Below are 41,968 nucleotides of genomic sequence, written 5' to 3' on the forward strand. Positions count from 1 at the left end.
AAATGGGTTTATGACAATGATCAGAAAAAAGTACAAGAATTTTGTAAAGCATATCCGGAAGTACAGGTAGCCAAAAGTGAGAAAGAAATTCTCGGAGATCCAGATGTGAGGCTTGTGGCAGGCGCAGCCATTACATCTAAACGTTGTGATTTAGGACTGCGTGTTTTAGATCATGGTAAGCATTACTTCACGGATAAATCACCTTTTACGACGTTAGAACAATTAGAGCTTGCTCGTAAAAAAACAGCTGAAACGGGGCTTAAATGGGCTGTTTATTATAGTGAACGTTTGCACGTAGAGAGTGCCGTATTTGCTGGTCAATTGATTGAACAAGGAGCAATTGGAAAAGTGGTACAAGTTCTTGGAACTGGCCCACATCGTAGTAATGTAGAAAGCAGACCAAGCTGGTTTTTTGAAAAAGAATATTATGGAGGTATTCTATGTGATATTGGTAGTCACCAAATTGAACAATTCCTTTTCTATTCTGGCGCAAAAGATGCAAAAGTTGTACATAGTAAAGTGGGCAATTATAAGCATCATCAATATCCTGAATTAGAAGACTTTGGCGATGCTACTTTGATTGCTGATAATGGGGCTACAAACTACTTTAGAGTAGACTGGCTGACTCCTGATGGCCTTAGCACTTGGGGGGATGGGCGCACATTCATTCTTGGAACAGATGGGTATATTGAAATTCGCAAATACGTAGACATAGCAAGGGATAAAATAGGAGACCACTTATACTTAGTAAATCAACATACAGAGCAACACTTTTCTCTAAATGGAGAAGTAGGATTCCCTTACTTTGGTGAGCTTATTTTAGATTGTTTAAATGATACCGAAAATGCTATGACTCAAGAACATACTTTTAAAGCCGCAGAACTATGCTTAATTGCACAAAGAGATGCAATCTACGTAAATAATGAGTTTGAATTAAGTAAGATTTAAAAAAGTGAGGTGTTATTTTTGTTAATAACACCTTATTTAATTTAATTGAGATTTTCTAAACATAAGTTTGAAAGATAAAAAACTATAAAATGTATAGGGGTGACTATATTGTCTACATTCTTAAGCGAAGATATGATGCTCAATCACGAAAGTTCAAAAGTTCTTTATCATGATTACGCAAAAAATACGCCAATCTATGATTTTCATACGCATTTAATGGCTGATGAAATTGCTACTAACAAAAAATATGAAAATATGACTGATATTTGGCTTAATGGAGATCACTATAAATGGAGGGCTATGCGATGGTTAGGCGTAAAAGAAAGACTTATCACGGGGAATGCAAGTGATAAGGAAAAATTCTTAGCTTGGGCCCAAACTGTTCCATATACAATAGGAAACCCTCTTTATCATTGGTCACATTTAGAATTAAGCCGTTATTTCAATATAAATGAGTTATTCTCAGAAAAAAATGCACATAAAGTTTGGGATACCTGTAATGAGAGATTAAATGAAAGTAACATGTCCACAAATGGAATTTTAGAAAAATTTAATGTGAAAGTTGTATGTACTACTGATGATCCAATCGACACTTTAGAAAGTCATCAAATTATACGTAAGGATATAGGAATTACGACTAGGGTCTTGCCTACATTTAGACCGGATTATGCTTTAAATATTGAACAATCAAATTTTGTAAATTATATAGAAAAATTAGGTGATTCAACCAACGGCGTTGTTTTAACATATGAAAACTTTATCGCTTCATTACATTCACGAATTGATTATTTTCACGCAAATGGATGCAGAATTTCTGATCATGGTTTCGAAATATTTCCATTTTCACCATCTACTGAACAAGAAGTGTCTTCTATATTTGTACATGCTCTGCAAGGAAAAACACTATCTCTAGAGGATATAAATAAATTTAAAACAAACACTCTTATTCACCTGAGTAAAAAATATCATTCTCTTAATTGGACCATGCAATTACATATAGGTGCTTTAAGGAATAATAACACACGAATGTTCAAGTTAACGGGAAAAGATAGTGGGTACGACTCTATGTCTGACTTCCACCTGGCAAGACATTTAAATGGTTTTTTTAATGAATTAGAAAAGGATAACGTTTTACCTAAAACAATTGTCTATAATTTAAATCCTGTTCATAATGCTATTGTGGCTTCTACTATAGGGAATTTTCAGTCTTCTGATGCCAGGGCAAAAATTCAATTTGGATCCGGGTGGTGGTTTAACGATCAAAAAGACGGCATGTTAGATCAAATGAAAACATTATCTAATATAGGCTTGCTTAGCACTTTTGTAGGTATGCTTACAGACTCAAGAAGCTTTTTATCGTTCCCTCGCCATGAATATTTCAGAAGAATTTTATGTGATTTATTTGGGACTTGGATAGAAAATGGTGAGCTTCCAAGAGATTACGAGTTTATAGGGAAAATAGTCAAAGATATTTGTTATAACAATGCCGTGGATTATTTTAGCATTGAAATAAATGAGACAGTACCGATAGAAACAAATTAATGATACAGTAGGACATAAATTTCCATTCTGAATAAAAAGCTCGTTAAAAAGAGGTTTCTCCTATAGAGAAAATCTTTTTTTAACGAGCTTTTTCTATTGTATGTTACTTTTATTAAGAGATTGATTTAAGTTCTTTTGTTAAATAGTCATTGATATTCTATAAATTAGAAACACAATACATTGCAGAAAAAGGTCTTATTTGTCGTCAGTTACTGTAAATAGTAAAACATTAATAATAATTGAAATACTTTAGTATTTACTTAACGAATCACAAAACAATAATAAAGGTTTTTTGAAAAATCAGAGTCAATTACAACATTTATTTTTAAAGTTATATGTATATGAATCTATAAATCTGTCCAAACTAATAACATATTCCCCCTATTCCAATAAATTTGAAAATCCTTTGCCTATAATACGGGCAAAGGATTCTTTTTTCGTTTCATCAATCTAATAATAAATAATACATTTTATATTTTATTTAAAATTCTTTATTTGCGTTAAGTGTACGTTCCTTTTTTCCTCCATGCGCCCATATTACAACTGGAATTAAGATTAAAGATAAAATACCTCCACTTAATGATAAGGTTGCATAGCTGGAATGAGCTACAACCATTCCGGATAAAGCCCCACCAGAAGCTCCTGCTAATGCAATTAAAACATCTATAGTCCCTTGAGTTTTGGCACGTGTAGATGGTTCTGTAGCATCAACAATTTGTGCAGTTCCACTTATCAGTCCTAAGTTCCATCCTAATCCCAATAAACAAAGAGCAAGGACTAGAAAACCCATTGAACTGCTTGGAGCTATAGCTGCTACGAGACCTGCCAAAAGTAAGGTGACTCCAGAAGCAATCGTCATAGCAGTTCGGCCAATTTTATCAATTAGAATTCCCGTAACTAGTGAAGGAAGATACATTGAACCTATATGAGCACCAATCACAATTCCTACTTCACGTAAGCCGTGTCCATGGTGTCCCATATGTACAGGTGTCATGGTCATAATAGAAACCATTACAATTTGAGTAAGTACCATAACTGTTGCACCAACAGCCACTCCTTTTTTATTAGTTGACTGTTCAGTACTTGTTAAATTTTGTTGAGCGTCACGGTCTTGTTTATTCGCTTCAATTGCTCTTGCTATTAGTAGTGGATCTGGACGAAGCATAATAAAAAAGACAAGACCAGCTAGTATATATGCAGCTGCTGCTAATATGAAAGGTCCTGCGAGTGCCGGAACACCAATTGAAAGCGCAAAATGTCCCATGACATTAACTAAATTTGGGCCTGCAACAGCTCCAAATGTGGTAAAAACCATAGCCATACTAACTGCAGTTGCCCGTTGTTTTGCGCTTGCTAAGTCTGTACCTGCGTAACGCGCTTGTAGATTAGTTGCTGTTCCTGCTCCATAAATAAGAAGAGAAGCAAATAAGAGAAAAATACTATTTATAATGGCTGAAAAGATAACTCCAATTGCTCCAATTCCACCTATTATAAAACCTGTTGCTAGACCAAAACGACGTCCGTATCGTTGCGAAAGCCTGCCAACTGCTAAAGCAGCTCCTGCTGATCCTAAAGTAAACATAGCAGTTGGTAATCCTGAAACTGCATCTGTACCAAGCATTTGTTGAGCAAGGATTGCTCCTACAGTTATTCCCGCAGCAAGACCGGCTCCTCCAAAAATTTGTGAAAGGCCAACGATAAATAATGTACGCTTGTATAACTTGTTCTTCTTTTCAGGAGAGTCAATATAACTTTGAATTAAATCATTCGTATACCTTGTCATGTTAAACACCTACTTACATTTTAGTTGTTAATCAACTTTTTTCGTTTTTATAAAGCCTCAACTATTTTGTCAAACCTTTGATAAAGTGCCCTCCTTTAAAATTCATTTAGGATAAATAACCCTCTCTATTTAAATATTCAATTCATAAATTGAATATTTAAATGCTAAACTTGAATATATTTTTTGTCAATGCCAAATCCTTCAGAGAATTATGCAGCTTAATGATTTGATCCTTAATATTATTTCCTCTCTGTTTAATACAATATGTTCTATAAGTAATAGTTATTATGAGTTCTTACATCATTTCCACTTAATAAAATGATAACAGAGAACGAATTATTCCGGTCTAAATTACTGTAAGAGTAGATTTAATGAATACTAACGGCTCTAAAAAATTATGCAGTGAGTAAAACTTAGTTGACGAATTGAAATTCCGATGTTACTATTCAACTATTCAATTGAATAATGATTTGCAAATCATGAAGCACCGATAAATTCTTAAAACAATATGCTTAAAGGTAAAAATGCACTTAAAAAGATTTTTATTTATTGATAAATAAGTAAACCAAATAATAATAAATGGAGATGAATGATAATGAAATTTGAAAATAAAACTGTCATCGTAACTGGCGGAGGTACTGGAATTGGTAAAGCAACTGCAAAAAGATTTTTTGAAGAAGGAGCAAATGTTATTATTAATGGTCGTCGAGAAAACGTGTTAAAGGAAACAGCTGTGGAGATTGATCCAACTGGCAAAAAAGTTTTATATGTAGTGGGCGACATTAGTAAAAAAGAAACTTCAGAGAACTTGGTAAAAAAAGCAGTAGAATCGTTTGGTGGTGTAGATGTATTAGTTAATAATACAGGTAAATTTAATCCAACACCGTTCCTTGAACATACAGAAGATGATGTAGCATCTTATTTAGATACAATCGTAAAAGGAACATTCTATCCTTCTCAAGCAGTTATACCAGAAATGAAAAAACGTGGAGGAGGAGCGATTGTAAATACTGGTTCAATGTGGGCTATTCAAGCTGTGGAAGCAACTCCTTCATCAGCTTACTCAGCTGCAATGGCAGGAAGACACGCTTTAACAAGAAACTTAGCTGTAGAATTTGCTAGCGATCGCATTCGAGTAAATGCTGTAGCACCTGCAGTTGTTGAAACACCAATTTACAATACTTTTATGTCAGAAGAAGAAGTAGCAGAGGTGTTACCAACTTTTAATGAGTTTCATCCAATTGGACGCAATGGTACTCCAGAAGATGTAGCAAATGCCGTTTTATTCCTTGCTGATGATTCATCATCATGGATTACAGGTATTATTATGCCACTTGATGGTGGAGTTACAGCTCGATTAAGATAAAAATAAAAAGGGACAATCATAGAAATGGTTGTTCCTTTTTCTATAAACCTAAGCAGATAACAAAGGGGCAAGTAAATGAAAAAAGTAGAAGAATTAACTTCAATGGACATGATAGAAGATTTCTTAAAAAATCGCGAATTAAGCTTTTTATACGTGTCGAGGGAAGATTGTGGTGTATGCCATGCTGTTTTACCAAGGCTAAGAGAATTATTAGACCAATTTCCACAGATCTATTTAGGACATATCAATGCTTATAAGGTAGAAGAGATAGCAGCTAAATTCTCTATTTTTACTGTACCTGCATTACTTTTATTTGTAGACGGAAAAGAAGTATTAAGAAAGGCACGGTTCATTCACTTCGATGAATTAGAGAGACGATTAGAGAAAATTTATGGCATGTATAACCAGACTTAAATAGAAATTAGTCAGTTAATTTTTCTTGACTTATAAAAATGCTAATACTATAATTCAATTAATCAATTGAATATTATATTGTGTTGATTGATCTCAATAAGAAATGGGGGTTTATTATTTTGAACACTATACCAAAAGCTTACCTTCAAATTACTTTAGATATTGATGCTGCTCATCGAACAGATGCAGCAAAAGTTTATACTACTTATAAGGAACCTTTTTTGAAAAGTATTTCAGGAGCGATTTCTAAAGAACTTCTAATTCGTGATGAAGATGTTCAAGTATTACATGGGTTTAGCAGCGTGTTAGAAGCAGAAGCTTATCTTAAAAGTGAACTTTTCAATAATGACGTTGTTGTTGGGCTAAAAGATTTATTAAAGTCTGAGCCAGAGGTTAGAATTTATAGCGCTAATTAAATAGTCATAACAAGTTATGAGGTTAGTTACAAATGTCAGTCACGACTGAACATATCACAGCAGTATTGAACTAATTTAAATGAAGTAATAGGTTTTCTATCTTTTAATAATTAACCTTGTAACTCACCATAATAAATTAGAAACAGTTATATCAATGGATTTATGCATTGTAAACGGTGAGATTGTTCATTTAAGCTAACCTGCAAAAGAAAACAGCATCTATAATCAAGTTTTAACACATCACTTTCTCTTGCAGATGAGTATGAGCAACCGAAATCATTGTCTTGTTATTTTTGCTTCAACTATAGTATTATCAACAATGTAATCAATTGAATAATAAAGGATGATTAGTATGGAAGAGCTCATTTCTTCTGCAAAAGATTATAAAGATGAATTATATAAACAACTTTCAAGAATTGGAAAATGCTTATCAAGTGACAAACGCCTTGAGATATTAAACTTGTTAGCTCAGGGGCCAAAATCAGTTGAAAAGTTAACACAAGATACAGGGATGAATGTGGCAAATGTTTCTCGTCATTTGCAAGTATTGAATGACTCAAGATTAGTTAAGTTTACTAAAAAGGGAACATATGCGATTTATTCATTAGCTGATCCGTCTGTTGTGGAATTTCTATTTTCCTTATGGCGTATTGCTGAAAATCAACTTTCAGACATTACGCGAATTAAAGAAGATTTCTTCGGTGAGATGGAAGGCTTATATACACTTACGATGGATCAAGTGCACGAAAAGTTAGATGGAGGAGACGTTATCCTTCTGGACTTGCGCCCTACAGAAGAATATCAAGCTGGACATATAGAAGGTGCGGTTTCTGTTCCGATGGAGGAATTAGATTCATACCTTCAACAATTACCTAAAGATAAAGAAGTTGTGGCTTATTGTAGAGGTCAGTTCTGTGCTTTCTCAGCTATAGCTGCACAAAAAATGAGTAATCAAGGGTTTAAGGCTTACCGCATGGCAGAAAGTATTCATGAATGGGAGAAGTACCTGGAGCTAAAACACTAATATATATTGCGTTATTATAGATTATAACTTCAGGATGCCTTCAATTTGAATTCTACAAATCAAACTGCAAAGTAAATTTAGATCTTAGGCAATAGCAAGTCCCAATATCTCATTCGAACTAGGAAATTATTCTTATAACAGTAAAACTATCGCTTTATAATGTCAGTAAGAATGGAAAGAGGAAATAAACACTACATTTCTTGCTGTCCTTACTCAAGAAAACCCATTTTATAACACATTCTTATATTGATGTGATTCATAAAATGTACAAACCTTCTTACTGACATGTATTTTATAAAAAAGTATCTACATCAAAGTGTTTTATACTGACCGGTAGGTATATAATTTATTGAATTTTTAGAATTAAAAGTAAAAATAGGAGGACTACTAATGAATAATGATAGTCTATATAAAAAATCAAATATTAATCGTTTAGGTGAGTTTAGTAAATTATCTCCGGATGTATTTAATGCATTTGTGAATTTTGATAAGAAGGCACTGAGTGCGGGTAAATTAAGTGCGAAATTAAAAGAGCTTATTGCCATAGCTGTAGCACATACAACAGGGTGTCCTTACTGTATAGAACTTCATGTCAAGCAGGCGAAAAACAAGGAGACAACAAAAGAGGAGCTATCTGAAGCAGTGATGGTTGCTACAGCCTTGAAGGCAGGTTCAGCTCTTGCCCATGGGGTTAATGCTCTTAATGCCTATGATAAAAATGAAGATGATGAGTTGTATAGAGCAGCTTATTTTAATCGATTAAAAGAATTTTCTCAATTAAACGGAGACGTTTTTAAAGCATTTATTTCATTCGATCAACAAGCAATGAAAGCAGGAGAACTTAGTGTGAAGGAAAAAGAGCTTATTGCCATAGCCGTAGCACATACAACAGGCTGCCCTTATTGCATTGATATTCACACTAAAGGAGCAAAAAAAGCAAAAGCTACGAAGGAAGAAGTAGCTGAAGCTATTATGGTTGCTACAGCCCTAAAAGCAGGATCTGCTCTTGCTCATGGAGTTAATGCATTAATTGCATTCGATGAATCAGATTAACATTTCTGCTCTTCTTATATGATTTTATCTGAAGATAATAGAGAGTAACAAGTTCAAACAGCGAGTATTTTGCTTCAAGGTGATAAAGGGTAGCCCAAAGCTACCCTTTTTTAATCTGAAATGTAGTGGAATCCTTGGCATAACCTAAGGTGAATTGCTCATTCGAAAGGATAATAAGAGCTGAAAAATTGGGCTGGATTAGAGAAAAAGATCTTTCGTGACCATATTTAGAAAGAGGAAACGTAATCAGAAGGAGGAAACAATATGAATAATCCTGTAGTTATTATTGGTGCTGGGTTAAGTGGTCTTCGTGCTGCGTCTCTGCTTACTGAACAAGGCATTAAATGTAGGATTTTAGAGGCTAGAGATAGAATTGGAGGTAGAGTATTGACCACTTCAGTGCCAAACAGACCTGACCTGGGGAATTTTGACCTGGGGCCAACATGGTTTTGGCCTCAGTATGAGAGAACCATTGCTAATCTTGTCAAAAAACTAAATTTAGGAACTTTTGACCAATATACCCAAGGAGCAATGCTTTCCGAGAGATACCAAAACAAACCACCAGAACGTTATGTATTACCAGAAAACTCTAATGCAAGGTCGGTACGATTCAAGGGAGGTGTACAATCCCTTATTGATGCTGTAGCAAATACTCTTCCGTCAGGTATAGTTGAATTAGAAAAGCGAGTAACAGCAATTCAATTGGATGAATCAGGCGCTATCACACTTGAAGCAGACCTTGGTAATGGAAAGAGAGAAAAAGTCTCTGCAAGTGCTGTTATACTGGCATTACCTCCTCGAATTGTGGCTAATCATATTAAATTTTCAACGTCTCTCCCTACAAGTCTTATGACTGATCTTGTAAACAAACCTACGTGGATGGCAGGACAGGCTAAGGCCGTTGCAATCTATGATCGTCCCTTTTGGAGGGAGCAAGGGCTCTCTGGATTCGTATCCAGCTGGGTTGGACCTCTACAAGAAATTCATGATGCTTCTCCTGATACGGGCTCTGGTGCATTATTTGGTTTTTTAGGAATACCAGCGAGAATGCGACAAGAATTGGGTGAGGATAAAATATTAAATTTGGTCATTGATCAATTAGCTAGGCTCTTTGGTCCGTCTGCCAAAAATGTAAGTTCAATACTATACAAGGATTGGGCCACAGATTCCGAAACGGCTGTTGATGAAGACTTTAACCCTCTTAGAGATTTTCCTGCATATGGTGAACCTCCAAAAGTAGGAGGATGGGAAAAGAAAATTATTTTTGCTGGTACAGAGACAAATTCACAATATGGTGGACATCTTGAAGGTGCACTTCTATCAGCTAAACAAGCAGTTTCTGAAATCACTAATTTAAAAAACAGATTTTCATAAAAGAAGCATTATTAATGTACTTTAACAAGAAAAAATACAGATTCCTGTTTAGTGTTTTTTCTTTTAGTGCGTAATTTATTGATAATTTGAGCAAACTACCCAAGACACTGTAAAGTGTTAAATAGGTTTATTTAAAGCATTCACCAGAAGAACTATCTTACTCGCATGAGGTAGTTTTTTCTGTTTTTAAACTGTATATAATATACAAACGTAGTTAACATAATGTGCTTTATCGGAAATAATAAACTTTAATAAACCGATATCCTCAAATATGAAGGAGAATTCTAATAAAATATTTTTAGACGGATCCTATTAAAATTTCAGTTATTTTCAATCTTGTTTAAGTGGGTCTCTTTTTATTAAATTGCGTCCAAGTTATCTTTACATATCCTTAACCTTTTTCTTAATTAAACTTAATACATAAAATCTAAGATTAAGTTAGATTAATAGTTCAATATTAAATTTAAAAGAATGAGGTTGAGAAAATGAAAAAACGTTTAATTGGCACTGCTGTTTTATCTGTTGCAACGATTGCTGCATTAACATTCAATACGACTACTCAATCGGATGCAAAGGCTGCTACTTCTTTAAACAATGGAAAAGCTAAAAACGTGATTCTCTTTGTTGGGGATGGTATGGGAACGGATCATCGTGATGCTATTCGGCTTGCCACGGTTGGAACAAATGGTAAACTTGCCATGGATGACATGCCGGTAGAAGGAAGAGTTCATACTTCTTCTGGAAGTTCATTTGTAACCGATTCAGCTGCTGCAGCTACAGCCATAGCCTCAGGTGTAAAAAGCTATAATGGGGCAGTTGGCGTTAATATGAAAGGAAAACCAGTTCAAACCGTTCTAGAGAAAGCAAAACTGTCTGGAAAAGCGACAGGCCTTGTTACCACAAGCCAAGTGACAGATGCTACTCCTGCTGCCTTTGGTGCCCATGTTTCAAATCGAAGTGCCCAAAGTGACATTGCTAAACAATATCTCGAAAATAGTAAAGTAGATGTTATCTTAGGCGGTGGAGAGGATTATTGGTATCCAGCTGGAAGTCCAGGTTCTTATCCTGATGCTCCACCTGAAGACAAAGAAGAAGGTAGTAAAGGAACGAAGGGGAATTTAGTTAATAAGGCTCAGAAATTAGGCTATACGTATGTTGATAATGCTAATGAATTGAAATATGCAAAAGGCCAAAAAGTTTTAGGCTTATTTGCGAACGAAGAAATGTTCCAACAAGCTCCTGAAGGCGAAGGGGATGTCTACAACCCAACGGTTTCTTTACGAGACATGACGAAAAAAGCTATTGATACGTTGTCTCAAAACAAAAAAGGATTCTTCCTTGTCGTAGAAGAAGAGGGAATTGATGAAATGGCTCACAATAATAATGCTTCCCTTACAATCAAAGCTGGACAACAATTAGATGATACAGTTAAAATGGCTAAAAAATATGCAAAAACTCATCCGGATACATTAGTTCTTGTGACGGCTGACCACTCGACTGGTGGTCTTTCACTTGAAACAACAGATAAAAATGATGAGTCTGGTGATGGCGTTTCTAAAGAAGACGGTCCTTTCAACATTGCTAATTCTAAGGAACAATTTATGGTAGACTGGACTACTGAAGGTCATACAGCTTCGGATGTTCCACTTAACGCAATGGGCGCAAAATCTGAACTCTTTAACGGTGTGTATGAAAATACGTATATCCACGATGCCCTTGTTAAAGCAATGAAACTTAAATAATTATATACGCATAGTCAAAACAGAAACTACTATTGAAAAAGATTGGGAGTTATTTCTCAATCTTTTTTACTTATAACATTTGTATAGATAGTAAAATCTCCTTTAGTGCAGAAAATGATAAATAGCAACCTAATAAAAAGACTAACTTACAAAGGAGTTGGTCTTTTTATAAACCTTCTATACCAACTTTGACAGTCATAATATCATAGCAAACAACATACTTAATGATAACGTGAAAATAGCTGTTTTCATCAAGATAATTACGATATTAGTTTAGTTCAAAAAAGAATGGTCAAGGAAGGGGATGAAAAAGTGAATTCAAACAAAAAAGCAGCAAAAATGGTGGGGGTACTGTTTATACTTGCAGCCGTTACGGCAATAATAGGTCTTATTTTATATGACCCCATCTTAAACGGTCCCGATTATCTCACTAGAGGTTCTGAATATGCAAACCAGGTGATAATGGGTGCAATTATGGAGTTAATCCTTGTGGTATCGGCCATCGGTACTTCAACTATAATGTTTCCATTTTTAAGAAAGTATAACGAAACGATAGCTCTTTGGCATGTTTGCTTCAGATTTCTTGAAGCAGTTATTATTACTGTGGGTGTAATCAGCGTACTGTCCTTATTGACCTTAAGTCAAGAATTTGTAGCAACAGGAACTCAGGATGCAACCTCTTTTCAAGCATCAGGAACTGTATTAAAAGCCTTACACGATTGGACATTTTTACTTGGACCAAATATCATGCTAGGTATAAATACGATGATGTACAGTTATATATTTTATAAATCTAAACTTGTGCCTAGATTTATACCAATCTTAGGTATGATTGGAGCAACTCTTGTTTTTATAGCAGGCCTGTTAGAAATGTTTGATGTATTTTCTCAACTTTCTTTTTGGGGTGCTATATTGTCGCTACCAGTAGCAGCTAATGAAATGATATTAGCTGTATGGCTCATCGTTAAAGGATTCAGTGAATCTGCACTTGCTTCTTTGGAAGAAAAAAAGAAAGCCATGAGATAATAGCGATAACATAATTAGCTTTATAAAGAACTATACGTAAACTAACGGTAGTTTGACAAACATTTATGACTATAAATTTAAGGGGTATCGTATGAAAGGTAACTAAATCAAAAAGGAGCATCCTCATGAATTAAAACATGAGGATGCTTCTTTTTAGTTTGCATGATAGCATTTTATAGTTGAATTACATATAATCATAAACAGAGTCATTAAAATAGAGCCAGTGATAATATTCAACCTGTGGATCTGTCATCTTCGAAATTTCTTCCTTATTGAATTTTTGGTAATCAATTAATTTCTGCTCTTTGGAATTTCTTTCTACTTGGCTCATCTTAAAGCCTCCTTATAGTTGACTGTAACAACTATTAAAGTTTACACTTTAAATATAATTGCTAAAGTCAACTATATCTAAAGGAGGCTGTTTTAACATGATAGAATTGAATAATGAAAGTGTGTCTGCGTTTAGACAATTTAATCGTTTTTATACCAATGTTCTTGGTTTACTGAATCAACAAATATATGATAGTCCGTTTTCATTAACAGAAACACGTATTTTATTTGAGATTAACAGTAAAAACAATTGTACAGCTAAATTGTTGCAAGAAGAATTAGCTTTAGATCGCGGTTATGTGAGTAGGATCTTAAAACGTTTTGATGAACAAAATATGATTTATAAAGAAAAATCGGAAGAAGATGGTCGTACTTATTTTATCCATCTAACTGAAAAGGCAAAAAACATTTACGATGATTTAGAAGATAAAGCTAATGAGCAGGTTGGATTTTTCCTGAGAAATTTAGATAGTAATAAACAGCAAACTCTAATTAAATCAATGAATACAATTGAAGAAATACTCTCACAACAAATTAACCCAGAAGAATTCGATGTTTACATAAAGGGAGATTTTAATCCTGAAGATAAAAAAGAGCTTATTATCGAAAAACAAAGGGCTTTTTATACAGATAACTATGGATTCGATGCGACATTTCTAGACTATCTCCATGAAACCTTTGATGCAGAAATAGAAAAAGTTTGGATTGCAGAAAATCATGGAGAATTTGCAGGATCCATAGGACTAGTAAAAGAAAGTGAAAAAACTGCTATGTTAAGGTGGTTTATCGTTGAAGACAACGTAAGGGGAAAAGGAGTAGGTACACGATTAATTCAATCGCTACTTGATTACTGTAAAGAGCAACAATATGAACGTGTCATTTTATGGACTATAAGTAGCTTACCTACAGCAAGAAGATTATATAAAAAATTCGGATTTGAAATTGCTGAAACGAAAGAAGAACAATTATTGTGGGGACAAAAACTTATCGAAGAACGATGGGAGTTAGAATTAAGATAATCAAGTTTCCTCTAAAAATCATTATAAAATAAATGTAGCAGAAAAAACTCCCCAGATGGCAGGGAGTTTTTTCTGTTTTTTAAGCTGTATATGGTATACATATTTAGTTAACATAATCACTCTTCCGATACCCAATCAAAAAGGAAACCTCATGGGGTTTGTAACGTTAGTTTTTTTAACATTTCAATATATACCTTTAATTCTGTATCACTTAAACGTGAAATACGTTCGTAAAAAATCGATTCTTTTTCCTTTAGTGCTTTTATGGTTTTTTCACGACCTAGTTCAGTTAAAGATAACAGCACTCCTCGACGGTCTTTAGGATCTCTTTCGCTCTTTACATATCCTTGATTTTTCAATTGCCTAATAAGTCTACTGATAGAGCTGCGGTCCATGGCAGTTGAATCAGCTAAGTTCGTGGCATTAGTAGGACCATGAGAATATAACCAACGAACCACCACAAAGGCTGCCACATGCATAGTTTCATCAAATGCAGATGCAGTTCTGACGTTAAGTGCATGTGCTTCGCTAATTAATGCATTAAGCTGCTCTCCAAGAGCTAACTCCAGATTTTCTCTTAAGTCAAAATTATTAATATCCATTGTTTCTCCTTCTTATCGCGAAAATATTTGACATATATCAAGTAAACAACTTAATATAATTGATATATGTCAAATATATTAAGTTGTTTATACTATGTCAAGTTAATAAAAGGAGAATAGATCATGTCTAAGTGTCCATTAATTGTAATGACTGGGGCTACCAGTGGTATTGGTCAGATTGCTGCAATTGAAATAGCAAAACGTGGAGCACATTTAGTGTTGATTGCCCGTAACAAGGATCGAGCTGAGAAAACTGAAAAATTAATAAAAGAAGCTTCACCAGAGACGAACGTTGACTTCTATTTTGGTGATTTATCGATAATGAAAGATGTACGCCATATAGGCCTAGAGATAAAACAGAACTATCCAAAAATTGATATACTCATCCACAATGCTGGACTCCATAGGTTCGAGCAGTGCATTACCTCTGAAGGATTTTCTGAGATGATTGCGGTAAACTATCTAGCACCTTGGCTACTTACAAATACGTTAAAAGATTCTCTAATAAAAGCAGATAATGCCAAAATTATTAATGTTGCTTCAGAAGCGTCACGAAATCATGGAGATTTGAAGTTACCATATGATTTGACGGACATATCTCCATTTACAGTAAGAGGATCATCTAAAATTTATGGAAAAACAAAACTTCTAAATATTATGTTTACTGGTGAACTAACACGGCAGTTTTCTGGTACCAAGGTCATTATCAATGCTATTAATCCTGGTTTTAATAATACTGGACTTGGCAGAGATCTTCGTATATCTACTGTATTAGGAAAATTTTTTAAATTGATTAATATCGGTAATCCAAAAAGAGGGGCTGATATCATTGTTCGTTTAGCATTTGATCGCGAATACGAAAGAGTCACAGGAGGATACTTTAATGTTGGAACAGGAGCAAAGATTGATCCAATATATCCAGGAAAAGATGTTTTTATGCAGCAACGTTTATGGAGTAATACAAAAGAATTATTGTTAGAGTATTTAACGTAATACTTCTCTATTCTGCAAAATAAAAGTAAAGAGACATTAAGTTGTATTTACAGCAATAACTACTATATCTGTTCCACACTCTCTTATATTTTTTATTAAGAAAACAATTGGTATACATCCCATAGCTATTACTTTTAAAAATTAAATACGGTGTACGCGAGTTACCATAATCAAAATTATAGGAACGAAAAGAAGCTCAAGAACTAGTTTAGTAGTCCTTGAGCTCCTTTTCTCCAGTGTCTTGGGGCCACTAAAGCAGAGGGCAGCTTTGTATGTAAATCGCCCTTTGCTGCATTTATCTGGGCTTGAGTAAGAAAAATACTTCCTGTCAGATCGGCACCACTTAAGTCAGCATCTCTGAAGTCTGCTCCAATAAGATCCGTTAATCTGAGGTCAGCTTCTCTAAGATCAGCAGCTATAAATATTGCTCCCTTTAAATTAGCTCCTCTAAGATTAGCTCTTCTTAACTTAGCCCCAATATAGTCACTACTACGCTTAAATTTCTTTCCTAACTTTTTGCTAGATGTTTTGGGACGGACCAATTCACTTGTACGTAAAAGTAATTCTCTGACTTTCATTCGATGCTCATGCACATCAATTTTTACAATGTTTTCTGGTGTTTGTCTAATTAAACGTTCCGTTTCTTCAAAGGAAATCCTTAAATCATCATGAATGGAATTCGTAGCTTGGAATTCAAGTGCCTCGCTTAAATACCAAAGTATTTCATGCAATTGCTGAACAATTGGAAACACATTAAACATTTCTTTAGCTCTTGCTTTATTATCTCTCCAATCATTTCCTTCATAAATCGTTTGAGAAACCCTTTGGCCAGCACCGAAACATTCATATCCCACACAGCCTTTGAATCCCGTAGTGATAAGATTCTTGTGAATGGAACATGAATAGTTTGACTGTAAATGACGGCAAGGAGTTCCACCATCTTTGTCAAAGGCAAAATCAGCAGATTTTGCGTAAGGTAAAGCTACGCAGCACAAACCAAAACAATTTGAGCAGTCCGAACGTAAATTTTCTCGAACTTTATTATCTATCTCTAGTTTGTTAGGCAAGAAAATGCATTCCTTTCTTATAATTTTCTGTAATTTTATAATAATGGGAATTATAAGATAAATAAAGGTCGTTACTGATTTAGATTTATTACTGTATAAGATATACAGATCTAGTCTACATAAGATTATTATCGGTAATAGCACAAATAACTCTGTTCAAATAAATCGAAACAGAGTTAAAACGAGTATGAAGATTTCCTGGTTAATTACAGCATTTTATATATTTCAATAAGATTCTTATCTGGGTCTCGAAAATGTGCAATACGTGATCTCCATTCTTTACGATCGTGTGGATCAGTAACAAATTCAATCCCATTTTCTCTTAAATAATCATAGGTCTTATCAACGTCTTCTACTTCAAATTGAAGTAAAAAGTTTGATGGGGATTCGCTACTTAAAGACTTATCTTCCTTTCCAATTACTTTCATCATAGCCTTTTGAGATAAAAGCTCGATTTTCGTTTCTCCATTATTGAAAAGTGCATACTCCATTTCTTCTTCATACCAACTTATTGGAATTCCGAGTAAATTTTTATAGAATTCAACACTTTTTTTAAAATCCTTAACTAATAGCCTAATCTGTAGCAGCTTCAATTCAATCTCCTCCTCATGGTATAATTCTCTCTATTTATTAAAAGACCTTCGTGTTTTTTCATTCGTGTACCCTACACATTTTTAGTTAACCTAATAGAAATTATAGATAATTGTCCTTTCTTAATTGTGATTTTTCAATTTTTCTAGCTTGTCTATGTCTCCATTAACTATTAGATCAATGTGTGCAGAAATAATATCAATAGTTAAATCCCACCATTTAATTTCTAATAATTTATTAATAATTTGTTCTGGGAAACGTTCTTTGATTTTTCGTGCAGGATTTCCTCCAACAATCGTGTAGGGTTCCACATCCTTTGTAATAACTGACTTGGCTGCTACAATGGCGCCGTCACCTATATTAATTCCAGGCATAATGACCGTGTCCATTCCAATCCAGACATCATTTCCAATTATCGTATCCCCTTTAAAGGGCAATTGATCTAGCATTGGTGTATGTTTTTCCCAACCGTGTCCAAATATATTGAACGGATAAGCTGAGAAGCCATCCATCTTATGATTAGCTCCATTCATAATAAACGTTACGCCTGGGGCTAGGGCACAAAATTTCCCTATAACAAGTCGATCACCAAAGAACTCATAATGATACAATACCTGATCTTCAAAGGATTCTCCTCTTCTTGCATCGTAATAGGAATAGTCGCCTACGATAATATTTGGCCTAGTAATTGTATTTTTAATGAATTGTACAACATCATTTCCTTTAATCGGATATTTATCTGTAGGATCTGGGCCGTGTGCTTTATTCGATTTCATAAGTATTCACTGCCTCTCATGGTTTTTGGACAAAACTCAATCGACCTAACTTATTACATTCCTCTGCGAACCATAAAGCTTGATCCGATCCGACTACAATACCATGTGGCTCCGCATTTGCTGTAGGAATAGGATATTCCGTAATTTCTCCGTTCACAGTAATACGCCCTATTTGATTGCTCCCCCATTCAGTAAACCATAAAGCGTTATCAGGACCTGTTACAATTGCATGTGGACGAGCATTCGGAGTAGGAATAGAGTACTCATTTATAACTCCAGAAGTGGTAATTCTCCCAACATTATTGCCGTTAATTTCTACAAACCAAAGTGCACCATCTGGCCCGTTTGTAATGCCTACAGGCCCAGCTTGTTCTGTAGGTAACTGATATGTAGTTACTTCTCCTTCTAGTGTAATACGCCCTATTTGATTACTTTGATTTAGAGTAAACCATAGAGCATTATCAGAACCTGCCACAATAAAAGAAGGGTAGGAACCAGGCTGAGGTAGATCATGCTCGATTATTTCACCTGACGGTAAAATTCGTCCTATTCTATTTCCATTCATTTCTGTGAACCAAATGTCTCCGTTATGTCCTTCAGTTATTCCAAAAGGTGCTGAATCTGAGTTAGGTAGGACATATTCCATAATCTCTCCCGTTATTGTTAGTTTTCCAATTTTATTAGTCTTATTTTCCGCAAACCAAATGTCCCCCTGAGTTGTAGAAGTGATGGATAGCGCCCCTGCATCAATAGTAGGGACATTAAAATGTTTCACCTTACCTTCTACAGTCATTCGCCCTATTTGATTAGTTTTATATTGTGTAAACCAAAGTGCGCCGTCTTTTCCTGAAGTAATCCCATAAGGTCCTGAATCTACATGAGGCAATTCGTATTCTTTGATTTTTACGATCAAATAAATTCCTCCTTTTCTTTGTATAAAATCTTTTTAGTAATTCGTTATAAGATAATTAGATTCCTGTCAAAGAAGTCTTTTATAAGACGAGAAAAGTTAGTTAACATAAAACCATTTATCGGGAATAAAAAAGGCTAAATATCTCTACATAAGATTTATGTAAAGGTACTTAGCCTTTTTACTAACTACTCTTAAAATTTAATACCTATCTCTTCAAAAGAAATTCTACTTTCAGATAGAGCTTCCTCATTTTCAGCTTCAATCATTAGAACTTCTTCTTTAGTAAGTACAATCGTTTCTGAAGGTTTACTAATTTTTCTTTTGAAAAGAGATTTTAATAAGTGCACCTGTTTTTCACTTAAATCATGGTACTCTTGTAATTCATCTATCGCTGATTCGATTTCCATCGTTTCTTTATTCAACAAAAATCCTCCATGTTCAATCATTGCATGGAATGGATCTTGAGAATAAACATCCTCTTGAATACACCAAAAAGCAGTAGTGATAACAGGAGCTATATTTCCGTCTATTTCATCCAACAAGTATTGGAGAGCTTCTGATTCTGCCAACTGTTGAACTTCCTGTGGAGCTTCTTTTAAATAATCCAGAGCGTCTTTATGCTCATCAATACGATCACTATTATCATCACGAAAAGCAGCTACACAATAATCTTTGTTAAATGTTATAGTACCTCGTCCACCCTGACTATCTTGCATACTATAATTATCTCCATCCCAAGAATGTTCGTTTGCGAATTCAGGATATTGAGCAACCGATATTGCATGAGCAATAGAAGAAAGCATACACCCTTGCCAAATCTGAGTTTTGTTCCAATTTATTTTTTCCATAACCTCTTATTCCCTTCACAATTACAAGAAATATAAATCATTTCATACTGCTTAATTATATATGAAAATCACCCAAAAGTATTATGTATACTCCATACATGTTTAGTTAACATAATCACTCTTTCCGGTACACAACCAAAAAGCGAGCCCATGATACACAAAGGCTCGCTCACTTTTCGTTTTTCTCATTTATACACAATTTTATACATTGTTGATTTAACAACACTTTCAAAGAAAATCAATACTTATTCTATGTATAAAAACCTTACATATTATGCATTAATAAAATATTAATTTGATAATCCATAATAATGAGTAACATTAGCAATTCTGTTGCTCATACTAGAACCTTTATAAAAATTTATACTATCTTGATAGAAATGAGCTTTATGAGCATCTTTATAATGATACAAACTGTAATAAACTGTAAATTTATCTGATGTGAAAGAACCCATTATTGTTGCTGCTAAACCAGTTACTGCAGCAACTTTAGGTTTTTTCTGAAGAAGTAGTAAAATAATTGTAGTTGCTACGCCTGCTGCAGTAGCATTAATTACATTAAATGAACCAGTATCACTAGATACATAATTATAAGTACCTGACCCTGTACTTGAATTACCAAGAGTAAAGTATTTCGTGCTAGATGCTTTTAATACTTGCATTTGTTGAGTTTGAGAAGTATTAACATTAGAACTAACTTCAGTATCTTTTACTATATTGTTTACTACTAACTCGCCATTTAACCAAATTTCACCTTTGTCTTTATAATAAGTGGCCACTTGTTCTTCGCCATTTTCATTAGAAAAAGTTAATGTTTCAGTATTTTTATTTTCATCTGACTTAATATCATAATTATAGTCACCATCTTCTAATGTAAAAGATCCATTCCTAGGAAGATCGTCTCCATAAGTATTTGAATTAGAATTGTTTTCTGCTGCACTTGCAAGAGATGAAAAGCTACCTAATGCAGTTGCCAGAATAGTAGATTGTATTACAACTTTATTGATTTTCATATTAATTTTCTCCTTTTTTAGGTATAATAGGATTATAACCCTAAATATACCTTTTTTCTACCACTTTTACCAAATTAATTCCAAGGAGGGGGATTGTACATGAACAATAGCTTAAACAAAATAATCCACTACATAACGTTAGTTGCTATGGTACTGTTAATTATTCCATCCGGATTCAAATCTCTTTATTTTCATATATTTTGTATTGTATTAGGTATATTTATAACTAATAAGGGTCTTCAAGGGTCTAATAAAAATACTTTTTCAATAGTATGTGGGATTATCATTATTCTAATAGGTCTATATAAATTAATATTTTAATTTATATAAAACTAGAAAAATGGAAAGAAGCTAAGTTTATTTAAACTTAGCTTCTTTCCATTTCATTTTCTTGTTGCTTATTTTTCTTTTGAATACGATCAACATATTGAAAAAACAAAATATGTTTCATCTTTTCAACACTCTTATCAATCCAATTTAAAGCTTTTTCCTTCCAGGCTTTCAATGTCTTATTCTCTTCTCTTAATTCATGAACCTGCTGATTTGCTTAATCCAGCTCTTCTTGTGACACATAATTCTTTATATAACCAAGATTCATCTTTGTTAAGCTCTCATTCACTTCATTTGCCTGGACAAGCTCTTTTTTTGTTTTCTCACGTTTTTGCTTCTCAATCATTAAATCATTGCTAAGAGAGCTTATATCTCTTTCCTAATTCTTGATTAGAAACATAACTAAGTATATTATCAATTGTCTATTTGCAATTACCATATTGCATAAAATAAAAACCTAGATATCCGTAAACGTATACTTTTACGGACGAAATATTTAAATTTATTACAAGTTGTTAAAGTAAATATTATTGTTAACAAAATAAAAATCTACCTCGGTATGGCAAGCGAGGTAGATTTTATCAGGGTTTACACGTATAAACGTGTTAAAATCAATTCCAACCGATTATATATTATTTTCTCAATATATACCTTTTTAAGAAAATTTAACACTTTAATTTTATAAATGAAAATAATCAAAATTGGTGAGAGAAAGACTTTTCTATCCTGTTGTTCTTTCGTGTAGTCACATTCTACATATTATACTGTAACGCCCTTTTTGACTTTCTCTTCAACAAAGATTTTCCACTTAGAACAGCTTCTAGACTAACTTTTTTGCTTTTGTAGAAGCATAAATATCTCTGTAGGTCCCAATGTCAATGTTATCTGGTCGATTATCTAAAGTATTATTAGTAAGGTGTCTAATACATTCAGCTTCTAGAGCAAGATTTCCAAACTTTTTGTATGCTACAAAACGGTGAACTAATATGGGTCTAGACATTCCCTTATGTGCTACACCAAATATTTTATAAAAAGAATTTTTTGTTTTACGTATAGATCCTCTTACTTTTTGACCTTTTGGATTAATTATTTCACCCGTTTTATTAATCGTATATCCTTTTTGGCTTGCTAATCTTATCATTTCATTACTTTTACTCAAAGAAATCAACTCCTACATGTATTACTTAGACTTCATACTGAATTTCTACTACAAAATATATTCAATCAATAGGAAATTAGGTAAAGTCTATATTCTACTTTATACTTTAAAAAGAAACTCTATTTTGTTGAATAAAGTCCAAAAGAATAACCCAACTTTGAAGTTGGGCTACCCTTAATTTATTAATTTTTCAATTTATGAAAAGGAATGTTTTAGAGTTCTTCTCCATTGCTTTCAATTACTGTTTTATACCAATAGAATGAATCTTTACGACTTCTCTCTAATGTACCGTTTCCTTCATCATCTTTGTCTACATAGATGAATCCATAACGCTTAGACATTTCTCCTGTTGAAGCACTTACTAAATCGATGCATCCCCAAGGAGTATAACCCATTAGTTCGACCCCATCTTCAATGGCCTCCCCCATTGCTTTGATGTGTTCACGAATATAATCAATTCGATAATGGTCGTTTATTGAACCGTCTTCCTCTATCTCATCGTAGGCTCCTAGACCGTTTTCTACCACGAATAATGGCTTTTGATAACGGTCATATAATTGATTTAAAGAAATTTGAAGACCAATTGGGTCGATTTCCCATCCCCATTCACTCGCTTTTAAAAATGGGTTTTTAATTCCACCTAAGATATTTCCTTGACCCACTTCTTCAGGTGCCTTTTCCTTCTTCTCGGTACGTGACATATAGTAACTTAAGGCTATATAATCAACCGTATTTTCTTTCATTAATTCAAGGTCGCCTTCTTCAAGTTCAATTTCTATATCATGCTCCCTCCAGTATCGTTTAATGAAAGCTGGGTATACACCTCTCACTTGGACATCTCCGCAGAAGTAATTAAACAGTTGCTCTTCTTTTAACGCATATAACACGTTTTCAGGATCGCAATTCACAGAATAAGTAGGAAGATATACAAGCATACAACCAATCTGAGAATCCAGAATGATTTCATGGCAAAGCTGTACAGCTCTTGCACTTGCAACAAACTGGTGATGGTAAGCCTGAAATGTAGATTGGTATTTATCTTCTTCCTTTTGAATAGCAAACCCTAAACCTAAAATTGGCATATGCAAGCTGCTGTTGATTTCATTGAATGTCATCCAATATTTAACCTTACTTTTGTAGCGATTAAAAATGGCTGTTACATACCTTTCAAAAAACGTAACAACTTGACGGTCCTTCCAACCACCATACTCTTTTACAAGATGAAGTGGCATTTCATAGTGGGAAATTGTCACGACTGGTTCAATATTGTATTTACGTAATTCATCAAATACGCTTTCATAGAAAGCTAACCCTTCTTCATTTGGTGTTAACTCATCGCCGTTAGGAAAAATGCGTGACCAAGCAATCGACATACGAAATACCTTAAATCCCATTTCTGCAAAAAGTGCGATATCTTCTTTATAACGATGATAAAAATCAATTGCTGTGTGATTTGGATACGTATATTTTTCTCGATTCAACTCAAAATTAAAACCCGGATCTTTTAATACTTTTAGTCTTACTTTGCCACCCGGTAAAACGTCGGGTGTATTTAAGCCTTTACCGCCTTCAGCATAAGCCCCCTCTAATTGATTGGCTGCTGTTGCTCCTCCCCATAAAAAATTTTCTGGGAATTTCACTTTAAAATTTGTCATGTTATCTCTCCTCTTTTGATTATAAATATTTTATTTAACTATAGTTAGTATAGAGTCATCTAGAGCTACACGTTCAGCATCTGTTGGTACGACATCTAGATAATTAACAGTATTAGTAATAATAATAGGTGTCGTAACTTGATAACCTGCTTCTTTAATTCTTTCAATGTCAAAATTGACTAGCAAATCACCTTGTTTCACTTGATCACCCTGTTTAATTTGTGGATTGTAGTACTTTCCATCTAATTGGACGGTATCAATACCAATATGAATCAGAATTTCGATACCTTCGTCTGATGTAATTCCAATAGCATGTCCTGTTGGAAACAGGGTTGAAATCACTCCGTCAACGGGAGAAAAAGCCTTACCAGTAGTAGGTTCAATCGCAATACCTTTTCCTAATGCTCCTGAGGAAAATACTTGGTCATTCACCTGATTTAATAATTTCACATCTCCCGTTAGTGGACTAACAATCGGTGCTGTTTTCATTAGTGATGATTTATTTTCAGTTTTATTATCTGTTTCTTGTTGGATACTAGCTACTTCTTGTTGTTTTTTATCCTCGAATCCGAACAAGATTGTCAAAAGTGCTCCGCAAACTAAGGCAGCTAAAATTCCAATTGTATAGGTTCCAATAGGTGAAAATGCTGAAATTGATAAAAGAGATGGAAACGCAAAAGTTATTCCTTTTACTCCTAATAATCCATTAATTGCTCCACCCACTGCACCAGCAATTGCTACATAAGGAACTGTACGTTTAAAACGAAGTACTAGTCCATAAATGATTGGCTCCGTAACGCCTGCAAGTAAACCAGGAACTGCAGTAGATCCCGCCAATGCTTTTACCTGTTTATCTTTAGTTTTAAGGAAAATGCCTAGTGCTACACCCATTTGAGCGAATACACCACTAGCAACCATAGCAAAAATCGGGTCACCACCAGCAGCTATATTGGCTAAGATAATAGGAACAAGTGCCCAATGAAGACCAAAGATAGTAAGGAAAGTCCAAGCAGCTCCCAGAATCGCACCAGTTAAAATACCACTTTTATCGCTTAGGAAGCTAATACCCGATCCAATAGCATTCCCTGTGTAGACTCCAAAAGGTCCGAAAGCTATAACAGTTAATGGTACAATAATAACAAGTGACAGCATTGGTACTAAAAACATTTGTACATCTTTATGAATGACTTTCTTCAGAAACTTTTCTAAAGCTGCATAAATACTAACTGCGATAAAAATTGGAAAAACACTAGATGAATAGTCCATCAATACCACTGGAACACTTAAAAATGAAGTAGTTTTTCCTTCAGCTAATAGACCTGTCAAATTAGGTTCCAACAGTGCTGCTCCAATTGTACCCCCTACAAAAGGATTTGCTCCTAGTTTAGTTGCCAGGGTAATTCCCAGCATAATGGGTAGGAAATAAAACACTGCGTTACCGGCAGCAGATAAAATGTGGTAGGTTCCACTTTCTTGTGATAACCATCCTAAAGATACAAGGACTGTCAATACTGCTTTTAACATACCTGCCCCGGCAAATGCTCCAATTAATGGTGAAAAACTTCGTGAAACCGTCTCAAAAATAATAGACATAATTGTCCCTTTTGGTTCATCTTTAGAGCTGGAGTTCTTTCCAAAGTTCCCTATCTTTATAATTTCTTCATAAACATTTGAAACATGACTTCCAACAACTACTTGGAACTGTCCTCCACTCTCTACTACGCTTAAAATACCATTCAGATTTTGAATCTCTGTTTTCTGAGCCTTTTTATTGTCTTTTAGTTTAAATCGTAGTCGAGTCGCACAATGAACAAGACTTGATACATTTTGGTCTCCGCCAACAAATTGAAGAATATCTTTAGCTAATTTATCGTAGCTCATTTCTTGCACCCCTTTTGTTAAGTATGTTCACTCATTGAAGTTGTTTTTATAAAAAAGAAAAACCTGAATCAATGCCATTGCTTTAGAAAATATCATCTAATCAATAAGCATTAATTCAGGTTTTGCCTGCCGAACAGTAACAATCCTTTGTAAGAATCTTATTCTGTTTTCTCCCGGCTATAGAGCCGATGAATATGAATAATAAAATAGACCATTTCCTCCTTCGACATCTCAAAGCTATAATTTACCTTTAAATAACTTTGAACTTTCATCGTACATTGATAAGCGTCAGAGTACTGTCTACTTACTTGTTCAAATAGAGAATTATCGCTGTCTCCATCAGATACTTCCCCTCTAATCATACGATATGCAAAGTAACGTAAATGAGTAGTAAATCGATTGTAATTGGTAGATTCTTCATCAAACGTCATACCGAAGTGATACTTCACTATATTCGTGATACCGTTTACAATCTCGGTCATTTTCATGGTTTGTTCCATTCCCGAAGAGCCTTTTCTAGCATTAAATAGATGTAGTGCTATTGAAGCCTTTTCATCATCTGGTAATTGAATGCCTGTACGTTTCTCAATTATCTGAACAGCGTGATTAGCAACTCGGTATTCATCTTTGTAAAACTTCTTAATTTCCCATAAAAGTGGGTTTCTCACTGTCAGTCCTTCTTGCATTCTTGTTAGCATAAAGTGTATATGATCGGTTAATGATAAATAAATGGTTTCATTTAAATGACAATCTAACTCTCGTTTGGCTAATTCGATGATATCATTAGATAGTTCTAAGTGGTCAGACGGAATTTCTTTAAGCAGTTCAGATAATTTGTCAGAAAGATTTTTTGAATGGATAACGAAGGTTTTTTCCACCTTTGATCCATCGATTTCTTCTCCCACTTTCTTCTGAAAAGCCAATCCACGTCCCATAACAACCATTTCTACATGGTTGTCATTTTCGGTTAATACCACATTGTTGTTAAAGATTTTTTTTATGCGCATAATCTGTCACCTTACCATCTGAGATATTTGCTAACAAAAAAACCTGAACTGATTACAATACTACAGAGTATGTCCTGTACTATTCTAATCAATTCAGGTTTTGCCTGCTAACCAGTAACAATCCTAAAATTCATAATATATGAAATTTATACTTTGAATTTATCATTTTTAAATATAATTGTCAACGCTTTCTTTTTATACGGAATGCAATTAATAATACAGTTAATTGATGCATTCTATTTTATATAGCTCTATAAGGTGCCTTGCTGTCATGTTTAATTTAAAATTTAATTATTGTTTGATTTATAAATTAGTAAGTAAAATTATAATAACGACTACAATGTTAATTAAACCGATTGATAATAATTAAGCAAAAGTGGTTTAAGTGCACGCCTGGTAACATTTTTAGTAGATGGTTTAGATAATAAAATAATATTTATTAAATTTGATTATTAAAACTCCAATAATAGGTCTTCTACTCAAAACAAAAGTCTGTACACGTATACTTAAATAATCCTTGCATGAAAAGGGATTTACTGTTATATTGAATCCAATTAAATATTTTCTTATTTCAATACTTTTTGAAGTGAGGATAGAGGTGCAAAGATCATGAGTACACAATCTGAGGAGAATGAGATCCAATGACAATTGTGGAAAGGGGTATTTGCCGAAGCAGAGAGAATCTCATGTTCTTGAAGCTGGTTCTGCTGTTGAATAAATACAGAACTGTCATATGGGAAACTATATGGAGGGCTATCTTACGCACGGAAACTATTTTTAATAAATATTGTTTCTACTGCAACAACGAATCCCTCGTTGTTGCTTTTTTGCGTTCCTTATGAATGGCCCTAACCCCTCTAGTTTTTAAAATTTTATAAAGGGTGTGTAGTTATGAATTTTGGCCAAGTATTAACAGCAATGGTTACCCCGTTCGATCATAATGGTGAAATTGATTTTAAAGCGACGGAAGCGTTAGTTGAGTATTTAATTGCAAATGGTACAGATGGCTTAGTTGTAGCTGGTACAACTGGAGAGTCTCCAACATTAACCACCGAAGAGAAAATTGAATTATTCAAATGTGTTGTAGAGGCTGCTGCGGGAAGAGTCCCCGTCATAGCTGGAACTGGCTCAAACAACACGAAAGCATCAATCAGCTTAACAAAACTTGCAGAGGAAACAGGAGTCGATGGTATCATGCTCGTTGCTCCATACTACAATAAGCCGTCTCAAGAAGGGTTGTACCAACACTTTAAAACGATTGCCGAATCAACCTCTTTACCAGTTATGCTTTATAATATCCCAGGACGAAGCATAGTTAACATTTCTGTTGAAACAATTGTTCGTCTATCAGAGATCCCCAATGTTGTGTCAATTAAGGAAGCAAGTGGTGACTTGGATGCCATGGCAGAGATCATTAGCAAAACACCTAGTGACTTTACACTATATAGTGGCGATGATGGGTTAACAATACCAGTATTAGCAATTGGCGGAGCAGGAGTTGTTTCAGTTGCTTCCCACATCATCGGCAATGATATGCAAAAAATGATCAATGCCTTCAAAAATGGCGATGTCCAAAACGCTGCTGCTATACATCGCAATCTTCTTCCAATTATGAGAGCATTATTTAGTGCACCAAATCCTTCACCGGTAAAAGCTGCACTAAATCTAAATGGGACACATGTTGGCAGTGTTCGCTTGCCAATGGTTCCTTTAAGCAGTGAAGAGCAAAGTACGCTTGAAAAAGTTTTGCAAACTAGTGGCATTCACATTACCTGTTGTAATAAATAAAAAGAGGTTAGGAGAGGGATTTTCCTCTCTCTTATTTAAAACGACCCATCAATCGACGTAGCAAGGCAAAATCAGTATCTGACTAAGACTCAATCTGTGCCTTTATTTGAAATAATTTGCTGTGACATTTACTTGACTCCTAGTTAATGAATAATATTTTATCACCGGAGCAAACTACTCTAGACGCCGTGAGGCATCTACAACTAATCTTCTTCCTTAGCAAAAAAGCTATTGGTGCCAGATGAGCCAGTAGTTTTTTTCTGTTTTTAGACTGTATAGGATATATAAAGTTAGTTAACATAATGGATTTTATCGGTATTCATACTTAAAACAGAGGAATCATCTAGTTTTTTAAAGACTAGATGATCCCTCTATTTTAAGTCTTATAAGTTTCGTTAGAAGATAACCAATCATAATTGTATAAAATCCAAAAAGCCTCTTATTAACGACTATAAGAGGCTTTTTCTAGAAAGTGTATTTTTAATAATAAGTGTTCGTAAATGTCATGTGTTAGATTAGAGGCGTTCGTATAGTGTTTATACACATAAATGAACAGCAATAAGCGTTCGCCAAATGAAATTGGAGCTTGTCCGTAAACGTATACTTTTACGGACTCTGTATTTGATTCTGTTTCAAACGTTAAAAAAATCAAGTTAAGGGTTTTCTTTGAATTAATGAAATTATTTTAATGCTTTGTTATACTCCTTGAGTTATAGTAGCATGTTTAAATCGCTCATCTTTCTTTTAACTTGCTAGGGAAGTAATACTACACTAATATTGACAGGTACAACAATTGATTTTTAACTAAGAGGTGTATCTATGAAGCTAGATGAGTTTACAATTGGACAAGTATTTGAAACCAAGTCCCTTAAACTAACAAAAGAAGATATTATGAGATTTGCGAAGGAATTTGACCCTCAATATATGCATTTAGATGAGGGAAAAGCGAAACAAGGAAGATTTAATGGGATTATTGCTTCTGGAATACATACAATGGCTATTTCATTTAAGCTTTGGATTGAACAAGGTCTGTATGGGGAAGATGTTATTGCTGGAACAGAGATGAACAATATTAAATTTATAAAACCCGTTTACCCTGGCGATGAATTGTATACCCTTGTCAAAGTTATTGATAAAAAAACTAAAAAAAGTGAAACGGGAATCCTTACTGTCTTATTATCTACTTATAATAAAGAGCAAAAAGTATTTGAAGGTGAGTTGTCGGTACTGATTAAAAGATAAGTTCCTATTGAAATCGGTGAAGTTCTCTAAGAATTTTTTTGTTTTTTTTTCTATAAATGCTTTTCACTCAAAAAAGATAACTTGATTTTCAAGAGCATTCATTCTCTTCAAAATCAGTTACCATAATGGAATTCATAAATACAAAAATAAGTCACATCTTATAAGAAGGAGTGACTTATTTTTACTCGGAATTTAAATTCTCTTATTAATTTTTGAATCTATTTCTGATAGGTAATCAACCTTTATTAGCTAACAGCTTGTTTATTTTTAAATGCTATCTCTAATTCAATTTCTTCTAGCGTTCGACCTTTTGTCTCGGGAACATATTTCATAACAAAGAGGAAAGCGAAAACTCCAATAACTGCATATGTTAAGAATAGGACTCCTACCCCAACAGCCTCTACAAGTACTGGGAATGACATCGAGATGACAATGTTTGAAAGCCATAAAGCTGTACTTGCTACCCCCATTGCTACGCCACGCACATTCATAGGGAAGATTTCACCAAGAATAACCCATACGACCATACCCCAACTTGCTGAATAAGCAACAATAAATAAGGAAAGGCAAGTTAGTAATAGCCATACTGGCACCTCAACCCATGTCATACCAACTCCCAGTGTACCAAGCGCAATCGTCATACCGATGTTTCCGATTAATAACAACTTTTTGCGGCCAATTTTATCAATAAGAAGCATTCCGAGAATTGTAAACAAAATATTAAAAACTCCGATACCTATCGTTCCAGCAATGGCTGCTGTAGATCCAAATCCAGCCGTACGTAGAATCGTTGGTGTATAGTAAATAATTGTATTGGTTCCGATAACCTGTTGAAATACAGCAATGCCGATTCCAACAAATAAAACTGGACGTAACCAAGGGGAAAATAGGTCTTTAAGATTGCCTTTTTTCTGAGACTTTACCTGCATTATACTTTCTATTTCTTCGTCTACTTGTTGTGAATTTCTCGTTAAAGACAATACTCTACGTGCTTCATTTTCACTTACATTCTGCCAAAGCCACCTTGGACTTTCGGGCATAAAGAACATTCCTAACATCAATAAAACAGAAGGAACAACGGCTAATCCCAGCATCCAATGCCAATTTCCTGAAGCTGCAAACATATAATTTACAAGGTAGGCCATGAAGATGCCAAGGGCATTCATAATCGTGTTTAATGAAGAAACTTTACCGCGAATACTAGCTGGGGCCATTTCGGCTAAATAGAGAGGTACAATGCCAGAAGCCCCTCCAACTGCTATTCCCAGTTCAATACGAAACGCAATTAAAGTATGTACATTAGGAGAAATAGCTGTTCCAATTGCGCCAATTGTAAATAGTACACCTAACATAATAATGGTTTTCTTTCTTCCATATTTATCGGCTACAGGTCCACTAAAAGCCGCACCGATAAGGGCACCAATTAAAACTCCACTTACAACTAATCCTTCAAGAAAAGGTGTTAGTCCCATGTCTTTTTTTATAAAAAGAAGAGCACCTGAAATAACTCCTGTATCATAACCAAATAAAAGCCCACCTAAAGCACCAAAACAATAAATTACCCACCTATACATTTTTTGTTTATTCATGGTCCACCCATCCGCCCCTTTAGTTGAATCTTTTTTAGTAAAGAAATACTATTTAGAGTTGTTTCACAGGCTTGAAGTTATTTTGTAAGAACGATAAACTTTCTTCCGCGAATGTATAAATCATATTCATGTTAGCTCCTTTATTAGCTTGAAAAGGATTCGGACCAGGAGCTGTTGCTTCTACTACAACATATCCATCAAAGTTTATCTTCTGTATTCCAGAAATAAATGGCCTAAAGTCGATGTGTCCACGCCCCATGCCTCTTCGATTGCTATCAGCTACATGAAGAATATGTAGGTTGTCCCCTGCATCTAAAAAAGGAAATTCAAGGTCTCGCTCTTCAATGTTCATATGATAGGAATCTAGTAACATTTTCACTTTAGGGTGGTTAACTTTTTTCACAAATTTTGTAGCATCGGCTCCTGTATTAACAATACAACTCTCATATCTGTTTAAAGGCTCTATTACAAGAGTAATATTTAATTCCTCTGCTTTTTTCGTTAATCTTTGTACAGAGTCAATAGCCCATTTCCAATCCTCTCCATTGTTGCCCATTGGAGCTGTTTTTCCAACCGCAGAAGGACAAACAACTAAATATTCTGCTCCTACCTCTTTAACAGCTTCAATTTGCCTTTCAAAGTATGCGACTGCTTTTTTTCGGTTATCTTCGCTTCGGTTAGCTAAATCCTGTTCTTCGTTTGGCCAACCAGTATCGCCTGTCAAACCACTTATTTCTAGATTTAAATTTTTCGCTAATTGTTTAATATCGCGCCAGTTATAGTCATCTACTGCAGCTCTAATTTCTATTGCGTCATACCCAGTTTTTGCAACAAACTCCATTGTCTTTTCTAAAGGAATATCTCCAAAAGTCCAACTGCAAATTGAAAATTTCATTTCTATTCTCCTTTTACACATTTAATTTATTTTAGAAGTGATGCATTTTAGAAATCTAAACCTAAAAAGAAGAATCAAACCCCTAATGATATCGCTTTCTTTTTAGGTCAGATAAAATAGTGATTTTGTAATTGAGATAGTTTAATTAAATCAACTGTACACTTTCCTTAATTTTCACTGGTGCATTTGTCTTAACAGATTCAATACAAGCAAGTGCAATTGAAAGAGCTCTACGAGCATCTTTACCTGTTACATAAGGAGTACTCTCATTACCCACACATTCTACAAAAGAAGTAAGTTCTGAGACATAAGCATCATGTAATAATTCAGTGTCTCTTCGGTATGTATCGCTACTTATTCCTTCTGCAGTGTAGCGAATCATATTTGTTTGTTGAACACATCCAGCTGTCACCATTCCAGCTGAACCAAATACTTCACCGCGAACATCATATCCATAAACTGCTTGGAAATTTGCTTCAGCTGTTGCAATTGCTCCGTTATCAAAACGGATGTTAACAACCGCAGTGTCAAGGAGACCTTTATCCTTAAAGTCTGGACGTACAAGTGCATCAGCTACTGCATAAACTTCAATCGGTTCTGCACCTGGATTTAAATAGAGCAGAGCATCAAAATCATGAATGAGCGTTTCTAAGAATATCGTCCATTCTGGAATTGGAGTAGGATCCCCTAATCCTGGATCACGTGTCAATGATCTCAATAACTGTGGAGTTCCGATTTTACCTTCTACAATATCGTTATAAGCAGCTCTAAAATCTGAAGCAAAACGACGATTAAAGCCTACTTGTAAGGGAACGTTTGCTTCCTCTGCTGCCAATATGGCTCTATCTGCTTCTTCTAGGGTAATTGCCATTGGTTTTTCACAGAAAACTGCTTTCCCTGCATTAGCAGCAGCCACAACAAGATCTGCATGTGAACGGGCAGGAGCTGCAATAACTACTGCGTCAATATCTGGATCTTGAAACATTTCCTTTGGATCTGTATATGCCTTTGATACTCCGAGTTCTTTAGCAAGTCTTTCAGCAGCTCCCGAAACTGGATCAGCAATTGCGTTAAGGGTTGCCCCATAGATTTTACGAGCCACTGTTCTTCCATGAAAACTTCCCATACGTCCTGCACCAACTAGACCAATTCTAACTTCTTTCATCTTTCTTCCCCCTTAAGATTAAATAAAGTTACGTTCCTCTTGCAGCTTTTTTATAGCGCTTTCATTTTTGGGTTAATCAAACCTTTTAAAACTTGCAAAGCTAACAAGTAAGGAAAGCTCTTTCCTTGATATTGAGTTTATCCTCTAGGTTTTTTATTGTCAATAATTTTTTAAAAATTTAAATAATATATAAAATTGTCTCTTCCACCTGAGTTTTTAGATTATATAGCCTTTTTAAGCATTATGAAAATGGTAAATCAATTCTAAGTTTCTTGTAAGTGTTAGTAAAATAAAATTAGACATCCTATAATTAAGGAAAGTACTTTCCTTTTTAGGTTTTCTTAAAATCATTAAGAATTATGATAATAAATTAATAGAGTTAATAGGAAAGCTCTAAATAGATTGCCCATAGATAACTATATTTCAGATATAAGGTGGACTTTAGCACATAGAAAAAATAGCAATATCTTACCTATGTAAATAAAAGAATTTAGATAAGCATAAAGGCATATAAGGAATAGATTAATACGTTGTTAGTTGCGGTAATGAAATAGAAGGCTGTTTTAAATAAGCTAAATTCTCTATAGATATTGTGTAAGGTTCTTATAATTTAGGATTATTGATTTTTTTACTGTGAAAAAGATAGCAAAAAAAAGCCACATAGCTTCAAAACAAGCTGTGTAGCTTTTTTACTCCTAAAAATCAATTATTCAATACATAAGTATCTAACTTTAATGACGGTATTAATTACTAAAAGGTTTAATTATTTTATCTACATTCATGTATTCGTTTTATTATGAGAAGTAGATGCACGAACTACTAATTTTGGGGATAAAACGATTCGTTGCTTCGTCTCCTTTGAATCTTCAATCTCCTGTATTAATAATTCAACAACCTTCTTACTCATTTCATGAATAGGTTGAGCTATTGTAGTTAAAGGAGGATCACAAATTGTCGATAGGACAGTGTCGTCAAACCCAATAATTGATAGGTCTTGCGGAACCTTTACCTTAAGTTCACGCGCACCCTGTATTGCTCCAATCGCAAGAAATTCGGTTGAGGCAAAAATAGCTGTTGGGGAAACAGGCAAATGTAGAAGTTCACGTGTAGACTGTTTTCCTTCATCAAGTGAAGTATTATTGAGAGATACTAAACTTTCATCATATGGCAATCCTGCTTTCTCAAGGGCTTGCTTATATCCCTCAAATCTTGCTCCTATAGTTGGAAACTTAATGTCTTCAGTAATCATTGCAATTCTTTTATGACCTAAGCTTATCAAGTATTCTGTAGCCTCATAGCCTCCCAGAAAATCATCCACTAATACTGCATCCACAGCAAGCGAAGATACATCTCTCGAAAGTAATGCAACTGGAATGTCAGCCTTAAGGAGCTCCTTAATGGCTTTATCTTCTTTTAATCCAGTAGCAATTATAATACCATCTATGTACTTTTGTTTTAATATAGAAATGTATTCGATTTCATTTTTCAAATCATTGTCCGTACTACAAATCATTAAACTAAAGCCGAACTTCTTAACATGATTTTCAATACCCCTTGCTATCTCTGCCATGAAAGGATTTGCAATATTAGGTATCAAAAGCCCAATAGTTTGAATACGCTTTTTGACGGAAGCTACCACACTAGGTTGATAGTCTAACTGATGCATGGTATCCCTAACCTTTTGTCTGGTTTTCTCTGCAATACTTCCTGTATTATTTAATACTTTAGAAACGGTTGAAATGGATACTCCAGCTTCCTTTGCTACATCATATATGGTTGGTTTCATTCCCTTTCCCTCTTTTCTCTTAACGCATCATACATTTATTTTAACTTATTTTAATTATAGGCGAAATGATTACCAAATTAAGTTTATAACTTGTAACAATCTTTTTTTTATCTTTAGGTATTAATAGTTATTCATATGTGATACAAACCTAATAAACATAAGAGTGTTCATGTAAACTAGTGATGTATATCATATTCATTAATTTTTCTCTTTTTATAATATGGTAAAATGTAATTATAAGGAAATTATTGGAGAGATATTCTTGTTTAAGACGCTACCATACAGAATAGCTACGACCTTGCTTGCATTGGTGATCGGTTTATTGAACTATCCCAGTGAAATTTCAAACTTTGCTTTTATAGTATCTTTTATGGGACTATTTTTCATTATGGAATCAATTGTTCCTAATTTGAAACGTAAAGTTAGTTTAATTGGGATTTTTTCAATTTTTTTTGTTGTGATATGTGCGATTACATATCTTAATGCTTAAAGCCAATCCTTTTTGGATTGGTTTTAATTTATTCCTATAATTTTGATTATGGTAACTTGTTCAAGATAAATGTTTTATCTCATATAGACAAATGGATACTCTCTAAAAAAGCCATTGAAATAATAATCAACTGCTTTTTTGTAAACTGTAATTTCCGATAATTTAACGTATTGATTGAGAGGATAATAGTCATATTTAAAATAAATTAGGAGTCATGGATGTTGGATATAAGCCTCAAATTGAGCTAACAAATTCATATAGTTCTCAGGTGGATTAATGTCTGGTTTTCTTTGACGTATAACTGATAGAGCTTGGTCACGTTTTAGGCTAAAACGCTGCATATAAAACGCTGTAATGACAAATCCTAGACGTTGAATTCCTGCTGTATCATGTAATAGAACAGAGTACCCGGAATCAATTAGGTTATTTATCAATTTAGTCATATCTATAGTCCATTGCACACTGGGAGGTGAAGAGAGAGTAAGAGGCGCCCAAATCATGATCCGGTGACTGAAGTCAAAAGGTGGTTGATCCTGTTGTATTTGAAGATTTATAATAGCTGAAATATGGCTATAAATAAAATTCCAATCGAAGTTTCTTATTCGTCCCCCAATATATAACCTTCCTGGTATCATTTCCACCATACTTATGAGATAACCCTCCTTTATAAAAGATATCTTCCAAAAATGCTCTTTAATTCTGATAAAGTTTAAAACTGCACATAAAAATATAATTTTTTACTAAAAGGCTTTTCACTATTTTATTTCCTATAATTTGTTTTATGTTGACTAGAAACGTAAGGAATATAAATAAAAAAGACTTTAAGCCTTAAGAGATATATTTAAGGCTTAAAGCAAAGTAAATAGTAAATGAAATGACTAAGTAGCAACTGATAATCCCTATTCTTACAGGTTTAGAATACCCTTTTAGCCAGCCCCATCTTTTATCGTCGTAATCGAAAATAAAATAGTCTGCAACGACCGACAAAATAATAATGATACCTACTATTAGCAAACTCATTTTTTATCCCCCATTTACGTATTTATTAAATAATATACCAAAATTAACAATAAATAACAAAATATCACCTGAAATATCTGCTATATTAATTTCAAATACACATATACAAAAAGAACCCTTTGCCCATGTAGGCAAAGGATTTTCAAATTTATTGGAATAGGGGGAATACATTATTAGTCTGGCCAGATTTGTAGATTCATATACATATACCTTTAAAAACAAATGTTGGCATTAACTATATTTATAGAAATAACCTTTACTTCGTTATATTGTTCGTTAATTAAATACTAAATTACTTCATTTATTATTAATGTTTTAACATTTACTCTATGTGACGACAAATGGATCATTTTTCTACAACCTATGTAAATAATAAAGTTATTTTAAATAAAGTACTTTAAAGATTACTTAAAGGAATAAAAGAATTGGGTAAATTTAATTTGAATAAAAAACCTTAGCAAATCTAAGGGATTTTTTGCTTGCAGTTAAATCATCTCCTTTAAAGGTTAATCTTTATTGTTTAGGATTTTTAAATCACTTTATTATTGCTTCTCTGTTGAATGATCCATTCTTTATCTGGATGGAGAAAAAATTTAATCAACCCTTCTTCATCATTTGATTTATCTCTTCTTCTTTTTCTTTATTTAGTTTTGAAGGACTAAACTTATTACTTAAGCTATCCCGTCTAATCCTCTAAACATAAGCTGCTTTAATCGGTGTCATATATTTTTCTATTTCTTTCACTGTATTGGTCTCCTTTTTATGCTATTCTAAAAAAGAAGAGCATAAGGGGTTTTTGCTATCACAGAGCGTGATAGGCTAGGCAGAGCCTAGCAAAACCGTGATATCACAAGAAGTTCTCCAAGAACCCCCTCAGCGTCCCCCTGTGTTTTTTCACTTCATGGCTAAATCTTGTTGCTTTTCATTCAATTTTTGGAGCTTTTCTTGTAAACTTTTTTGTTCATCTTTATAGAGCTGAATGCTTTCATTACTTGATTGAATGGCATCCTTTTTCATCGCAATTTTTGATTCAGTATCGGCTTTTTCCTCATTCACTTGGTACTTCATATCACGTTGTAACTCGTTCATTTCTTGTTGGGTTTGACGTTTATGTTTGGCTTCTACCGTGATTGCTTTTTCATAGTTTTTCATTTTCTTTTTGACAAATTGTTTCTCTAAATCATTAACCAAAAGCGCATATTCTTGTTTGGTTTTTACTCCTTTTCCTTCTTCGCTTTTCGTTTTTCGTTGGTCAGAATAGAGCGTCGTAATTAACGCATGAGCATCTATTTCCTCTGTTGAATCTGTTTCTGAATCACTCGTTACATCATCCACGTTTACCGTTTCTTTTTCTTCATTTTCTTGATATAGATCAAAGGCAAGTGCTTACCAATTTAGAGATAGATCGCTGATTCTTACCACATAATAGCCCTCATCTTCATACAATAAATGAACAGATAATTTGATGTTTGGATTCGCTTTTTCTCTTTTTCAAAGGGCTTTACTGACTTTAATTGCTCATCCTTTAATGTTCTTTCATCGAATAACACTATAGTACGTATCCTCCTTTTAACTTTTGAATAGAATTTGATTAAATTGTTAGTAGTAACCTGTAGCAATGGACAAAAAGAAAGAACGTGTTTCCATGAAAACACGTTCTGACTGTACGTTGTTACACTATCTGTTTAGTGAAGATGAACTAACTAGTAAACCATGATTCCTCTAACTTTCTGTATTCTTACGTATTAATTTATCACGATCAATAAATTGAGGAGGTTTCTCCATCCAAGAACGCTCAATTAACATATTCGCTCCATCTTCAGCATAGGCTCCTGATTTCATAATAAATTTACTATAAAGAGCTGCTAAATCATGCCGTATACTTAAGGACATCGCGCTCCCATATGTTGCAACTCCAAGGGCACACAATGCATTAACAAAACAAAGCATAACCTGCTCTGAATAAGGAGCTACAGTGGAGTCTGTAACACACGTATCCCAGGTCATAGAGGCAGGAATATCACTTTCATGTAACATTCCATGAGTATTATAGAGAATATCTGAAGTGAGTTTCGTACCGCGTATAAAATGCTTTTTTAGCTCAACATCCTTCGCTACTTGAGAGAAGCCTAAAAGGACATCCTTCCCCAGTTCATTATTAAGTGATGTCATATATAAATGAGAGGTTTCCAGTGCAAGTAGAGATCGTTTATGCCCAAACCATCCGGTTAGAAACTTCTGCTCTGTCACAAACTCTACTTTCTTTGGGTAATCCATATAAGGTGGTCGAATAAAGACACCTTTTTCCTTCATAACTTCTCGTGTAGCACCATTAAGGCTAATCGCCTCTTCCACATATTTATGGAATAAATCATGGATATCCTTCCGACAGGCCAATGTAATACCACCTGCATGTGCAGTCATTCCAAATTTACTCATGTGTAGAAGATAGGCCATATAAAAAACATCTGTAAAAAGACGGGGCGCATTCAATTTAACATGTTTTTCTACGGGAAACCCCACGGGTTTAGGAATTCCTTCTTGTTGAAAAAGCGTTTCTATTTCTACTAGATGCGCTTGAGCTACATTAATGGTTTCTTCTAAAAGAGGTTTGACATCTGGATCCTCTACTGTTTGTAAAAAATGAGTTACCATACAGATATTTAAACTATCATTCATATAAGTATTCCACAGGTTTGAGATTTCAGCGCTTGTAAGACGCGATGATTTATTCATTTCTACCATATATTATCCTCCATTCATGTTTATCTTTTACATAAAATGGTAACAATAAACATAAGTTTGAGGATTTTAACTTGGACTTTCCATTCAGAACCACCCTATCTACCAGGGGTGGTTTTTTCTTATCTTTAATAAGTCCCTTTTTATTCTTGTTCCCTATCAATCGCACAATACGTGCTCTTCTTCCGTACAAGTGTAAGCAATAGCACCTCGTACATCCGTTTTTTAGGGTTCGTACTTAGTCTAACGATCCATCACACTCCAAATATGCCCATGAAGATATAAAAGGGAATTTGAAGCGTAGGATGAATAAAAAAACGTAACATCATCGTCACCATAAGTAAGCCAATAATGAACAACAAATCAAAAAGATAAAGAGATTTATTAATCTTTAATTCCGTCGAGATTTCTTTTGGGATGTTATAGTTTGCCATGACCCTTCTCCTTTCCATAAAAAAGAGAAGTAACGCTTGTTACTTCTCTTCTGGTTTATTTCGTTTCTTTGATCCAAGTTTTCGTAAATCTCGTCCTGTATTTCGTCCAATTTGATAAGAGCGTTTTGTTTTATAGAGTGTTTGCGATTTATCAATACGTTCTCTTACTTTTCCCACGCCTCCTCTAACCTACCTATAATTATACTTATTTACAAAAATCACTAATTACACCCTAACCTTAACTTAAAGTATCCAATTTTCCAACAGCCCAATACTTATCTTTTGTACATTAACTAACCTGTGTTTAATCTGTAACTTGTATTTAAGAATGTTTCAATTTTACATTTAATAAAGATAAACACCACTATAAAATATAAAAGATGCTTTGTATCCCCAAATAAGTTCAACCTAAGTTCACCTTTGGTTAAACTAAAGGTGAACTTAGGTTATCCGACATGCACACTACATTCCAGACAAGTTAAACCATCACCTCAACAAGTCCAACTAAATCCGTCACTTGTCCGAATATTCGTCGGAAAGATGTACAAGATGTCGTTTTGTACGACTCTTTTTGTTTTCTTAATGTCTTTATTTGTTCAAAATGTTGTTTTGTACGATATAAAACGTTTCTATTATGTTATCATGATGTCATGATGTATTTTTTCAAAGGAGGTTTTTTGTAATGGACTACGAAAAAGTGTATTCTTTGACGGCAATAGCAGACAAACTAGGGCGTTCAAGGTCTAGTGTCTATGATTGGCTCCATACATATAAGGAATTTATAGAACCGCACACCGTCGGAAAAGGCCGGACAAAGAAATACAAAGAATCTATTTTTCCTGTATTGTCACTTATAGAAGACTTGAAAGCCGAAGGGCATCCTAATGACTATATTCGTGCTTTGCTTGCTTCGGAAGGTCATGATATTGTTGTTGAAGGAGAAACAAATGAGAATGCTCCAGTTTTGACACAATTAACTGAAGCATATAAAACTATCCTAACGAAAGTTGAAACGCTGGAATCACAAAATGAAGATTTAGCACGTCAAAATGAAAAAATGGCAAATGCTATGCAGGCAATGGCTGAAGTAATACGACAAACGGCGGCAACTAATGAAGAGAAAGAAGCAGAGCGTGAAAAACGACAACTTGAACGTGATCAAATGTTAATAGATACTATGCGACAGCTTCATGCTGACAAACAACAGGAACCGAAAGGCTTCTTCTCAAAACTATTTGGTAAGTAAAAGAACCCCAACGAATTAATCGTTAGGGTTCTTTTATTTATATAGTCGGTCTCCACCTACTAAAAGGGTTATTCTCATTTGAAGATTTACATAATCTAAACGTTTTTGGCATAAAAAACAACAATTTTAACACATTCTAAGCTAATTGGGGAGGGGAAAAAAATTCCCCTCCCCAAAACTAAAAATCTCATATATGATGGACTCAACCTCTACACTAATATGGGATCTGCGTAGCTAAATATACTTCTTTTGATATATTTTACTAATTTTTTATTGAATTATGAGACTACTTAACGCTATAATTAAACTAACAAAAATGTCCGGAATAGAAAAAAGACTTCAACTGTTTAAGTAGTGCAGCAACACTCTTAAACCGTTCACCCTAATCACGGTAGGGAAAACACTTGTCGAAGTCTCTTGTTAATAGAGTTAGTTTTTCTATAAAATAAAACTTATGGTTTTATTTTATATGAAATTGACATCTATTTCAAGGGCTTAGTTCATCAAAATCAAGACATTGTTTTCCTTTTTCCAGGGAAACAGTGTCTTTTTTGTGTTCCTTAAAGGAGAAGATGAACAAATGACAAAGATCTTGACCTGCTATTTAAAAGATGTAGACACATTCAATGGACGGTTCAAATGGTTATGGACCCACAAGTCCACACTTCGGAAAAAGAAAGAAGAGTTTTTAGAAAATCT

General features: G+C 34.2%; 38 protein-coding genes, 1 pseudogene and 1 riboswitch (1 of these 40 running past the window's edge). Of the genes and pseudogenes, 15 read left to right on the forward strand and 24 right to left on the reverse strand.

Annotated features, from left to right (window positions below; genetic code table 11):
• Both LAV82_RS27630 and uxaC read left to right on the forward strand, forming a co-directional pair.
• Positions 1-948: the 3' portion of a Gfo/Idh/MocA family protein gene (locus LAV82_RS27630; RefSeq protein ID WP_211079940.1), read on the forward strand. It extends 150 nt beyond the left edge of the window; 948 of the gene's 1,098 nt are visible here — the last part of the coding sequence; its start codon lies off the left edge, out of view; the stop codon is at positions 946-948.
• 108 nt (positions 949-1,056) lie between these two features.
• A complete protein-coding gene (gene uxaC / locus LAV82_RS27635; RefSeq protein WP_211079939.1) occupies positions 1,057-2,490 on the forward strand; it encodes a glucuronate isomerase in 1,434 nt (477 codons plus the stop codon).
• A 481-nt stretch (positions 2,491-2,971) separates the two neighbouring features.
• On the opposite strand, the gene LAV82_RS27640 is transcribed toward uxaC, so the two are convergent.
• Positions 2,972-4,273 (reverse strand): MFS transporter, encoded by a 1,302-nt coding sequence (locus LAV82_RS27640; RefSeq protein WP_499717389.1) that lies wholly within the window; start codon positions 4,271-4,273, stop codon positions 2,972-2,974.
• Between the two features lie 595 nt (positions 4,274-4,868).
• On the opposite strand from LAV82_RS27640, the gene LAV82_RS27645 reads away from it, so the two are divergent.
• The 8 genes from LAV82_RS27645 (at position 4,869) to LAV82_RS27680 (ending at position 12,688) form a co-directional block, all read left to right on the forward strand.
• A complete protein-coding gene (locus LAV82_RS27645) occupies positions 4,869-5,639 on the forward strand; it encodes an SDR family NAD(P)-dependent oxidoreductase (protein ID WP_499717390.1) in 771 nt (256 codons plus the stop codon).
• A gap of 75 nt (positions 5,640-5,714) precedes the next feature.
• Positions 5,715-6,053, forward strand: a complete 339-nt coding sequence (locus LAV82_RS27650) for a thioredoxin family protein (RefSeq protein ID WP_499717391.1) — start codon at positions 5,715-5,717, stop codon at positions 6,051-6,053.
• Between the two features lie 119 nt (positions 6,054-6,172).
• Positions 6,173-6,469 (forward strand): hypothetical protein, encoded by a 297-nt coding sequence (locus LAV82_RS27655; RefSeq protein ID WP_499717392.1) that lies wholly within the window; start codon positions 6,173-6,175, stop codon positions 6,467-6,469.
• A gap of 352 nt (positions 6,470-6,821) precedes the next feature.
• On the forward strand, positions 6,822-7,493 hold the full coding sequence (locus LAV82_RS27660) for an ArsR/SmtB family transcription factor (protein WP_499717393.1): 672 nt from the start codon (positions 6,822-6,824) through the stop codon (positions 7,491-7,493).
• A 390-nt stretch (positions 7,494-7,883) separates the two neighbouring features.
• Entirely contained in the window at positions 7,884-8,546 is a 663-nt protein-coding gene (locus LAV82_RS27665; RefSeq protein WP_499717394.1) for a carboxymuconolactone decarboxylase family protein, read from the forward strand.
• A gap of 264 nt (positions 8,547-8,810) precedes the next feature.
• Entirely contained in the window at positions 8,811-9,920 is a 1,110-nt protein-coding gene (locus LAV82_RS27670) for a flavin monoamine oxidase family protein (RefSeq protein WP_499717395.1), read from the forward strand.
• Positions 9,921-10,405: 485 nt separating this feature from the next.
• The gene (locus LAV82_RS27675; RefSeq protein WP_114894341.1) at positions 10,406-11,662 is read left to right on the forward strand and encodes an alkaline phosphatase; all 1,257 of its coding nucleotides are present in this window, start codon (positions 10,406-10,408) and stop codon (positions 11,660-11,662) included.
• Between the two features lie 312 nt (positions 11,663-11,974).
• A complete protein-coding gene (locus LAV82_RS27680) occupies positions 11,975-12,688 on the forward strand; it encodes a DUF4386 domain-containing protein (RefSeq protein WP_074898438.1) in 714 nt (237 codons plus the stop codon).
• A gap of 184 nt (positions 12,689-12,872) precedes the next feature.
• Here the strand turns inward: LAV82_RS27680 and LAV82_RS27685 are convergent, their stop codons facing one another.
• Complete coding sequence (locus tag LAV82_RS27685) at positions 12,873-13,019, reverse strand: BH0509 family protein (RefSeq protein WP_499717396.1); 147 nt, start codon at positions 13,017-13,019, stop codon at positions 12,873-12,875.
• 97 nt (positions 13,020-13,116) lie between these two features.
• On the opposite strand from LAV82_RS27685, the gene LAV82_RS27690 reads away from it, so the two are divergent.
• Positions 13,117-14,037 carry a bifunctional helix-turn-helix transcriptional regulator/GNAT family N-acetyltransferase gene (locus tag LAV82_RS27690; protein WP_499717397.1) on the forward strand — a complete coding sequence of 307 codons (921 nt, stop codon included), beginning with the start codon at positions 13,117-13,119 and terminating at the stop codon, positions 14,035-14,037.
• A gap of 149 nt (positions 14,038-14,186) precedes the next feature.
• On the opposite strand, the gene LAV82_RS27695 is transcribed toward LAV82_RS27690, so the two are convergent.
• Entirely contained in the window at positions 14,187-14,639 is a 453-nt protein-coding gene (locus tag LAV82_RS27695; protein WP_211079788.1) for a MarR family winged helix-turn-helix transcriptional regulator, read from the reverse strand.
• A gap of 123 nt (positions 14,640-14,762) precedes the next feature.
• Here LAV82_RS27695 and LAV82_RS27700 point away from each other — a divergent pair, with 123 nt between their 5' ends.
• Complete coding sequence (locus LAV82_RS27700; protein ID WP_499717398.1) at positions 14,763-15,632, forward strand: SDR family NAD(P)-dependent oxidoreductase; 870 nt, start codon at positions 14,763-14,765, stop codon at positions 15,630-15,632.
• A 203-nt stretch (positions 15,633-15,835) separates the two neighbouring features.
• Here the strand turns inward: LAV82_RS27700 and LAV82_RS27705 are convergent, their stop codons facing one another.
• The 11 genes from LAV82_RS27705 to licT form a co-directional block, all read right to left on the reverse strand.
• Complete coding sequence (locus LAV82_RS27705) at positions 15,836-16,699, reverse strand: pentapeptide repeat-containing protein (protein ID WP_499717399.1); 864 nt, start codon at positions 16,697-16,699, stop codon at positions 15,836-15,838.
• 206 nt (positions 16,700-16,905) lie between these two features.
• On the reverse strand, positions 16,906-17,292 hold the full coding sequence (locus tag LAV82_RS27710; protein ID WP_387541095.1) for a VOC family protein: 387 nt from the start codon (positions 17,290-17,292) through the stop codon (positions 16,906-16,908).
• A 120-nt stretch (positions 17,293-17,412) separates the two neighbouring features.
• Entirely contained in the window at positions 17,413-18,066 is a 654-nt protein-coding gene (locus LAV82_RS27715; RefSeq protein ID WP_499717400.1) for a Vat family streptogramin A O-acetyltransferase, read from the reverse strand.
• A 16-nt stretch (positions 18,067-18,082) separates the two neighbouring features.
• Positions 18,083-18,979 (reverse strand): virginiamycin B lyase family protein, encoded by an 897-nt coding sequence (locus LAV82_RS27720; RefSeq protein WP_200508860.1) that lies wholly within the window; start codon positions 18,977-18,979, stop codon positions 18,083-18,085.
• Positions 18,980-19,170: 191 nt separating this feature from the next.
• Positions 19,171-19,827 (reverse strand): hypothetical protein, encoded by a 657-nt coding sequence (locus LAV82_RS27725; RefSeq protein WP_499717401.1) that lies wholly within the window; start codon positions 19,825-19,827, stop codon positions 19,171-19,173.
• 290 nt (positions 19,828-20,117) lie between these two features.
• Complete coding sequence (locus LAV82_RS27730; RefSeq protein ID WP_499717402.1) at positions 20,118-20,840, reverse strand: hypothetical protein; 723 nt, start codon at positions 20,838-20,840, stop codon at positions 20,118-20,120.
• A gap of 367 nt (positions 20,841-21,207) precedes the next feature.
• Positions 21,208-21,345, reverse strand: coding sequence for a hypothetical protein (locus LAV82_RS27735; protein WP_499717403.1), 138 nt, complete (start codon positions 21,343-21,345; stop codon positions 21,208-21,210).
• A gap of 645 nt (positions 21,346-21,990) precedes the next feature.
• Positions 21,991-22,329: a hypothetical protein gene (locus LAV82_RS27740; RefSeq protein ID WP_211080217.1), complete on the reverse strand. Its 339-nt coding sequence runs from the start codon at positions 22,327-22,329 to the stop codon at positions 21,991-21,993.
• Positions 22,330-22,541: 212 nt separating this feature from the next.
• A complete protein-coding gene (ascB, locus tag LAV82_RS27745; protein WP_211080218.1) occupies positions 22,542-23,984 on the reverse strand; it encodes a 6-phospho-beta-glucosidase in 1,443 nt (480 codons plus the stop codon).
• A 30-nt stretch (positions 23,985-24,014) separates the two neighbouring features.
• Positions 24,015-25,865 carry a beta-glucoside-specific PTS transporter subunit IIABC gene (locus LAV82_RS27750; RefSeq protein WP_499717404.1) on the reverse strand — a complete coding sequence of 617 codons (1,851 nt, stop codon included), beginning with the start codon at positions 25,863-25,865 and terminating at the stop codon, positions 24,015-24,017.
• 158 nt (positions 25,866-26,023) lie between these two features.
• A complete protein-coding gene (gene licT, locus LAV82_RS27755; protein ID WP_211080220.1) occupies positions 26,024-26,872 on the reverse strand; it encodes a BglG family transcription antiterminator LicT in 849 nt (282 codons plus the stop codon).
• A 585-nt stretch (positions 26,873-27,457) separates the two neighbouring features.
• A riboswitch (Lysine riboswitch) is annotated at positions 27,458-27,636 on the forward strand.
• A gap of 127 nt (positions 27,637-27,763) precedes the next feature.
• On the opposite strand from licT, the gene dapA reads away from it, so the two are divergent.
• Positions 27,764-28,660 (forward strand): 4-hydroxy-tetrahydrodipicolinate synthase, encoded by an 897-nt coding sequence (gene dapA, locus LAV82_RS27760; protein ID WP_499717405.1) that lies wholly within the window; start codon positions 27,764-27,766, stop codon positions 28,658-28,660.
• Positions 28,661-29,479: 819 nt separating this feature from the next.
• Positions 29,480-29,902: a MaoC family dehydratase gene (locus LAV82_RS27765; protein WP_074898268.1), complete on the forward strand. Its 423-nt coding sequence runs from the start codon at positions 29,480-29,482 to the stop codon at positions 29,900-29,902.
• 245 nt (positions 29,903-30,147) lie between these two features.
• On the opposite strand, the gene LAV82_RS27770 is transcribed toward LAV82_RS27765, so the two are convergent.
• The 10 genes and pseudogenes from LAV82_RS27770 to LAV82_RS27815 form a co-directional block, all read right to left on the reverse strand.
• Positions 30,148-31,491: a sugar porter family MFS transporter gene (locus LAV82_RS27770; RefSeq protein ID WP_074683080.1), complete on the reverse strand. Its 1,344-nt coding sequence runs from the start codon at positions 31,489-31,491 to the stop codon at positions 30,148-30,150.
• Positions 31,492-31,543: 52 nt separating this feature from the next.
• Positions 31,544-32,386: a sugar phosphate isomerase/epimerase family protein gene (locus tag LAV82_RS27775; RefSeq protein WP_074898265.1), complete on the reverse strand. Its 843-nt coding sequence runs from the start codon at positions 32,384-32,386 to the stop codon at positions 31,544-31,546.
• Between the two features lie 145 nt (positions 32,387-32,531).
• A complete protein-coding gene (locus LAV82_RS27780; protein ID WP_499717406.1) occupies positions 32,532-33,551 on the reverse strand; it encodes a Gfo/Idh/MocA family oxidoreductase in 1,020 nt (339 codons plus the stop codon).
• Between the two features lie 778 nt (positions 33,552-34,329).
• A complete protein-coding gene (locus LAV82_RS27785; protein WP_211079971.1) occupies positions 34,330-35,337 on the reverse strand; it encodes a LacI family DNA-binding transcriptional regulator in 1,008 nt (335 codons plus the stop codon).
• Positions 35,338-36,039: 702 nt separating this feature from the next.
• Positions 36,040-36,471: a dual specificity protein phosphatase family protein gene (locus LAV82_RS27790; protein WP_499717407.1), complete on the reverse strand. Its 432-nt coding sequence runs from the start codon at positions 36,469-36,471 to the stop codon at positions 36,040-36,042.
• Between the two features lie 184 nt (positions 36,472-36,655).
• On the reverse strand, positions 36,656-36,847 hold the full coding sequence (locus LAV82_RS27795) for a hypothetical protein (RefSeq protein ID WP_057240453.1): 192 nt from the start codon (positions 36,845-36,847) through the stop codon (positions 36,656-36,658).
• An 894-nt stretch (positions 36,848-37,741) separates the two neighbouring features.
• Entirely contained in the window at positions 37,742-38,182 is a 441-nt protein-coding gene (locus tag LAV82_RS27800) for a hypothetical protein (RefSeq protein ID WP_499717408.1), read from the reverse strand.
• Positions 38,183-38,569: 387 nt separating this feature from the next.
• Positions 38,570-39,592, reverse strand: a complete 1,023-nt coding sequence (locus tag LAV82_RS27805; protein WP_211080231.1) for a DUF3231 family protein — start codon at positions 39,590-39,592, stop codon at positions 38,570-38,572.
• 140 nt (positions 39,593-39,732) lie between these two features.
• Positions 39,733-40,023: pseudogene (locus LAV82_RS27810) on the reverse strand (DUF5592 family protein).
• Between the two features lie 39 nt (positions 40,024-40,062).
• Entirely contained in the window at positions 40,063-40,200 is a 138-nt protein-coding gene (locus LAV82_RS27815; RefSeq protein WP_211080232.1) for a hypothetical protein, read from the reverse strand.
• Between the two features lie 505 nt (positions 40,201-40,705).
• On the opposite strand from LAV82_RS27815, the gene LAV82_RS27820 reads away from it, so the two are divergent.
• Positions 40,706-41,269: a helix-turn-helix domain-containing protein gene (locus tag LAV82_RS27820; protein ID WP_211080233.1), complete on the forward strand. Its 564-nt coding sequence runs from the start codon at positions 40,706-40,708 to the stop codon at positions 41,267-41,269.
• The last annotated feature ends 699 nt before the right edge of the window (positions 41,270-41,968 follow it).

The organism is Bacillus sp. ILBB4, assembly GCF_035064545.1.
GTDB lineage: Bacteria > Bacillota > Bacilli > Bacillales > Bacillaceae_H > Priestia.

Bases quoted from the DNA above. Each gene is read 5' to 3' on its own strand.
- LAV82_RS27640 (WP_499717389.1), bottom strand. From the start codon at position 4,273: ATGACAAGGTATACGAATGATTTAATTCAAAGTTATATTGACTCTCCT.
- LAV82_RS27645 (WP_499717390.1), top strand. From the start codon at position 4,869: ATGAAATTTGAAAATAAAACTGTCATCGTAACTGGCGGAGGTACTGGA.
- LAV82_RS27650 (WP_499717391.1), top strand. From the start codon at position 5,715: ATGAAAAAAGTAGAAGAATTAACTTCAATGGACATGATAGAAGATTTC.
- LAV82_RS27660 (WP_499717393.1), top strand. From the start codon at position 6,822: ATGGAAGAGCTCATTTCTTCTGCAAAAGATTATAAAGATGAATTATAT.
- LAV82_RS27665 (WP_499717394.1), top strand. From the start codon at position 7,884: ATGAATAATGATAGTCTATATAAAAAATCAAATATTAATCGTTTAGGT.
- LAV82_RS27670 (WP_499717395.1), top strand. From the start codon at position 8,811: ATGAATAATCCTGTAGTTATTATTGGTGCTGGGTTAAGTGGTCTTCGT.
- LAV82_RS27675 (WP_114894341.1), top strand. From the start codon at position 10,406: ATGAAAAAACGTTTAATTGGCACTGCTGTTTTATCTGTTGCAACGATT.
- LAV82_RS27685 (WP_499717396.1), bottom strand. From the start codon at position 13,019: ATGAGCCAAGTAGAAAGAAATTCCAAAGAGCAGAAATTAATTGATTAC.
- LAV82_RS27690 (WP_499717397.1), top strand. From the start codon at position 13,117: ATGATAGAATTGAATAATGAAAGTGTGTCTGCGTTTAGACAATTTAAT.
- LAV82_RS27695 (WP_211079788.1), bottom strand. From the start codon at position 14,639: ATGGATATTAATAATTTTGACTTAAGAGAAAATCTGGAGTTAGCTCTT.
- LAV82_RS27700 (WP_499717398.1), top strand. From the start codon at position 14,763: ATGTCTAAGTGTCCATTAATTGTAATGACTGGGGCTACCAGTGGTATT.
- LAV82_RS27715 (WP_499717400.1), bottom strand. From the start codon at position 18,066: ATGAAATCGAATAAAGCACACGGCCCAGATCCTACAGATAAATATCCG.
- LAV82_RS27725 (WP_499717401.1), bottom strand. From the start codon at position 19,827: ATGGAAAAAATAAATTGGAACAAAACTCAGATTTGGCAAGGGTGTATG.
- LAV82_RS27730 (WP_499717402.1), bottom strand. From the start codon at position 20,840: ATGAAAATCAATAAAGTTGTAATACAATCTACTATTCTGGCAACTGCA.
- ascB (WP_211080218.1), bottom strand. From the start codon at position 23,984: ATGACAAATTTTAAAGTGAAATTCCCAGAAAATTTTTTATGGGGAGGA.
- LAV82_RS27750 (WP_499717404.1), bottom strand. From the start codon at position 25,865: ATGAGCTACGATAAATTAGCTAAAGATATTCTTCAATTTGTTGGCGGA.
- licT (WP_211080220.1), bottom strand. From the start codon at position 26,872: ATGCGCATAAAAAAAATCTTTAACAACAATGTGGTATTAACCGAAAAT.
- dapA (WP_499717405.1), top strand. From the start codon at position 27,764: ATGAATTTTGGCCAAGTATTAACAGCAATGGTTACCCCGTTCGATCAT.
- LAV82_RS27765 (WP_074898268.1), top strand. From the start codon at position 29,480: ATGAAGCTAGATGAGTTTACAATTGGACAAGTATTTGAAACCAAGTCC.
- LAV82_RS27770 (WP_074683080.1), bottom strand. From the start codon at position 31,491: ATGAATAAACAAAAAATGTATAGGTGGGTAATTTATTGTTTTGGTGCT.
- LAV82_RS27775 (WP_074898265.1), bottom strand. From the start codon at position 32,386: ATGAAATTTTCAATTTGCAGTTGGACTTTTGGAGATATTCCTTTAGAA.
- LAV82_RS27780 (WP_499717406.1), bottom strand. From the start codon at position 33,551: ATGAAAGAAGTTAGAATTGGTCTAGTTGGTGCAGGACGTATGGGAAGT.
- LAV82_RS27785 (WP_211079971.1), bottom strand. From the start codon at position 35,337: ATGAAACCAACCATATATGATGTAGCAAAGGAAGCTGGAGTATCCATT.
- LAV82_RS27790 (WP_499717407.1), bottom strand. From the start codon at position 36,471: ATGGTGGAAATGATACCAGGAAGGTTATATATTGGGGGACGAATAAGA.
- LAV82_RS27795 (WP_057240453.1), bottom strand. From the start codon at position 36,847: ATGAGTTTGCTAATAGTAGGTATCATTATTATTTTGTCGGTCGTTGCA.
- LAV82_RS27805 (WP_211080231.1), bottom strand. From the start codon at position 39,592: ATGGTAGAAATGAATAAATCATCGCGTCTTACAAGCGCTGAAATCTCA.
- LAV82_RS27820 (WP_211080233.1), top strand. From the start codon at position 40,706: ATGGACTACGAAAAAGTGTATTCTTTGACGGCAATAGCAGACAAACTA.